This is a genomic window from Natronoarchaeum sp. GCM10025703 (genome assembly GCF_042661985.1).
Classification (GTDB): Archaea; Halobacteriota; Halobacteria; order Halobacteriales; family Natronoarchaeaceae; genus Natranaeroarchaeum.
The window spans coordinates 2,260,475-2,315,885 of sequence record NZ_JBHSZF010000001.1; the positions used below are offsets into that span (position 1 = coordinate 2,260,475).

At 63.2% G+C, this 55,411-nt stretch carries 53 protein-coding genes, 2 tRNA genes and 9 pseudogenes (2 of these 64 cut by a window edge); 42 read left to right on the plus strand and 22 right to left on the minus strand.

Features of this window, described 5'->3' with window-relative positions; genetic code table 11:
- From ACFQH2_RS12605 to ACFQH2_RS12695, 19 genes and pseudogenes are all read left to right on the plus strand, one after another.
- Positions 1–662: the 3' portion of a DUF7345 domain-containing protein gene (locus ACFQH2_RS12605; RefSeq protein WP_377076803.1), read on the plus strand. Its footprint begins 31 nt before the window's first position; 662 of the gene's 693 nt are visible here — the last part of the coding sequence; its start codon lies off the left edge, out of view; its stop codon occupies positions 660–662.
- The gene (locus tag ACFQH2_RS12610; protein WP_377076804.1) at positions 611–919 is read left to right on the plus strand and encodes a hypothetical protein; all 309 of its coding nucleotides are present in this window, start codon (positions 611–613) and stop codon (positions 917–919) included. Before ACFQH2_RS12605 ends, ACFQH2_RS12610 begins: the two co-directional genes overlap by 52 nt.
- A 1-nt stretch (position 920) precedes the next feature.
- Positions 921–1,163: a helix-turn-helix transcriptional regulator gene (locus tag ACFQH2_RS12615; RefSeq protein ID WP_377076805.1), complete on the plus strand. Its 243-nt coding sequence runs from the start codon at positions 921–923 to the stop codon at positions 1,161–1,163.
- A 67-nt stretch (positions 1,164–1,230) separates the two neighbouring features.
- Positions 1,231–2,721, plus strand: coding sequence for an Asp-tRNA(Asn)/Glu-tRNA(Gln) amidotransferase subunit GatB (gene gatB / locus ACFQH2_RS12620; protein ID WP_377054111.1), 1,491 nt, complete (start codon positions 1,231–1,233; stop codon positions 2,719–2,721).
- Between the two features lie 140 nt (positions 2,722–2,861).
- The gene (locus tag ACFQH2_RS12625) at positions 2,862–3,188 is read left to right on the plus strand and encodes a HalOD1 output domain-containing protein (protein ID WP_377054113.1); all 327 of its coding nucleotides are present in this window, start codon (positions 2,862–2,864) and stop codon (positions 3,186–3,188) included.
- 114 nt (positions 3,189–3,302) lie between these two features.
- Positions 3,303–5,824, plus strand: a pseudogene (locus ACFQH2_RS12630) (DNA topoisomerase I).
- Between the two features lie 51 nt (positions 5,825–5,875).
- Positions 5,876–6,404: pseudogene (locus ACFQH2_RS12635) on the plus strand (transcription factor).
- Positions 6,404–7,072 (plus strand): DUF2110 family protein, encoded by a 669-nt coding sequence (locus tag ACFQH2_RS12640; RefSeq protein ID WP_377054119.1) that lies wholly within the window; start codon positions 6,404–6,406, stop codon positions 7,070–7,072. Before ACFQH2_RS12635 ends, ACFQH2_RS12640 begins: the two are co-directional and overlap by 1 nt.
- A 7-nt stretch (positions 7,073–7,079) precedes the next feature.
- On the plus strand, positions 7,080–7,850 hold the full coding sequence (locus ACFQH2_RS12645; protein ID WP_377054121.1) for a DUF5803 family protein: 771 nt from the start codon (positions 7,080–7,082) through the stop codon (positions 7,848–7,850).
- A 5-nt stretch (positions 7,851–7,855) separates the two neighbouring features.
- Entirely contained in the window at positions 7,856–8,650 is a 795-nt protein-coding gene (locus ACFQH2_RS12650; protein ID WP_377057078.1) for a CBS domain-containing protein, read from the plus strand.
- Positions 8,651–8,703: 53 nt separating this feature from the next.
- A pseudogene (locus tag ACFQH2_RS12655) lies at positions 8,704–10,538 on the plus strand (acyl-CoA dehydrogenase family protein).
- Between the two features lie 81 nt (positions 10,539–10,619).
- Positions 10,620–11,318, plus strand: a complete 699-nt coding sequence (locus ACFQH2_RS12660) for a competence/damage-inducible protein A (protein WP_377054123.1) — start codon at positions 10,620–10,622, stop codon at positions 11,316–11,318.
- Between the two features lie 201 nt (positions 11,319–11,519).
- Positions 11,520–12,335 carry a YihY/virulence factor BrkB family protein gene (locus ACFQH2_RS12665; RefSeq protein WP_377054125.1) on the plus strand — a complete coding sequence of 272 codons (816 nt, stop codon included), beginning with the start codon at positions 11,520–11,522 and terminating at the stop codon, positions 12,333–12,335.
- A gap of 42 nt (positions 12,336–12,377) precedes the next feature.
- The gene (locus ACFQH2_RS12670) at positions 12,378–13,481 is read left to right on the plus strand and encodes an ATP-NAD kinase family protein (protein ID WP_377054127.1); all 1,104 of its coding nucleotides are present in this window, start codon (positions 12,378–12,380) and stop codon (positions 13,479–13,481) included.
- Between the two features lie 125 nt (positions 13,482–13,606).
- Positions 13,607–14,638, plus strand: coding sequence for a PhoU domain-containing protein (locus tag ACFQH2_RS12675; RefSeq protein ID WP_377054128.1), 1,032 nt, complete (start codon positions 13,607–13,609; stop codon positions 14,636–14,638).
- Positions 14,639–14,870: 232 nt separating this feature from the next.
- Positions 14,871–15,068: a DUF7525 family protein gene (locus ACFQH2_RS12680; RefSeq protein WP_377054130.1), complete on the plus strand. Its 198-nt coding sequence runs from the start codon at positions 14,871–14,873 to the stop codon at positions 15,066–15,068.
- 54 nt (positions 15,069–15,122) lie between these two features.
- A pseudogene (locus ACFQH2_RS12685) lies at positions 15,123–15,344 on the plus strand (hypothetical protein); the annotation flags it as partial.
- 51 nt (positions 15,345–15,395) lie between these two features.
- Positions 15,396–15,829, plus strand: a pseudogene (locus ACFQH2_RS12690) (SRPBCC family protein).
- Positions 15,826–16,629, plus strand: a complete 804-nt coding sequence (locus ACFQH2_RS12695; protein WP_377054136.1) for a carbon-nitrogen family hydrolase — start codon at positions 15,826–15,828, stop codon at positions 16,627–16,629. Before ACFQH2_RS12690 ends, ACFQH2_RS12695 begins: the two are co-directional and overlap by 4 nt.
- 255 nt (positions 16,630–16,884) lie before the next feature.
- Here ACFQH2_RS12695 and ACFQH2_RS12700 read toward each other — a convergent pair whose 3' ends face one another.
- Positions 16,885–18,396 carry an aldehyde dehydrogenase family protein gene (locus ACFQH2_RS12700; RefSeq protein WP_377054138.1) on the minus strand — a complete coding sequence of 504 codons (1,512 nt, stop codon included), beginning with the start codon at positions 18,394–18,396 and terminating at the stop codon, positions 16,885–16,887.
- 88 nt (positions 18,397–18,484) lie between these two features.
- Positions 18,485–19,308 (minus strand): annotated as a pseudogene (locus ACFQH2_RS12705) (RIO1 family regulatory kinase/ATPase).
- Between the two features lie 109 nt (positions 19,309–19,417).
- On the opposite strand from ACFQH2_RS12705, the gene ACFQH2_RS12710 reads away from it, so the two are divergent.
- Positions 19,418–20,560 carry an acyl-CoA dehydrogenase family protein gene (locus ACFQH2_RS12710; protein ID WP_377054142.1) on the plus strand — a complete coding sequence of 381 codons (1,143 nt, stop codon included), beginning with the start codon at positions 19,418–19,420 and terminating at the stop codon, positions 20,558–20,560.
- Between the two features lie 23 nt (positions 20,561–20,583).
- Here the strand turns inward: ACFQH2_RS12710 and ACFQH2_RS12715 are convergent, their stop codons facing one another.
- Both ACFQH2_RS12715 and ACFQH2_RS12720 read right to left on the minus strand, forming a co-directional pair.
- Positions 20,584–21,774 carry a M24 family metallopeptidase gene (locus tag ACFQH2_RS12715; RefSeq protein ID WP_377076806.1) on the minus strand — a complete coding sequence of 397 codons (1,191 nt, stop codon included), beginning with the start codon at positions 21,772–21,774 and terminating at the stop codon, positions 20,584–20,586.
- A gap of 351 nt (positions 21,775–22,125) precedes the next feature.
- The gene (locus ACFQH2_RS12720; protein WP_377054146.1) at positions 22,126–22,347 is read right to left on the minus strand and encodes a hypothetical protein; all 222 of its coding nucleotides are present in this window, start codon (positions 22,345–22,347) and stop codon (positions 22,126–22,128) included.
- Between the two features lie 85 nt (positions 22,348–22,432).
- Between ACFQH2_RS12720 and aroA the strand changes: the two genes are divergently transcribed.
- The 3 genes from aroA to ACFQH2_RS12735 all read left to right on the plus strand — a co-directional run bounded on the left by aroA (position 22,433) and on the right by ACFQH2_RS12735 (position 24,835).
- Complete coding sequence (aroA, locus tag ACFQH2_RS12725) at positions 22,433–23,722, plus strand: 3-phosphoshikimate 1-carboxyvinyltransferase (protein ID WP_377054148.1); 1,290 nt, start codon at positions 22,433–22,435, stop codon at positions 23,720–23,722.
- A gap of 58 nt (positions 23,723–23,780) precedes the next feature.
- Positions 23,781–24,230 (plus strand): hypothetical protein, encoded by a 450-nt coding sequence (locus ACFQH2_RS12730; protein WP_377054150.1) that lies wholly within the window; start codon positions 23,781–23,783, stop codon positions 24,228–24,230.
- A 185-nt stretch (positions 24,231–24,415) separates the two neighbouring features.
- Positions 24,416–24,835: a Rieske (2Fe-2S) protein gene (locus tag ACFQH2_RS12735; protein ID WP_377054152.1), complete on the plus strand. Its 420-nt coding sequence runs from the start codon at positions 24,416–24,418 to the stop codon at positions 24,833–24,835.
- On the opposite strand, the gene ACFQH2_RS12740 is transcribed toward ACFQH2_RS12735, so the two are convergent.
- Together ACFQH2_RS12740 and ACFQH2_RS12745 are read right to left on the minus strand one after the other, a co-directional pair.
- Positions 24,832–25,122 carry a transcriptional regulator gene (locus tag ACFQH2_RS12740; RefSeq protein WP_377054154.1) on the minus strand — a complete coding sequence of 97 codons (291 nt, stop codon included), beginning with the start codon at positions 25,120–25,122 and terminating at the stop codon, positions 24,832–24,834. The genes ACFQH2_RS12735 and ACFQH2_RS12740 overlap by 4 nt on opposite strands.
- A 47-nt stretch (positions 25,123–25,169) precedes the next feature.
- Positions 25,170–25,559 (minus strand): DUF5802 family protein, encoded by a 390-nt coding sequence (locus tag ACFQH2_RS12745; protein WP_377054156.1) that lies wholly within the window; start codon positions 25,557–25,559, stop codon positions 25,170–25,172.
- 233 nt (positions 25,560–25,792) lie between these two features.
- Here ACFQH2_RS12745 and ACFQH2_RS12750 point away from each other — a divergent pair, with 233 nt between their 5' ends.
- Together ACFQH2_RS12750 and ACFQH2_RS12755 are read left to right on the plus strand one after the other, a co-directional pair.
- The gene (locus ACFQH2_RS12750; RefSeq protein ID WP_377054158.1) at positions 25,793–26,497 is read left to right on the plus strand and encodes a hypothetical protein; all 705 of its coding nucleotides are present in this window, start codon (positions 25,793–25,795) and stop codon (positions 26,495–26,497) included.
- Positions 26,498–26,582: 85 nt separating this feature from the next.
- Positions 26,583–27,238 (plus strand): annotated as a pseudogene (locus ACFQH2_RS12755) (metalloregulator ArsR/SmtB family transcription factor).
- A gap of 140 nt (positions 27,239–27,378) precedes the next feature.
- On the opposite strand, the gene ACFQH2_RS12760 reads toward ACFQH2_RS12755, so the two are convergent.
- Complete coding sequence (locus tag ACFQH2_RS12760; protein WP_377076807.1) at positions 27,379–27,723, minus strand: hypothetical protein; 345 nt, start codon at positions 27,721–27,723, stop codon at positions 27,379–27,381.
- Positions 27,724–27,819: 96 nt separating this feature from the next.
- Between ACFQH2_RS12760 and gatD the strand changes: the two genes are divergently transcribed.
- The 3 genes and pseudogenes from gatD to ACFQH2_RS12775 form a co-directional block, all read left to right on the plus strand.
- Positions 27,820–29,061 (plus strand): Glu-tRNA(Gln) amidotransferase subunit GatD, encoded by a 1,242-nt coding sequence (gatD, locus tag ACFQH2_RS12765; protein ID WP_377054164.1) that lies wholly within the window; start codon positions 27,820–27,822, stop codon positions 29,059–29,061.
- Between the two features lie 4 nt (positions 29,062–29,065).
- A pseudogene (locus ACFQH2_RS12770) lies at positions 29,066–29,973 on the plus strand (GNAT family N-acetyltransferase).
- Between the two features lie 60 nt (positions 29,974–30,033).
- Positions 30,034–30,792, plus strand: a pseudogene (locus ACFQH2_RS12775) (enoyl-CoA hydratase/isomerase family protein); the annotation flags it as partial.
- A 2-nt stretch (positions 30,793–30,794) separates the two neighbouring features.
- On the opposite strand, the gene ACFQH2_RS12780 reads toward ACFQH2_RS12775, so the two are convergent.
- Positions 30,795–31,073, minus strand: a complete 279-nt coding sequence (locus ACFQH2_RS12780) for a ubiquitin-like small modifier protein 1 (RefSeq protein WP_377054170.1) — start codon at positions 31,071–31,073, stop codon at positions 30,795–30,797.
- Between the two features lie 102 nt (positions 31,074–31,175).
- Between ACFQH2_RS12780 and ACFQH2_RS12785 the strand changes: the two genes are divergently transcribed.
- The 9 genes from ACFQH2_RS12785 (at position 31,176) to ACFQH2_RS12825 (ending at position 41,672) form a co-directional block, all read left to right on the plus strand.
- Positions 31,176–32,351 carry an NAD-binding protein gene (locus ACFQH2_RS12785; RefSeq protein WP_377054172.1) on the plus strand — a complete coding sequence of 392 codons (1,176 nt, stop codon included), beginning with the start codon at positions 31,176–31,178 and terminating at the stop codon, positions 32,349–32,351.
- A 239-nt stretch (positions 32,352–32,590) separates the two neighbouring features.
- Positions 32,591–32,836, plus strand: coding sequence for a HalOD1 output domain-containing protein (locus tag ACFQH2_RS12790; RefSeq protein WP_377054174.1), 246 nt, complete (start codon positions 32,591–32,593; stop codon positions 32,834–32,836).
- Positions 32,837–32,939: 103 nt separating this feature from the next.
- Positions 32,940–33,863: a DUF7260 family protein gene (locus tag ACFQH2_RS12795; RefSeq protein WP_377054176.1), complete on the plus strand. Its 924-nt coding sequence runs from the start codon at positions 32,940–32,942 to the stop codon at positions 33,861–33,863.
- Between the two features lie 339 nt (positions 33,864–34,202).
- Positions 34,203–36,617 carry a rhodanese-like domain-containing protein gene (locus ACFQH2_RS12800; protein ID WP_377054178.1) on the plus strand — a complete coding sequence of 805 codons (2,415 nt, stop codon included), beginning with the start codon at positions 34,203–34,205 and terminating at the stop codon, positions 36,615–36,617.
- A 1-nt stretch (position 36,618) separates the two neighbouring features.
- On the plus strand, positions 36,619–37,866 hold the full coding sequence (locus ACFQH2_RS12805) for a Coenzyme F420 hydrogenase/dehydrogenase, beta subunit C-terminal domain (protein WP_377054180.1): 1,248 nt from the start codon (positions 36,619–36,621) through the stop codon (positions 37,864–37,866).
- A 110-nt stretch (positions 37,867–37,976) separates the two neighbouring features.
- Positions 37,977–39,155, plus strand: coding sequence for an MFS transporter (locus tag ACFQH2_RS12810; RefSeq protein ID WP_377054182.1), 1,179 nt, complete (start codon positions 37,977–37,979; stop codon positions 39,153–39,155).
- 45 nt (positions 39,156–39,200) lie between these two features.
- The gene (locus ACFQH2_RS12815) at positions 39,201–39,713 is read left to right on the plus strand and encodes a hypothetical protein (protein WP_377054184.1); all 513 of its coding nucleotides are present in this window, start codon (positions 39,201–39,203) and stop codon (positions 39,711–39,713) included.
- 51 nt (positions 39,714–39,764) lie between these two features.
- Entirely contained in the window at positions 39,765–40,010 is a 246-nt protein-coding gene (locus tag ACFQH2_RS12820) for a hypothetical protein (RefSeq protein WP_377054186.1), read from the plus strand.
- A 261-nt stretch (positions 40,011–40,271) separates the two neighbouring features.
- Positions 40,272–41,672, plus strand: a complete 1,401-nt coding sequence (locus ACFQH2_RS12825; protein ID WP_377054188.1) for a DUF4397 domain-containing protein — start codon at positions 40,272–40,274, stop codon at positions 41,670–41,672.
- Positions 41,673–42,033: 361 nt separating this feature from the next.
- Here the strand turns inward: ACFQH2_RS12825 and ACFQH2_RS12830 are convergent, their stop codons facing one another.
- The 4 genes from ACFQH2_RS12830 to ACFQH2_RS12845 form a co-directional block, all read right to left on the minus strand.
- Positions 42,034–42,573: a winged helix-turn-helix transcriptional regulator gene (locus ACFQH2_RS12830; protein ID WP_377054190.1), complete on the minus strand. Its 540-nt coding sequence runs from the start codon at positions 42,571–42,573 to the stop codon at positions 42,034–42,036.
- A gap of 52 nt (positions 42,574–42,625) precedes the next feature.
- A complete protein-coding gene (locus ACFQH2_RS12835) occupies positions 42,626–42,922 on the minus strand; it encodes a hypothetical protein (protein ID WP_377054192.1) in 297 nt (98 codons plus the stop codon).
- A gap of 96 nt (positions 42,923–43,018) precedes the next feature.
- The gene (locus ACFQH2_RS12840; RefSeq protein WP_377054194.1) at positions 43,019–43,609 is read right to left on the minus strand and encodes a PepSY domain-containing protein; all 591 of its coding nucleotides are present in this window, start codon (positions 43,607–43,609) and stop codon (positions 43,019–43,021) included.
- A 492-nt stretch (positions 43,610–44,101) separates the two neighbouring features.
- Positions 44,102–44,251 (minus strand) — tRNA-Met (locus ACFQH2_RS12845).
- 127 nt (positions 44,252–44,378) lie between these two features.
- On the opposite strand from ACFQH2_RS12845, the gene ACFQH2_RS19860 reads away from it, so the two are divergent.
- Entirely contained in the window at positions 44,379–44,888 is a 510-nt protein-coding gene (locus tag ACFQH2_RS19860; protein WP_417579645.1) for a hypothetical protein, read from the plus strand.
- 34 nt (positions 44,889–44,922) lie between these two features.
- Here ACFQH2_RS19860 and ACFQH2_RS19865 read toward each other — a convergent pair whose 3' ends face one another.
- The gene (locus ACFQH2_RS19865; RefSeq protein WP_417579648.1) at positions 44,923–45,147 is read right to left on the minus strand and encodes a hypothetical protein; all 225 of its coding nucleotides are present in this window, start codon (positions 45,145–45,147) and stop codon (positions 44,923–44,925) included.
- Here ACFQH2_RS19865 and ACFQH2_RS19870 point away from each other — a divergent pair.
- On the plus strand, positions 45,137–45,571 hold the full coding sequence (locus tag ACFQH2_RS19870; protein WP_417579651.1) for a hypothetical protein: 435 nt from the start codon (positions 45,137–45,139) through the stop codon (positions 45,569–45,571). The genes ACFQH2_RS19865 and ACFQH2_RS19870 overlap by 11 nt on opposite strands.
- Here ACFQH2_RS19870 and ACFQH2_RS12855 read toward each other — a convergent pair.
- From ACFQH2_RS12855 to ACFQH2_RS12880, 6 genes are read right to left on the minus strand one after another with little or no spacing between them, the layout of a single operon-like run.
- On the minus strand, positions 45,555–45,911 hold the full coding sequence (locus ACFQH2_RS12855; RefSeq protein ID WP_377054198.1) for a DUF5830 family protein: 357 nt from the start codon (positions 45,909–45,911) through the stop codon (positions 45,555–45,557). The two genes, ACFQH2_RS19870 and ACFQH2_RS12855, sit on opposite strands and share 17 nt — an antisense overlap.
- Before the next feature lie 50 nt (positions 45,912–45,961).
- Complete coding sequence (locus ACFQH2_RS12860) at positions 45,962–46,822, minus strand: aminotransferase class IV (RefSeq protein ID WP_377054200.1); 861 nt, start codon at positions 46,820–46,822, stop codon at positions 45,962–45,964.
- Positions 46,823–46,826: 4 nt separating this feature from the next.
- On the minus strand, positions 46,827–47,498 hold the full coding sequence (locus ACFQH2_RS12865; protein ID WP_377054202.1) for an anthranilate synthase component II: 672 nt from the start codon (positions 47,496–47,498) through the stop codon (positions 46,827–46,829).
- A complete protein-coding gene (pabB, locus tag ACFQH2_RS12870) occupies positions 47,498–49,060 on the minus strand; it encodes an aminodeoxychorismate synthase, component I (protein WP_377054204.1) in 1,563 nt (520 codons plus the stop codon). The genes ACFQH2_RS12865 and pabB overlap by 1 nt, the downstream gene beginning before the upstream one ends.
- 57 nt (positions 49,061–49,117) lie before the next feature.
- Positions 49,118–49,759, minus strand: coding sequence for a helix-hairpin-helix domain-containing protein (locus ACFQH2_RS12875; RefSeq protein WP_377054206.1), 642 nt, complete (start codon positions 49,757–49,759; stop codon positions 49,118–49,120).
- Positions 49,760–49,819: 60 nt separating this feature from the next.
- A complete protein-coding gene (locus ACFQH2_RS12880) occupies positions 49,820–50,620 on the minus strand; it encodes a shikimate dehydrogenase (protein ID WP_377054208.1) in 801 nt (266 codons plus the stop codon).
- A gap of 95 nt (positions 50,621–50,715) precedes the next feature.
- Between ACFQH2_RS12880 and ACFQH2_RS12885 the strand changes: the two genes are divergently transcribed.
- The 3 genes from ACFQH2_RS12885 (at position 50,716) to ACFQH2_RS12895 (ending at position 54,060) form a co-directional block, all read left to right on the plus strand.
- Positions 50,716–52,098 (plus strand): D-aminoacyl-tRNA deacylase, encoded by a 1,383-nt coding sequence (locus ACFQH2_RS12885; RefSeq protein WP_377054210.1) that lies wholly within the window; start codon positions 50,716–50,718, stop codon positions 52,096–52,098.
- A 202-nt stretch (positions 52,099–52,300) separates the two neighbouring features.
- Positions 52,301–52,732, plus strand: a complete 432-nt coding sequence (locus ACFQH2_RS12890) for an Hsp20/alpha crystallin family protein (RefSeq protein ID WP_377076808.1) — start codon at positions 52,301–52,303, stop codon at positions 52,730–52,732.
- A 56-nt stretch (positions 52,733–52,788) separates the two neighbouring features.
- Positions 52,789–54,060, plus strand: coding sequence for a CBS domain-containing protein (locus ACFQH2_RS12895; RefSeq protein ID WP_377076809.1), 1,272 nt, complete (start codon positions 52,789–52,791; stop codon positions 54,058–54,060).
- Here ACFQH2_RS12895 and ACFQH2_RS12900 read toward each other — a convergent pair.
- The 3 genes from ACFQH2_RS12900 to ACFQH2_RS12910 form a co-directional block, all read right to left on the minus strand.
- Positions 53,989–54,690 carry a PAS domain-containing protein gene (locus ACFQH2_RS12900; protein WP_377076810.1) on the minus strand — a complete coding sequence of 234 codons (702 nt, stop codon included), beginning with the start codon at positions 54,688–54,690 and terminating at the stop codon, positions 53,989–53,991. The two genes, ACFQH2_RS12895 and ACFQH2_RS12900, sit on opposite strands and share 72 nt — an antisense overlap.
- Entirely contained in the window at positions 54,636–55,403 is a 768-nt protein-coding gene (locus tag ACFQH2_RS12905; protein WP_377076997.1) for a response regulator, read from the minus strand. Before ACFQH2_RS12905 ends, ACFQH2_RS12900 begins: the two co-directional genes overlap by 55 nt.
- A tRNA-His gene (locus tag ACFQH2_RS12910) sits at positions 55,365–55,411 on the minus strand (it continues 26 nt past the right edge of the window). The genes ACFQH2_RS12905 and ACFQH2_RS12910 overlap by 39 nt, the downstream gene beginning before the upstream one ends.

The window sequence follows — 55,411 nt, forward strand, 5'->3', positions numbered from 1 at the left end:
CGATTATCGTGATCCTCCTCTCCATGTCGGGGATCATCGTCCCAGTTGGCGCGGCGCCCGCCATGAGCGCGTCCACAGCAGATATCGGGGCGGGCACGCTATCGGTCACACAGGAGGAGTCACCGACAGAGGTCGCCGCGGCGCAGCCAGCGGCTGATAGCACGGTGACCAGGATCGCCGTCCACGAGAACGGCTCGGCGACCTGGGAGCTCTCGGTACGGACGCGCCTCGACACCGAGCAGCGAGTACAGGAGTACAAGGAGTTCCAGACGCAGTTCCGTGACGACCGGGACGCACGGATCGAGGAGTTCGGCGACCGGATGAGCGGTGTGGTCGAGAACGCCGCGGCGACGACCGGCCGAGAGATGACGACGACCGAGTTCGACGCCAGGACGAGTATACAGGAGTTCCCACGTCGCTGGGGCGTCGTCACCTACTCGTTTCGCTGGGACGGCTTCGCACAGCGTGATGACGGTGACGTCCTCGTCGGCGACGTCTTCGCCGGTGGGTTCTACCTCGACACCGACGACGCACTGATCTTCGAACCTCCGGCCGGATACGAGCACACCGCTGTCGAGCCCTCCCCGAGGAGGTCGACGGGGATGAACTGGTGTGGCGCGGACGCGAGGACTTCGCCGACAGGACCCCATCGGTTCGACTGACGCCGACGGACGACGGAACCACCCCGCAGGGCACGAGTTCCGACGGTCTCGGCGACGCCGGGGTCATCGTGTTCGTCGGCGTCGTATTCGTCGCTGCTCTCGTCCTGCTGTATCGGCAACGAGGTAGCGTGAGGGCCGTCCTCGAGCGGTTCAGAAAGGGCTCAGGCCGAGGATTCGCCGTCATCGCCCGACGAGGGCCAGACAGCGGATTCGCCGCCGGACACCAGTCCCGGGTCCGAAGCGAGCGCGACTGGTGAGTTGTCCGCGAGCGTCGCCGCCACGACGATACCAGTAACCGACGAGGATCGCGTTCGGACGTTGCTCGCCGACAACGACAGGCGGCTGAAACAGTCGGCGATCGCCGCCCAACTGGAGTGGTCCGACTCGAAGACGTCCCGCGTCCTGTCGTCGATGGCCGACGAGGGCACCGTCGAGAAACTCCGCATCGGACGGGAGAACGTGATCGATCTGGCCGACCGCGATAGCGGCGACGCGGAGTGAGCAATCGGCGCGTCGAGCCGTTTCGGTGTCGTTAGCCTTTAGCAGTCGGGCCCCGAACCGACTCGCAATGACTGCGCAGGCGACCCAGCAGGACGCCGACCTCACCGTCGTAATCGGTCTCGAGGTCCACGTCCAGCTAGAAACCGAGACGAAGATCTTCTGTGGCTGTTCGACCGACGCCGACGACAGCGGGCCGAACACGAACACCTGTCCCGTCTGTCTGGGGCTGCCCGGCGCGTTGCCGGTGCTGAACGAGGGGGCCGTCGAGGCCGCCGTCAAGGTGGGTAAGGCGCTCGACTCCGAGATCCCCGAGGAGACGCGCTTTCACCGGAAAAACTACTTCTACCCCGACCTGCCCAAGAACTTCCAGATCACCCAGTACGACGAACCGATCTGTCAGGGCGGGGAGTTGGAGGTCACCGTCGAGGGCGACCGCCGCGCTATCGGCATCGAGCGCGCCCACCTCGAAGAGGACCCCGGCAGCCTCCAGCACGTCGGCGGCTCTATCGACACGGCCGACTACACACTGGTCAACTACAACCGCGCCGGCGTCCCGTTGCTCGAAATCGTCACGCGCCCGGACTTCCGCAGCCCTGACGAGGTTCGCGCGTTCCTCGCGAAGATGGAGGAAGTGCTGGAGTATCTCGCTGTCTTCGACAGTACGCGCGACGGCAGTCTCCGCGTGGACGCCAACATCTCGCTGATCGAAGCCGACGAACGGGACACCGACGGCGAGATCAGCGACGAGGCGCTCGCGGCGGCCAACCGCACGGAGGTCAAGAACATCTCCAGTCACAAGGGCGCGGAGAAAGCGCTGGCCTACGAGGTCACTCGCCAGCGCAACGCGATCCAGCGCGGGCGCGGCGTCGAGCAGGAGACCCGCCACTGGGACGAGTCCAAGGGGATCACCGTCTCGATGCGATCCAAAGAGGAGGAGAAAGACTACCGTTACTTCGAGGAGGCGGACCTCCCACCGCTGCGAGTGTCGGACTGGAAAGAGCAGATCGACATTCCCGAACTGCCCGCGGCCCGGCGGGAGCGCTTCCGCGAGGAGTACGGCCTCGGTGAAGAAGCCGCGAGCAAACTCACCTCGACGAAACAGGTCGCGGACTTCTACGAGCACGTCGCCAAGGAGTTCGACCCCGATCTGGCGGCGACCTGGGTCGCCGACAACCTGCTCGGCGAACTCCACTACCGGGACATGGCCGTCACGGATATCGAGGCTCGACTCGACGAGTTTACCCGACTGATCGAACTCGTCGACGAGGACGAGATCACGTCCAAGAACGCCGAAGAGATCGTGCTGCGGTCGATGCTCGACGACGGCGACGATCCGGATAGGATCGTCGAGCGGGAGGGCCTCGAAAAGACGGGGGACGACGCGGTCGCGAAAGCGGTCTCGGCCGCGATTGAGGAGAATCCCGACGCCGTCGCGGACTACTACGACGGTCAGGACGACGCGCTGAACTTCCTCGTCGGACAGGTGATGGGAGCGACTGGCGGAAGCGCCGATCCCGGGACGGTCAATCAGCTACTACGCGAAGAGTTGGACAGATAACCATTGGGGACAGATCGGGCGTTTGAGGCGCTCTATGGCCCGTTATAAGCGTCCGCAGCGGGAGAAGTTCACCGTCACCGACATGTCGAGCGCTGATAACTAGGGGGATGATTCAAGTTTGTGCGTCTTGCAGAGTACGTATGGACAAACAGAGTTTTCACGAGTTCTCTACAGACCGTTCCGAACCGGCACTCGACGGCACATCGCTCGCCGCTGATGGCCCGAAGGCGATTTTCGAACCCGATGCGACCGGTTCCACCGCTGAGGCGATCATTTCGATCGTCGCCGAAACCGACGGCCGTGATCCGCTCGAACTGCCGCCACTGTACGAGGCGGTCGATCCGGAGGCACTCAATCAGCTCTGTATGAGCAGTTCCGATTCCGACCTCCGCGTCTCGTTTAACTACGCCGGATTTACCGTTCTCGTCGAGGGGAGCGGAATCGTTCATCTGCTCGACGAAGAGTAGTCGCCGAGCCATCGACCCCGACGGAGTACTGCGATTCTTCACCCCGAAAGCTTTACCAGCAGCGTTGTCCTATTCCTGACAACGACCGGCACCCAGGTGTCGGAGGTGGTTTACTTGGAACTGATAATCACAGAGAAGAACAACGCAGCGCGTCGGATCGCTGATATTCTCAGCGGCGGCACTGCGTCGTCTTCGCGACAGAACGGCGTCAACGTCTACGAGTGGGGCGGGAAACGATGTGTCGGGCTCTCCGGCCACGTCGTCGGCGTCGACTTCCCCGAGGAGTATAGCGACTGGCGCGACGTCGAACCGGTCGAACTGATCGACGCCGACGTCGAGAAACGGCCGACACAGGAATCGATCGTCGCCTCGCTTCGCTCGCTCGCACGCCGGGCCGACCGCGTGACGATTGCGACTGACTACGACCGCGAGGGCGAACTGATCGGCAAGGAGGCCTACGAACTCGTCCGCGAGGTCAACGAGTCGGTGCCGATCGACCGCGTTCGGTTCTCGTCGATCACGGAAAACGAGGTGCAGAACGCCTTCGCAGAGCCGGAAGAACTCGACTTCGATCTGGCAGCCGCGGGCGAGGCCAGACAGGTCATCGACCTGATGTGGGGGCGGCGCTCACACGCTTTCTCTCGCTGTCGGCGCGCCAACTCGGCCAGGACTTCATCTCGGTCGGTCGGGTCCAGTCGCCGACGCTGAAACTGATCGTCGACCGCGAGCGCGAGATTCAGGCGTTCGATCCCGAATCGTACTGGGAGATCTTCGCCGATCTGGAAAAGGATGGCTCCACGTTCGAGGCCCAGTACTTCTACCGCGACGAGGACGGCAACGAGGCCGAACGCGTCTGGGACGGGCCGGTCGCCGAAGCGATCTACGATCGGATCGCCGTCGACGACGGGAGCGTCTCGGTCGACAGCGTCTCGCGGCGGACCCGCACTGACACGCCGCCCGCACCGTTCGACACGACCCAGTTCATCAGTGCGGCCGGGTCGCTGGGCTACTCCGCACAACGGGCCATGAGCATCGCCGAAGACCTCTACACGGCGGGCTATATGACCTACCCCCGGACGGACAACACGGTGTATCCGGACGACCTCGATCCCGAGGCGCTACTGGATTCGTTCGTCGGCCACCACACGTTCGGCGAGGGTGCCGAATCGCTGCTGGAGCTAGATGCCATCGAACCGACTGAGGGAGACGAGGAGACGACTGACCACCCACCGATCCATCCGACCGACGAACTCCCGAAAAAGAGCGACCTCTCCGACGACGAGTGGGAGATCTACGAACTCGTCGTTCGGCGTTTCTTCGCCACCCTCGCCGAGGCCGCAACGTGGGAACACCTCAAAGTCGTCTCCGAACTCGAGGGCCAGATCGATGTCTCCCTCCCCCACGACACCGAGGCGGTGACGTTCAAGGCCAACGGGAAACGCCTGCTCGAAGCGGGCTATCACGACGTCTACCCGTACCTCAGCACGAGCGAGAACTACGTTCCCGACCTCGACGAGGGCGAACAGCTAGAAATCGTCGATAGCCGTATCGAGGAAAAGGAGACCCAACCGCCACGACGCTACGGCCAGTCCCGGCTCATCGAGACCATGCAGCAACTCGGTATCGGGACCAAGTCGACCCGCCACCACACGATCGAGAAACTGTACGACCGTGGCTATATCGAGAACGACCCGCCGCGGCCGACACAGTTGGCGATGGCAGTCGTCGAAGCCGCCGAAGAGTACGCCGACCGCGTCGTCAGCGAGGAGATGACGAGCGAACTCGAAGCCGATATGACCGCCATCGCGGAGGGTGAGGCGACGATCGACGACGTGACTGCCGAATCGCGCGAGATGCTCGAACGCGTCTTCGAGGATCTCACCGACTCCCGGGAAGAGATCGGCGACCATCTCCAGGAGTCGCTCAAAGCCGACAAACGGCTGGGCCCCTGTCCCGAGTGTGGCGAAGACCTCCTGCTTCGCCGGAGTCGCGGCGGCTCCTCCTTTGTCGGCTGTGACAGCTATCCAGACTGTGAGTACACGCTCCCGCTGCCGAGTACGGGCAAGCCGCTCATCCTCGACGACGTCTGCGAGGAACACGGTCTGAACCACGTCAAGATGCTCGCCGGGCGGAGTACGTTCGTCCACGGTTGCCCGCAGTGCAAGGCCGACGAGGCGGGTGAAGGGCCGGTCATCGGTGACTGTCCCGAGTGTTCCGACGAACACGACGGCGAACTGGTCATCAAACAGCTCCGGAACGGTTCCAGACTCGTCGGCTGTAACCGCTATCCCGACTGCGACTACTCGCTTCCCCTGCCACGGCGTGGCGAGATCGAAGTCACCGACGAGTACTGTGACGAACACGACCTGCCAGAACTGCACGTCCACAACGACGACGACGAACCGTGGGAACTCGGCTGTCCGATCTGTAACTACCGCGAGTATCAGGCCCGTGAGAGCAAGTCCGGAAGCGATCTGGAGGCGCTCGATGGGCTCGGAACGAAGACCGCAGAGAAGCTTGCTTCAGCGGGCATCGAAAGCATCGACGACCTGACCGGTGCCGAGCCCGACGACGTGGCCAGCGAGATAGACGGCGTCAGCGCGGATCGGATCCGGAAGTGGCAGACAGACGCCTGACCGACGCCGACAACAGTACTTTTAAACTCACGGCCCGTTCCAACTATAACAATGGCTTTTGAGGAGCTCCTCGAGGATCCCGTCATCCAGAAGTACCTGCACGAGTTGGTCGGCCCGAAGGGGATGCCAGTCGCCGCGGCACCTCCGGACGGCGAAGTGACCGACGAAGAGCTAGCCGAGGAACTCGACATGGAACTCAACGATGTCCGCCGGGCCCTGTTTATTCTCTACGAGAACGACCTGGCGACCTATCGGCGACTCCGTGACGAGGACTCCGGCTGGCTAACCTATCTGTGGACCTTCGAGTACGACAAGATTCCGGAGAACCTAGGAGGAGATGCACCGACTGTTCGAGGCACTGGACGACCGTCGGGAGTACGAGCGTAACCACGAGTTCTATCTCTGTGAGGTCTGTTCGATCCGGTTCGAGTTCGGCGAAGCGATGGACTTCGGCTTCGAGTGTCCCGAGTGTGGCTCGCCGCTCGAAGCGATGGAGAACACCCACCTGGTCGACGCGATGGATCAGCGACTCGATTCCCTCCGCGACGAACTGAACCTCGAAAACGAGGTAGAGGCCTGATGGTCGTTCTCGCAACGAAGCTGTACATCAGCGGCGACGCGCGGGACAGAGCACTCGATTCACTGCGATCGCTCGTCAACAACGACATCGGTGACCTCGATGTCGAGTTCGAGATCGGCATTCGTCACGACGACTTCCCCTCGGTAACGATCGAGGGACCGGACGCCGTGGCGGCCCGGAACGTCCTCGCGGAGGAGTGGGGACAGATCACCGACTCGTTCGAGGAGGGCGAGATCTACGTCGGAACGCTCGAAGGCTGGAACGACGATGGCTTCGTGCTCGACGCCGGCCGCGAAATCCAGATCCCGGCGGAGCACATCGACCTCGGCCGCGGGAGCCCCCAGCAGGTTCGCGAACGGTTCGGCCTCGTCCAGCACATGCCGCTCCGGTTCGTCTACGACGAGTCGTCGCCACGACTCGCCGACGAGGAGATAGACCGCCTCTACGAGTGGACCCGCGGCGACGGTCGCGTCAACGTCAACAGCGCGACCCGTGCAGAGGTACGGGCGACCGTCAACCGTGCCGGTCACGCACAGGACATCATCACCGTTGAGCGTCTCGGCCTGCTCGAACAGAGTATCGTCTGCCCCGAATCGACTGACCCGCCGGGCCTGCTCTCTAGCATCGGCAGCTATCTCCCCTCCGAACTCCGCGCAGTCGTCCCATAACGTCATAATGAACCGACGTCTGGCCGTCGCTACCGTTGTCGTCGCATTGCTCGCGGTTACCGCCGGGTGTTTCGGAAGCGGCATTTCGGACGACGAACTGGACGAAGAAGCGGAGTACGACTGGGATACCGAGGAAGACGTCGTTATCGATATCTACGAGGCCGGTGGCTTCATCAGCGATAGCGAGTACAAGGCGGTCTACAACGTCACCGGTCAGGATCAGCTAACGCTCTACCAGCGTGGGATCACTTCGGATAGTCCCGTCCGAATCCGGGCCGTACAGTACCGATCCGGCGACGACGAGTTCGTCAACGGCTCCGATCTGGATATCGAGTACGGCGACGAAAGCACCGTCATCAATCTGCCCGACGACACTGAAGGCCAACTCGCCTTCACCGCGAACGCGGAATCGAAACAGCTCAGCCAGCCCGCCTACGTCTCCGGTTCCTACCGCGTGATTCTGCCCGAGGGCTACGAGGCCAGCGATTTCCTTATCGGCCACGTCAGCCCGCGTAGCGCCGAGAGCCAGGAGATTGACGGTCGCACCCAAATCGTCTGGGACGACGTCTCGACGGCGATCTCCGTGCAGTTCTACAACGCACGGAACCAGTATCTCTTCTGGGGAGCCGTTGCGGTGTTCTCCGTCATCGCTCTTGGCGGCTACTTCTACTACAACCGCCAGATCCAGCAGATCCAGAAGAAACGCGAGGAGTTGGGCCTGAACGTCGAGCAGCCTGACGAGTTCGACGACGACGAACCGCCGCCAGGGCTACAATGACGTTGATGGAGTTCGACGAGATTCGCGTCGACGAGTACATGACCACCGACCTGAACACCGTCGGTCCGGACGCGTGGGTCGCCGACGTCGTCGACCGACTGAAAGCAGGGACACAGTACGGTGGCCTGCCGGTCTGTGGCGAGGAGGGTCAGCTACTGGGCTTCGTCGGTGCGCCCGACCTCCTGGAAATCCCTGGCGACACCCATGTCAAAAAAGTTATGAGCCGCGAACTCGTGGTGGTCCGCCCCGAGATGACCATAGAGAACGCTGCGCGCGTCATCTTCCGAACTGGCCACCAGTTCCTCCCGGTCGTCGACGAGGATGGCGTACTGCTCGGCGTCTTCTCGAACGGTGATGCCGTCAGAAGTCAGATCGAGCGGACCACGCCCGCGAAGGTCGAGAGCACATGCGGGATACTCGAACAGACTCATGGCGTCGACGCCGACGTCACCGAGCGAGAGGTCGATGTGGCCTCACTGATCCCGACCCAGCAAGAGGTGTACGCGGACGAACTCGAGGGACGCAAGTACGAACTCAGAAACGGGCTTGCGGAACCGATCATCGTCGTCTCGTACGGAGAGAAGATGCTGATCATCGACGGCCACCACAGGGCATGCGCGGCGGACGGAGTCGACATCGACCGGATGCGGGCGCACGTCCTCTCCGTTTCGCCAGAGGAGGTCGACGAACTCGGCTTTCTCGAAACCGCGCGACTCGCCGGCCTCGACTCGCTCGACGATATCTCGGTCAACGATTACGTCCAGCACCCGCTCATCGAGAAGACCGATCCGAACATCTGAGCGGTACAGTCTGCCGAGATACTATTATGATCGTCCGTGAGGAACTGTCGCTCATGACCGACGGGTTCGACTACGGCGTCTACGACCGGGGACGGAATCTGAACTACTGGAAACTCGACGGGACGCTCCGGCGGGAACTGGAGCGGGTCTACGACGAGGGCGAGTTCGAGTGGGCCCAGCCACGGCTCTCGGCCTTCGGCGCGGCCTCGGGCCACGTGATAGCCGACAACGCCGATTACGTCGACGACCACGGTCCCGAACTGCAGTCACACGACAGATACGGAGATATCGTAAACCGGGTCGAGTACGTCGCCGAGCAGTTCGAGAACGAACGGTTAGCCTATGGCTCGGGAGTCGTCGCCGACGCGTTTCAGGCACCCCCGGACGGGACGAACCGATGCCGATGAGTCACAATCTCGGGATGCTCTACTTGCTTTCGTACAGCGATCCGGGACTCGCCTGTCCCGTCGCCATGACGGGCGGCGCGGCGCTCGTCCTCGAACGGTTCGACGACGGCGACCTTGCCGAGTACTTCTCCGCGCTTACCAGCCGCGAGTACGACGACCTGATCGAGGGCGCGATGTTCCTGACCGAGGAGCAGGGTGGGAGCGATGTGGGCGCGACCGAGACGACCGCAGAGTACGACGAATCCGCCGAATGCTGGCGGCTCACCGGCGAGAAGTGGTTCTGTTCGAACATCGACGCCGAAGGGACGCTCGCGCTCGCTCGCACCGAGGACGCGCCGGCGGGAACCGAGGGACTCTCGATGTTTCTGGTGCCCCACGGCGACGGCGAGGGTGTTCTGACAAAAGAGCGGCGGGCCGAGCGGTCCGACGCCACGGTCGAGGACGGTCTCAACGACCAGCGCTACCGGCGGCTAAAGGACAAACTCGGCACGATCAGCGTCCCGACCGGCGAGGTGGAACTCGATGAGACGAAGGCGTTCCTCGTCGGCAAGCAGGAGGCCGGGTTCAAGCAGATGGCCCAGATGCTGAACCTCGAACGGCTCTCGAACGCCGCCGCGGCCTGCGGGATCATGGGGCGGGTACTGCTGGAGAGCAAAGTAAAAGCGGCGAACAGGGAGGCGTTCGGCCAGACCATCGATCAGTACCCACTGATGCGCGAGGATCTCGTCGACATGGCGGTCGATCACGAGGCAGCGACGGCATTTACCTTCGAGACCGCACGGCTGTTCTCCGAGCACGTCACGGCTCGGCGGGCGGGCGAGTCCGACGACGAAGCCTACCGGCTGATGCGACTGCTGACACCCATCGCAAAGCTCCGGACGGGCCGGCTGGCGGTCGATACCGCCTCCTACGGCATGGAGATCCAGGGCGGCAACGGCTACGTGAACGATTTCGTGACGAACCGACTCCTGCGGGACGCACAGGTGTTGCCCATCTGGGAGGGGACCGAGAACATCCTCTCGCTCGACGTGTTGCGCGCGCTCGACCGTGAGGACGCGTTCAACCCCTTCGCCGCGGTCGTACAGGAGCGTCTCGACGCCGTCTCACATCCGGCGCTCGCCGATAGCGTTGCGACCGTCACCGACGAGTTCCACGATCTGACCGCGGCCGCGGCGACGCTTGCCGCGGAGGACGGCGAGTACGCTCAACTGTCCGCCAAGCGGCTTGCGCACTACATCTTCGACGTATTCACCGCCAGCCTGTTGCTCGCACAGGCACAGGAGCGGATCGAGGAGGGCGACGGTCGCCTGGCTCTGGTCGCCGAGCGGTTCGTCGACCGACGCCTCGCAGAGAGCGAGGCTCGCAACATCACCGACGGAAGCCGCTTCGCAGTCGAGCGGTTCGAACCGATCGTTCGATTCGCGTCAGTGGATCTTGCCGACCTCGCCGACTCGGAAGCGGCGGCGGCCGACGACGACTGAGCACGACGTTCGGGGGTCGGACCTCGCAGACGCTCCCGCACTCCCGGCGCGTTTTTATTCTCCACGCCGCAAGTAGCCGGTATGCACGTCGCACTAGTCAACGTCGGGGACGAGATACTGTCGGGTGACACGACGAACACGAACGCCACCTGGCTCTGCGAGCGTCTCGACGAGCGCGGTGTCGACGTCGAGCGGATCACGGTCATCCCCGACCGCGTCGGTGAAATCGCCCGCGTGGTCAACGAGTATCGCGTCGAGTACGACGCCCTGATCGTCACCGGTGGGCTGGGTCCGACCCACGACGACATGACGATGGAGGCCGTCGCCGCCGCGTACGGTAGAGCGGTCGAATCGAACGAGGAAGCCCTGGAGTGGATCGTCGAGGAGGGTGGCTACGCCCGCAAGGACCTGGCCGAGGGGACGAGTCACATCCCTGCCGGTGCGCGCCCGCTTCACAACGAGGTCGGCGTTGCACCTGGCTGTGTCGTCGACGAGGAGGTGTACGTCCTGCCGGGCGTCCCCGCCGAGATGCGCGGGATGTTCGAGTCCATCGCCGACGAGTTTGTCGGCGAGCAACGCTACGCCAGGACCGTCACTATCGATGAACCCGAAAGTGCCCTCCTCGACCGGATCGAGGAGCTACGCGGTCGCTTCGACGTCGGTGTCGGCGTCTATCCCGGCGAGTACGTCCGGGTGAAGCTTACCGGAACCGACCCCGGGGCCGTCGAATCGGCGGCCGGTTGGCTCCACGAGCGGGTCGACGTTCGGGACACGGAGTAGCCGGCTACCGGAACAGCGAAAACAGCCACGCGAGCGTTATCAGGATGCTCCCGCCGAGCACGATGAGACTGGTCTCCCACATCGGCAGTCCGGCTTCGAGAGGGATCGGCGTCATATCGGCTTCTTTCCGGCGTGTGCTCTTAAACTTTGAGAAGCCTCGGTTGCATCCGATTTACTATCCAGAAACCCTATACTGTGAATATGGACCCGCAGGCGACCGCTCGCTCCGTCATCGATCGGATGAGTGAGAACAACGTCACCTTCCTGGCCGCCAGTATCGCGTACTACGCGTTCTTCTCGGTCGTCCCGCTGTTGCTGTTGACGCTCTCTGTCGGATCACTCGTTGGCGGCGAGGCGTTCGCCGAACGTATCGTCTCCCTCGTCGGGGACCAACTCTCCTCGTCAGGCGAGTCGCTCGTCAGCGATGCACTGGAAAACCCCGACGGACGCACTGGTGCATCGATCGTCGGCTTAGTCGGGTTGACCTGGTCAGCGATCAAGGTGTTCCGGGCGGTCGACACGTCGTTCGACCGGATCTACGTATCGGATGTCACGACCTCTCTGCCCCGTCAGATCCGGAACGGGCTAACCGTCCTTCTGCTGGTCGGTCTCGGCATCGTCGTGATGCTCGGCGTTGGGACGTTCATTCGGCGAGCGACCATCGTCGGCCCACTCTTCGTCGACCTGTTCGGTCTGGTCGCCCTGTTGGTCGGATTGACGATCGTGTTCCTGCCACTGTACTACACCATGCCGCCGACAGCGATGACCGTTCGGGAGGCGCTACCCGGAACCGTTGTGGCCACGATCGGCTGGATCGGTCTGCAGATCGGCTTCCAGATCTACACCACCTATGCTGCGAGCTTCGAGGCCTACGGGATACTCGGCGGCGTCTTGCTCTTTCTGACGTGGCTCTACTTCGGCGCAATCTTGCTCTTGCTCGGGGCCGTGGTGAACGCCGTCGTCGCAGACGATGCGACGGAGACCGCCGAAGCGGAAACGGCGGCACCCGCCGAGTGACCGACAGCCGCGTTTTTAACCGTCGCCCCGCTACGTCGGAGCATGCGTCGTATCGGCGTCGTCGTGAATCCGGTTGCTGGCATGGGCGGGCGCGTCGGACTCAAGGGTACCGACGGAAAGGTCGACGAGGCGATCGACCGTGGTGCCGAACCGCGGTCGTTCGACCGGGCAGTCGCGGCCCTGGAGTCCCTCGCCCGCCACGACTCGGATATCGAGTTGCTCGTTGCCGGTGGCGTGATGGGTGCCGACGCCGCTCGCGAGGCTGGCTTCGATCCCGAGGTCGTCACTCGGCCCGACGGAGAGACACCGGGTGAGACGAGCGCCGCCGACACCTGCGAGGCAGTACGGGCTTTCGTCGAAGCCAACGTCGATCTCGTGCTATTCGTGGGCGGCGACGGCACGGCGGTCGACGTCGCCGAGGTGCTGGATCGCCAGGAGGTGACGACGCCGATGCTCGGCGTCCCTGCCGGTGTCAAAGTGTACTCGTCGGTGTTCGGCGTTACACCGAAAGAGGCCGGCCGCATCGCCGCGACCTACGACCGAGTCGAGCCACGCGAAATAAACGATATCGACGAGGACGCCTACCGCGGCGGCGACGTCGAGACCGAACTGCGCGCGGTTCGGCCCGTGCCAGTCGCCGACGAACTACAGGCCAGCAAACAGATCGGCGGCGGGAGCGTCGAGACCCTGGCGGCAGGCTTTGCGGACAGCGTCGACTCCGGCACCACCTACGTTCTCGGGCCCGGCAGCACGCTCGGCGCGATCAAACGCGAACTCGGTTTCGATGGCTCGCCGCTCGGCGTGGACGTCTGGCGTGCGGTCGGGCGTGACGGCGATACGCCCGAGGGTAAAGTACTCGTCGAGGACGCGAGCGAGGCGGAAATCCTGGCGGCGCTGGGTGAGTCGAACGTGGCTGTCGTCTCGCCGATCGGCGGACAGGGCTTCATTTTCGGCCGCGGGAACGACCAGATCTCGCCGGCGGTGCTGGAACGCTGTGAGGTCGAAGTCGTCGCCTCGAAGGCGAAACTCGACGACCTCGACGTGCTCCGCGTAGACACTGGCGACGAGGCCGTCGACGACTCGCTACGTGGCTGGATGAAAGTACGTGTCGGCCGGTTCGAGCGGCGGATGATGCAGGTCCGGTGAGGTCAGGTGCGGTCTACTATCTCTCTGCGAATATTGTATAAAGACGCTGTCGAATATATTATGACATCATCTAGAATGATGTGCGTATGGATAAGATTAAGGTGACCTCAATGTTATATGGGGGCATGGAAACGCGAAAGGTGCAGCGGCTCGGGCCGTCGACGCTCGCGATGACGTTGCCCGCGGAATGGGCGTCCGAACACGACGTCGAAAAGGGCGACGAAGTCTCCCTGCGAATGAGTGGTAAAGGGACGCTAACGGTGTTGTCGGAGTCGGCAAACACCGACGAATCGGAAGCGATCATCAGAGCCGACGACCTCGACGCCGACGCCGTCGAGCGAGCGATCGTCGCCCAGTACGTGCTCGGGCGGCGTGTCATCCGGATCGACCAGACCGAAGGCGCGCTGTCGAGCGACCACATCAACGCAGTCTACCGCGCCGAGACGCAGTTGATGGGACTGGGTGTGATCGAGGAGACCCCCGAGAGTATCGCCATCCGCTGTTCGGTCGATCCCGAGGACTTCACGCTCGACAACCTGCTCGAACGGCTGGAGTCGACCGGGTCGACGATGCGCGGCGAGGGGATCAAGGCGCTCGCCCACGGCAACGCCGACCTCGCACAGCGCGCCCTGAACCGCGAACGGCAGGCCAACAAGATCTTTGTCCTCCTGCTCCGTCTGATCTTCACTGCCTACCAGAACCCCAACCTCGCACGGGCGGTCGGACTCGAATCCGGCTTCCCACTGATCGGCTACCGGTCGATCGCGAAGAACCTCGAACTGACCGCGGACAACGCCGAGGATATCGCAGAGATCGTCATGGAGAGCGACGACCACTCCCTGCAGGTCGACAGCGACACCATGCGTCGGATCCGCGAGTTTACCGACGACGTCGACGAGCTAACCCAACTCGGCGTCGAAAGCGCCGTCGAGCGCGATTACGACAAGACGATCGAGGCCCGCAAACGGTTCCACGAGATCGGCGACCGCGAACAGGAGATCCTCGCCGACCTCCCCGAGATGGAAAACGAGGACCTGCTGGAGGTGCGGGAAGTGCTCGTCAGCCTCAAACAGACCGCCGAGTACGCGATGCGAAACGCCGAAATCGCCGCAAACCTCGCACTGAACGAGGAGTCCGAGCACACGACCATCAAGTAGTCCTCGTTCCTCAGTGATCACCGGCACGCCGCCGAGACCCACTCTCGTGGCGACGACGACCGTCCCGAGGAGTTCGACCAGTGTGACGGCGGCAATCCGTAGCTTGCTCCCGGACAGTGCGGTTCTGAGGATGACGAGTGACATCCACCTTCGACCGTCGACACCGATGTGGATACAACCGGCGTGGTGAGATCTAACAAGAGCTAAGTTTCCCCCGTTGAAACGAGGATACATGTCTACACAGTCGGCGGGACCGACGGACAAAGAGACCGGCTACGCGATACTGTTCGGTGTTCTCGCGACGATCAGTGCGGCGGTAATGTACGTCGGGGCGACCTCGCTTGCGCCCCAACTCGTCGGCGCGTTCGGGTTCGCCGCAGTGCTCGTCTTCGGCGCGCTCACAATCCTCTCGATCCAGATTTACGGCTGAGGGACACTCCTCCTCGAAAAGTGTTAAGCGCGTGGACCCCTAGCGCGCGATAGGATGACCGAGTACACGGAGGAAGAACGCCGTATCGTCTCGTACCTGCGCGAGAGCGCCTCCGGCGGCGAAGGCTACTTCAGAGCAAAAAACATCGCCGAGTCGCTGGGACTGACAGCAAAACAGGTCGGGTCGCGGCTTCCGATGCTGGCCGAAAAGGCCGAGGAAGTCGATATCGAGAAGTGGGGACGAGCACGGTCGACGACTTGGAGAGTAACGGTCAGCTGTTACGCCGCTTCCAGCGGACTTTTACCCCCGTGGTCGTCAGAGTATTATATGACCGTCCGGGTTGAGCGTACGTTCGAGTTGGCCGTGCCGCCGGAGCGCGTCTGGGAGTTCATCGCCAGCCCGGAGCAACGCGCTCGCGCGATCAGTGTCGTCTCCGAATTCACGTTGAACGACGAAGACGGCCGGAAGGCGACGTGGCAAGTCGATCTTCCGATCCCGATCGTGAACCGCACTGCCTCCGTCGAAACGGAGGACGTGACCCGCGAACCGCCGAACTACGTCAAGTTCGTCGGCCGCTCGAAACTGATGCGGGTCACTGGCGAGCACGAGATCGAAGCGATCGATGGGGAAGCCGCGTCGTAAACCGCTTCGTTGTCGATGGCCGACTGCCGGGCGTGGAGCGTTACTTCGAGAAGAACCTCGACGCCGAACTCGGTAATCTGGAGGCCGCACTCCGGAGCGATACCGGAACTGAAGAATGAAACTCGCGCTGGCACAACTCGGAATCGAAGCCGCCGCCGTCGAGGAGAACCGGCGACGCGCCGAGGACGCCATCGCTACTGCGGCGGCGAAAGGCGCGGACATCGTTGCGCTCCCCGAAATTTTCAACGTCGGCTACTTCGCGTTCGACGTCTACGAGCGACTCGCAGAGCCACTCGACGGCGAGACGCTGACGCGGATGGCCGATTCGGCCGCCGAACACGGCATCGGAGTCGTCGCCGGAAGCATCGTCGAGGATCTGGCCGCCACCGAAACCGCACAGACGCCCGCCGAGTCGGGACTCGCAAACACGACCGTCTTCTTCGATCGGGAGGGACGCCGGCAAGGCGTCTACCGCAAACGCCATCTCTTCGGCTACGACTCCGCCGAGGCCGAACTGCTCGTCCCCGGCGAGCGCGACACCGTCGTCGACTTCGAGGGGTTCTCGGTCGGGATGACGACCTGCTATGACCTCCGCTTTCCCGAGCAGTTCCGTCGCCTCGCGGAGCAGGGCGCGACCCTGATCGTCGTGCCGAGCGCGTGGCCGTACCCCCGGGTCGAGCACTGGGAGACGCTCTCACGGGCCCGGGCGATAGAGAACCAGCAGTACATCGCCACGGTCAACGGCTCTGGGGAGTTCGACGACGCGACGCTCCTGGGCCGTTCGACGGTGTACGATCCCTGGGGGACGACGCTCGCATCGTCGAGCGACCAGCCGAGGCTGGTGACCGCAGAGATCGATCCGGGCGTCGTCGAGCGCGTTCGAGAGGAGTTCCCCGCGTGGCGTGACCGTCGACACTGACCGCTGTCCGGGAGCGATCCAGGCGTCGATACCCTCCAGCGGGCGACGGGATCTCTGTGCCCAGAACAGTGCATTTATACGGAGACGGGCCGAAAGACTGTTGCCGGCACATCGACGCTTTTCACGTCGCGCCGGCAAACGCTCGTCGCGCTCGACCCGTCCACACCGGGGCCGTCCTGGTGGCCCCGGTTTCACGGCTCGATGCTCCTCGGCTCCACCCCTCTCACTTTCGAGATACCGACTCGCTAGCCGACGCTACTCCTCGTCGCTGGTGTGGATATCCGCCGAGAGACCCTGTGCCATCTCGATCTCTTTGCTGTTGTTCAGCGTCCACGCCGTCCGGTCGGTCACTGATTCGATCACTTCACGGGCGCTCGGCGACCCGGTGCCGGACTTCTTGACGCCGCCAAACGGTAGCTGTACCTCCGCGCCGATACAGGGCAGATTGGCGTAGGCGAGGCCGATTTCCGCCCGATCACGGTAGTGGTTTAGCTGCCGGTAGTTCTCGGAGATGACCGCGCCCGCAAGCCCGTACGGGACGTTGTTGTGGATCTCCGTTGCGCGCTCGATCCCGCCCTCGTACTCGATCAGGGCAACGTGCGGGCCGAACACCTCCTCGCGGAGACAGCGGTACTCGGGGCTGTACTCCATCTCGTAGACGAACGGGCCGACCCAGTGACCGTCGGCGTCCAGCATCGCGTCCTCGTCGAGGTCTGCCCGGTCGACGAGGACGTTTGCGCCCTCCTCGCGGGCGAGGTCGTTGTACCGGTGGAACTTCTCGACGGCGTCCTCGTCGACGAGCGGCCCCATGAACGTCGACTCCGAGAGCGGATCGCCGACCGAGACGTCCTCGGCGAGGCTGACGAACCGTTCTTTGAACTCGTCGTAGACGTCGGAGTGGACGATCAGGCGCTCGCTGGAGACACAGCGCTGGCCGGTCGTCTTGAAACTCGACATCACGGCGCTGTGGACCGCGATGTCAAGATCCGCCTCCTCGGTGATCACGATGGCGTTCTTGCCGCCCATCTCGCAGGCGGCGGTCTTGCCCGGTTCGCCGCCGACCTGATCCGATATCTCGTGGCCGACCTCGGCGGAGCCAGTGAACAGTACGGTGTCGACGCGGTCGTCGTCGACGATGGCGGCCCCGGTGTCGCCGAACCCCTGTACCAGATTGAACACGCCGTCCGGAATGCCGCTCTCCTCGAACATCTCGGCGATGATCTGGCCGCACCACGGCGTCTGTTCGGCGGGTTTCCAGACGACCGTGTTGCCCTCGACGAGCGTGACGGCCATATGCCAGAACGGGATCGCGACCGGGAAGTTCCACGGCGTGACACAGCCGACGACTCCCCGCGGTTTCCGGCGCATATACGCGTCTTTTGCACCGATTTCGCTCGGTACCACGTCACCATGCGGATGGCGGGCGTTGCCCGCCGCCCACTCGACCATGTGGGCGGCCTCGACGACGTCCGCACGACCCTCACTGATCTCTTTCCCGCACTCCCTGGTGACTATCTCGCCGAGTTCGTCCGTACGCTCACGGAGTTCGTGATAGATCTCCCAGAGATACTCCGCACGGTCGATGTACGAGAGGTCTCGCCACTCCTCGAAGGCCTCGTCTGCGGCTGCGACGGCAGTCTCGACGTCTGCCTCGGTCCCCTGGTGGAACTCGGCGAGCACGTCACCGGTCGCCGGATCGGTACTCTCGAAGGTTTCGTCGCCGTGTCCGTCGGTCCACTCGCCGTCGATGTAGTGGTTGTGTGTCATGGTCGAACCTGATGAAAGTAGGCCGCCTATCATGAAAAAAGCACCTCTGCCGTGAGGCATGTTGACGTGTGTCGGGAAAATTAACTGATTACTGGCCGGTCGTCGACCGTGCTGGCGCGTCGGCGGCCTTCACGATTTCGCCTTTGACTCGCAAGGCGTCGAAGTCGTGGTCCGGTCGCAGTTTGACGAAATCGAGGAACTCGCGTGCCGCGAGTACGTCCTCGATGGAGTTGTGTGCGAGTGCGTACTCCACGGCAGTCTCGGCGTCGATGGCAGGTGCGAGGACCGCCAGTGCACAGGATAGATCGTACGCCCGTGCCCCGTCCATCCCGTCCTCGCGAACGCTCGTCGCGTCGATGAAGTAAAGTTCCCCGTCGACTACGAGGACGTTCTCGGCCCGCAGATCACCGTGTGCTGCCCGTGTTCGTGCATCCTGGCGAGAGACTCGAACAGTTCGTCCGTGTAAGAAAGCTTCTCCATCGGCGAGAGGTCGCCCAGCGATCGGAAGTCGTCCAGATACTCCAGAACGACGACGCCGAACTGTTCGTACTCGAAGACGCCGACCGGGGCCGGCGTGTTGAGGCCGATTTCGCCCATGCGCTCGTTGGCTTCGAGTTCGTGTCGGCCCATCTCGACTGGCCCCTCGAACCGCTCGAAGAAGCCGGCCGTTCCGCTCGAAAACGCACCGATGTTGCGTGCCCCGGTGAGCACCGCGTGGACGAAGGCGTTCTGGGGCGAGATGATCTTCACGAACCACTGCTCGTCGACGATCAGTGGCGTCGATAGCCAGTTGTCCGCCTCAAGAAACTCGATCCGGACCGACTCTTCGTCTGACCGTTCGGCAAGCCTGCGGCCGACCCCTTCGAGGTCAGCCCAGTCGACGGTGCCCCGAACGAGACCACGCAAATCCATTGTTACGACGAACGTCAGCGACGCTTAAATTTCTCTCGGGCCGTCACGAGCAAGACATCCAACATGATCGTTCGTCGTATTTATCACCTACCTCGCTCTACGTCCCCGCATGGAGTTTCGGATTCCCGACGAACACCGGATGATGCGAGAGGCCGTCCGGGAGGTCTGTGAGGCGGAAATCGAGCCGATAGCAGGAGAGATCGAAGAAGAACACCGTTTCCCACAGGAGGTCTTCGACGAACTCGCCGCACTCGACGTCATGAGCGTGCCGGTCGACGAGGAGTACGGCGGACTCGGCGGCGATCAGTTGATGTACGCCCTGATCGTCGAGGAACTGGGCCGGGTCTCGGGTGCGATCGGACTCTCCTACGCCGCCCACGTCAGTCTGGCCTCGAAACCGATCGAAGCGTTCGGAACGGAAGCACAGAAAGAGCGCTGGCTTCGCCCGCTCGCCGAGGGCGAGCACATGGGTGGCTGGGCGCTCACGGAACCCTCCAGCGGGAGCGACGCCAGCGACATGGACACGATGGCCGAGAAGGAGGGCGACGAGTGGGTGCTCAATGGGACAAAGCAGTTCATCACGAACGCGAACGTCGCTGGCTCCATCCTCGTCAAGGCAGTGACCGATCCCGGCGCAGGCTACGATGGCATTTCGACGTTCATCGTCGACCCGACCGAGGACGACGGGTTCGAGGTCACCACTGTCTGGGACAAGATGGGCCTGAACGCCTCGCCGACCTGTGAGATCCAACTCGATGACGTCCGCCTCCCCGAGGACCGCCTGCTCGGCGACCCGGGCGAGGGCTGGGACCAGACCAAAGCAACCCTCGACGGCGGTCGTATCTCCATCGCAGCGCTCTCGGTCGGACTGGCGCAGGGTGCCTACGAGGCCGCAAAATCCTACGCCACGGAGCGCGAGCAGTTCGGCCAGCCGATCTCCGAGTTCGACGCTATCAGAAACAAGATCGTGGCGATGGACCGGAAGATCGAGCGCTCGCGGCTACTGACCCACAAAGCCGCGTGGATGTACGACCAGGGCGAGGACGTCACCAAGGCGAGTTCGCTGGCGAAACTCGACGCCAGCGAGACGGCCCGCGAGGTCGCCGAAGAGGCCGTCCAGACGCTCGGTGGCTACGGATACACGACGGATTTCGCGCCACAACGGTTCTACCGCGACGCCAAACTGATGGAGATCGGCGAGGGAACGAGCGAGATCCAGGAACTCGTGATCGGTCGGGAGTTAGGACTGTAAGCGTGGCTTCCCTCAGATCTCGGTTACCGGTTCGAGCGCTTCTCAGGCGAGTTCTGCCCTTTCGGGTAGTCGGTGAGGTTCTCGTAGCCGTCTTCGGTGACGACGACGAGATCTTCGATCCGAATACCGCCCACGTCGGGATCGTAGAGGCCGGGTTCGATAGTGATGATCTGGCCAGCCTTCAGTTCGCCGCCGGTCGGGTTCAGCCGCGGGAGTTCGTGGACGTCCAGCCCGATGCCGTGGCCGGTGCCGTGGATGAATCCCGTCTCCGTCGAGGGATCATCACGGAGCGTGGCGTAGCCCGCTTCCTCGTAGACGTCACAGACCGCGTCGTGGACGTCCGCGCCGGTGGCACCGGCTTCGACGGCGTCGAGCGCGGCCCCGTGTGCCTCGTGAGTGATCTCGTAGCGGTCACGAAGCTCTTCGCTTGCCGTGCCTTTGAGGAACGTCCGGGTCATGTCGGCGTGATAGCCCGTCTCCTTGTCACGGGGGAAGATGTCGACGACGATGGATTCCTCGGCGTCGAGCGGGCCACTTCCGCGGTCATGCGGGTCCGCACCGTCCGCGCCGCAGGCGACTATCGTCTCGTCGAGCGCACAGCCCTCCCGAAGTAGTTCGATCTCGATAGCCTGCTTAACGCGCTCGCTCGTCAGCACCTCGCCGTCGTGGACTAGCTGGCCATCTTCGACCGTCGTGCCACCGATCAGTTCCTCGGCGCGGGCCATCGCGGCCTCGTTGGCGCGCTGGGCCGTCCGGACGTGTTCGATCTCCTCGTCGGTCTTGACCGAGCGGATCTCCGTGATCACGTCCTCTGACTCGACCGAGACGTCGATGGCGTGTTCGCGCAGGCCGTCGGCGGTGCCCGTTGGGAACTGGCCGGGGATCAGCACGGACTCGACGTGATTGTCCGCGAGGAAGGCGGCAATCGTCGCCAGCCGCCCCTCTCGTGGACCGTCCTCGGCTGCACGCTCCTGATAGTCGTACTCCTCGTATCTGGAGACACTGTCTGCTCGACTCTCCGAGACGGCACGGCCGTACTCCAGTCCGGACACCAGCAGATGTGCGCCCTCGCCGTCGTACAGCGCGACGAAGGGATCCGGCGCGTCGAAGCCACAGACGTAGTACTGGTCGGAGTCGTCGTGGCCGTCGAAGAGGTAGCCGTCCGCACCCCGGTCGTCGATGACGTCGGCGAGTCGTGAGAGGTCGGGTTCCATACCCTCCTCTCGGGCGCGGTGGAGTATATAATTCGGGGACTCACCACAGCAAGCCCGGTTCCTCGTCGGTCCGTCTGAGCCAGCGGAGTTCGCCGGACTCGAACAGGAAGGCGACCGTCTTACCGTCGACCCAGCCGTCGACAATCGAGCAGCTCTCGAAGTCGAGTTCGCGTCGCCAGCGCTCGCCGTCGCCGTCGGCGGCGAGGACCGTACAGCCGCTACCGACGCTGTAGACCGTCTCGCCATCCCAGACCGTCGGTGGCGGAGGGCGGAATCCTCGGGCAGCGTGGGCGTAGTTCGTCGTTTCTCGTTCTCCAGTAAAAAGTTTACCAGTCGACAGATCCGTCCTGTTCAGCCGTCTGCTGGCTCCTCGGAATCCTCGGCCCGCCGGCCCGAAACCTCCCGGAGTTTGTCGGCGGCGTCGTCACTGGATCCCGTTCTGACCTCGGTGACGTTGTCGGGGTCGAGCCCCGACTCTGTAGCGTCGGTCTCGGTCGCATCGGCCTCGCCTTCTCGCTTCTCTGTATCGGAGCCACCGCCGAACCAGGAACGCAGTCGAGAGAGAAGTCCCATAGCCGCATCTCTGTGCGGCACCCTCCTTACTGTTCGGGTGGCACGTTCCGGTACTGTGATACCACTCCCGGCCATCAGGGCCGATATGAACGTCACGATCACGCCATCGACCGTCAGCGGATCCGCGAGCGCGCCGCCATCGAAGAGCTATACGCACCGTGCAGTGCTGGCCGCGGGCTACGCGGACGGCGCACTGGTCCACGGGCCGCTCGAAAGTGCCGATATCCGGGCCACGATGCGAGCAGTCGAAGCGTTCGGCGGGGACGTCTCGGAGACGAACGGAACACTCGACGTGGCGGGGTTCGATGGCCGCCCCGAGGTTCCCGACGACGTCATCGACTGTGGCAACAGCGGGACGACGACGCGACTCGTCACCGCGACGGCCGCGCTGGCCGACGGGATGACCGTTCTGACCGGCGACGCATCCCTTCGGTCACGCCCACATGGCCCCCTGCTCGACGCCATCGACCAGCTCGGCGGGAGTGCACGGAGCACCCGCGGAAACGGACAGGCACCGCTGGTCATCGAGGGGCCGATTTCGGGCGGCACCGTCTCGATTCCGGGCGATGTCTCCTCGCAGTTCATCTCCGCGCTGCTCTTTGCCGGTGCGGTGACCGAGGACGGCATCGACATTGACCTGGAGACGGAACTCAAGTCCTCACCCTACGTCGACATCACGACCGAACTGATGGCCGACTACGGTGTCGACGCTCGCCGGACCGAGCGGGGCTTCTCGGTCGAGGGCGGCCAGTCCTACGCCCCAGAGGGCGGCGAGTACTCGGTGCCCGGTGACTTCTCCTCGATGTCGTACCTGCTCGCGGTCGGTGCGGTGGCAGGCGACGACGCCGTCGAGATTCAGGGAGCCTATCCGAGTGCACAGGGCGACAGCGCCATCCTGGGGATCCTCGAAGACATGGGCGCGGCCATCGACTGGAACCGCGAGGACGGCGTGATTACCGTCGAGCGCAGCGAGCTATCGGGGACAACCGTCGACGTTGGCGACACGCCGGACCTGTTGCCGACCATCGCCACGCTCGGCGCGATAGCCGACGGCGACACCCGGATCGAGAACTGCGAACACGTCCGGTACAAGGAGACCGATCGCGTGAGCGCGATGGCCGAGGAACTCGGGAAGATGGGGGCCGAAGTAACGGAGGAACACGACGTGCTGACGATCCACGGCGACGAAACCGAGCTTTCGGGCGCGACGGTCGACGGCTGTGCGGACCACCGGATCATTATGTCGCTGGCAGTAGCCGGCCTCGTCGCCGACGGTCAGACCACGATCACCGGCGCGGAGCACGTCGACGTCTCTTTCCCCGACTTCTTCGAGGTGCTGGCGGGGCTGGGTGGGGCCGTCTCCCAGGCGGAGTGAGCTGACGATACGACGGATACCCAAGATACTTTTTATCTAATATCTACTGCTATTCTGTATGGAAGATAGTGCGGTCCAGTTCGAGGGAGATACCGAATCGGAGGTCGATGCCAACGAGCGCCTGTTCACCCTGTTCGGGGCTGTGGCGGCGGTGACGACCGTCGTCGCGTACGGTGTGGTCGGCTATATGCTCCTGGAGAGTGCCGTCTACGGTGCGATTGTCGGTGCGTTCGGCGGCGTGGGATCGTATCTGTTCCTGCCGTGGTTCATGGGTCTCTCGACGGTACAGGAGCAGTCCGACGAGGAACTCGGATTTGCGGATGCGAGTCAGCGTGTTTCGTCGAGCGCGCAGATGGGCGTGCTCGGCCTGGGACTCGAAGCCGGTTCCATCGTCGCGATTGCGGTCGGCCTCTCGGTCGCCGAACCGGATCCGGGCATCGGTGCGGGGGCCGCTATCGCGGTGACGCTCGTGATCTACCTCGTCGGGTCAACGCTACTGGACTTCTAGCACCACTCCGGCCCCCTATACGGTCTCTTGCCTACTGATTCGGCGTGTCGCATTGTATAAACGCACTGTATCGTGCGACAGCGAGACGATGTACGGCCTCGCCAGCGCGGTGCTCGAAGCTACCCCTTCTCCTGCCATCGGTCGAACCGGAACGTTATACATCAGCCAGTCACTTTCGGTACACGATGAGTTCGGGAACGAGTATTACGTCGGTCGAGGAGGTGCCACGGGAGACGACGCTAATCTTCACCGTTCGCGACGTCGAATCGGGGGAGAAACGAGAGGCCGTTTTGACTGAACTTGCGGACGGCGTTGCCGGGTGGATGAACTACTGCCAGCATCTGACCCACATCCCACTCGACAAGGGCTCGGGTGCACCGATGCGGGACGGCGAGATCATCTGTGCGAACCATGGGGCGTACTTCGAGTCCGACAGCGGACGATGTACCTATGGACCGTGTGAGGGAGCGTTTCTGGAGGGGATCGACGTCACCGCCGAAGACGGCAACGTCTACCTTACCGACGAGAAGTACGAGTTCGTCGCTACGGGTGGTATCGAGACGGACGACCTCGACCGGACGTCGACGTCGAACGTCGAGTTCTAGTCGATTCTGAACGCCGGTTCTTCGATCCCTTCGTGTTTGCACTCCGGACAGCGGGAGGGAACGTTCGCCGGATCGTCAAACTCGTCGAACCCACACTCCCGGCAGGTCGGCGGGGCGACGAGCAGTTCTTCGTCCGTTGGGTCCAGCGAGTGAGCGAGATGTGTGACGTGATCGAGTGCAGCGCCGACGGAGACGTCGAACTCCGCGGCGAGGCCACTGGGCGTCTCGGTCTCGTTCCGAAGGGTTCGGGCAATGCGCTGTCGGGTCGTTTCCTCTGCTTCGCGCATGGTCGTAGGATGTCCCTATGTTCGCAAAGTCCTACCGGTCGGAGGGATCACCGGCCGGTGGCTGAGCCGTTGTTTGACGCATCCGATGCGGGCTGAGAATGCTGACCGAACATGTCGAGCAGTTTGCGGGCGTGGTCGCGCTTGGCCAGGAACACTTCCCGCACTGTCGGTGGGTTGTCGATGTCTGTCTCGTCGATGATCGACTCCGGTACCGCAATCGTGTCCGGAGGGATTCCGGACTCGCCGTGTACCGAGAAGTGCTGGCGGTCGAGTTTCATCACCAGTGGCGAATCGAGTCGCTCGATCCCCTCTCCGGTCGCGTAGAGCTCCTCGTTGACGCGTTCGTGTTGCTCTCGCTGCATGACGGCTTTATCACCGTCGAACGGTTCGACGTAGAGACGACCGAAGTAGTAGCCGCTGGAGAATTCCTCGAACATGCTACACGTTAACAAGGGCCTCGTCATAGTATAAAAGTTCCGCCGGTCCGGACCGTCGTCACCGCCCGAAGTCCCGGCCCATCGTGGTCGACCGGTATGAGATCCAAAAACACTATTTACTGATTCTCTGCTGGCTTTAAACGCTCAAAGCAGTTTTAAACAGATATTTCTGCCGAATGAACGGAACGAACGAAACTGCGCTTTTTTAAGATCTGTAGTGGTAGTGAGTTTCAATGAGACCCCTTCGTGTTGTGGCGTTCGCTACGGTTGCCATCGTCGGGCTTGCCGTTCTCGCTTCGTTCGCCGGTGCGTCGGGAGCGATAGGGGTGCTCGACGAGGAGTCCGAAACGGAACCCACAGGGAACGCCAGCCTCGGCGTTCAGATGGGTTCGTTCATGCAGTCGAGTAGCACGAACACCGAGAGCGCGGTCAGCGAAGGAATGTTCGACGCCGAGTACCAGCAGGCAGACGACAGGGCCGCGGTGCTCGACAATCGGGCGGCTGACCTCGAAGCCAGGCTGACCGCGCTCAGACAGCAGAAAGCAGAGCTCGAAGACGCGGAAAACGATGTCAGCACACAAGTGCGGATGAGCCGGATCGCTAGCGAGATCCACTCGCTGGAACGCGAAGTGAACAACTCCGCCAGCCTTGCCAAAAAGGCCGGTCACTCCGGAGCACCGTTCGACGACCTCTCGAAGGGCGTCGCCGACTTGCGCGGTCCCGAAGTCGCAGAGGCGGCAGGTGCAATCCCTGGCGGTCCGGCACCAAGCGAGGTCGGTCCACCTGACAGTGTGCCCGGCGCGGGGGATGACACCGGCCCCTCAGACGAGAAAGGCTCGGAACGCAAACAGGGCCCTCAGGACAAGGACAGTCAGGGTAAGCAGCCTGATAGCGCACAGGACGACTCCAGTAGGGCTCTCTCCCTGGCATCGGCGTAGCCCCTCGTTTCTATCGGACGGCCCGCGAGTAGCCGAAATACCCGAGCAGACATGCTTTTCATCGCAGACGAATAACTACCTATAGATGGACTCTGCAGCCCTGCTCGATCTCCTTGGCAACGAAAACCGTCGGCGGATTCTCCGCCTTCTCGCCCACAAGCCCTGCTACGTCACCGAGATCAGCGAATATCTCGACGTCAGCCCCAAGGCAGTGATCGATCATCTGCGGAAACTCGAAGAGGCCGGAATCATCGAGAGTCGGACCGACAGCCAGCGACGAAAGTACTTCCACATCTCTCGGAACCTCCGGCTCGAAGTCAACGTCTCGCCCTACGAGTTCGGGACGAAAAGCGCGTATCCGCGGAGCCGAAAGCTCGATGTGACCACGTGGCGCTATCTCTCGCTCGACGTGCGGGCTGCGAGGAGGGCGACGACAGCCAGTCGATGGCGGCAGAGCTTCGTGAACTCGAACGACTCGAAAACGAGCTTTCGATGGCTCAGCGCTGGGTCCAGGGTCGGATCACGGACGTCCTCGACCGACTGACCGACGAACTCGATGCCACGGAGAACAGCCGGTTGTACGCCGACGTATTGCTCGAACTGGCCGACGGCCCGGCGGAGACCGAGTCGATCAGCAAGGCCGTCGACGCGCCGCCGGGCATGGTCCAGGAGGTGCTGGCGGAGATGGCGGAACACGACCTGGTCGAACGGGTCGGTGACGGCTGGGCGCTCGACGAGTAATCAGATGTCCTCTGTGAGACCGTTGCGGAGGTCGCGCCCGAAGTAGACGCCGAGAAGACCGAGGACGATGCCAGCCCCAGCCCCGACGCCGGTCAGCGTCAGCATCGAACTGGTGACGGCCGCGAGCGTGATGTTACCGATCAGGACGCCGAGCGCACCGACGAGGCCGCCGGCGACGAGCGACTCCCCGTAGCGACGACGACTGCTGGCTGCCCGACGGCGAACGCACCGACAAACACGCCGAGCGGCCCCCCGACGAGGGGGACGAAGGTACTGCCGAGTTGGCCCAGTACGGCCAACAGCGCGAAGACGACGAGAAATATTTTCGGGGCGAAGTACTCCGCGAGACGCGAGCCATCGCTCGATTCCGCCGGAGGATCGGGCTCTCGCCGCTCGGTCGAGTCGTCGAGGAGGCTCTCGTCGAAGCTTCCGGTATCGACCTCGGAATCACGGCTCTTGGAGAGCTGATCGGTGCGCTCGCTCATATATACCGAGTCGGCCGCGACAGGCATGGGTTTTTCGCCCGGTTCGCGAGCGGACGAAAGAGTGGGTTCAAGTCCCGCCGGTCTGAACGGATGAGTATGAACGCAGGCGATCACGTGCGGATCGAGCGCGACGGGCAGCGCTACGAGGGCGTGTTGCTCCCCTCGACAACGGACGAGCATCTGGTACTCAAACTCGAGGGAGGGTACAACGTCGGCATCGACCGCGAGGACGCCGCCGTCGAGGTCATCGAATCGGACGTCCACGACGTCGAAGAATCGGGAGACACGTCCGATTCCACGGTGGAGTTCGACGAGGACCTGCCGACGATATCGCTGATCTCCACCGGCGGAACCATCGCCTCGACGGTCGATTACCGGACCGGTGCGGTCACGGCCCAGTTCGACGCCGAGGACGTCCTCCGCGCAGTGCCGGATCTCGCAGGACTCGCGAACTACCGTGGACGGGTCGTCGCGAACATCCTCAGCGAGAACATGACGCCGGACGTCTGGCAGGAACTCGCCGAGGCCGTCCACGAGGAGATCGAAGCCGGGGCCGACGGCGTCGTCGTGATGCACGGCACCGACACGATGCAGTTCAGTGCGAGCGCACTCTCCTTTATGCTCGACACACCGGTTCCCATCGTGTTCACCGGAAGCCAGCGTTCGGCCGATCGCCCGTCCAGCGACAACGTGATGAACGCGGTCTGTGCGGTCGAAGCCGCGAAAAGCGACTGTGCGGAGGTGCTCGTCTGCATGCACGCCGACGAATCCGACGAGGCCTGCGCGCTCCACCGCGGGACCCGCGTCCGCAAGAACCACACCTCGCGACGCGACGCCTTCGAGACGGTCGGCGCGAAGCCGCTCGGTGAGATCGAGTACGAGAACCTGGCGATCGAGTGGCGGCGAGAACGCGCAGAGCGCGGGGATGTCGAACTCGACCTCTCGGCAGACCTGAACGCCGACGTCTCGCTGGTGAAGTTCACACCCGGCTTCGACGAGGGCATTCTCGACCTCGCGGCAGAGAATGACGGCATCATCCTCGAAGGGACGGGCCTCGGTCACGTCCACTCGGACCTCATCGACCGGATCGGTGACATCGTCGACGAGGGCACCCCGGTCGTCATGACGAGCCAGTGTCTCGATGGGCGTGTCTGTGACCGCGTGTACGACACCGGCCGGGACCTGCTCGACGCCGGCGTCGTCGAGGGCGAGGACATGCTACCCGGAACTGCGAAGGTAAAACTGATGTGGGCGCTCGCGAACAGCGACCACCCCGAAACAGTGATGGCCGAACCGACGGCCGGCGAGATAACCGCTCGGTCGGTCCCCTGGGAGTAGCCCGATGACGGACTTCAGCGTCCGCCAGGCCCGACTATCGGATCACGATGCCGTCACGTCCTTCACGACCGAGACGTGGCCCGATCAGGAGACCGGCGACTACATCCCCGACATCTTCGAGCAATGGGTCGAGAGCGACGGCCCCGAGCAACGAACCTTCGTGCTCGAAGCGGACGACGAGGTGGCTGGAATCCTCCAGGGCGTGATGCTTTCCGAGTACGAGGCGTGGGCACAGGGGATGCGCGTCGCACCCGCCGCACGCGGCCACGGCGCGAGCAAACCTATGAACGATCGGTTGTTCGACTGGGCGGCCGAACGCGGCGGGACACTTTGTCGAAATATGGTCTTTTCGTGGAACATGGCCGGTCTCGGCACTGCCGAGCGGTCGGCTTCGACGCCGGGACGGAGTTCCGCTGGGCGCTCCCGACGCCGGACGCCAACGCGGCGGCCGACACCGGTCATCGAATCACCGAGTCACCCGATGCGGCGTGGACCTACTGGACGCGCAGCGACGCACACGATGCGCTCTCGGGACTCGCACTGGACGTCGACGAGGCGTGGGCGCTCGCCGCGTTGACGCGTGAACGCCTCGCTGACGACGCCGAACGGGTACTGGCGGTGCAGGGCGACGGCACAGAAGCACTCACGCTCCGACTGCGCACCTACGACCGGGAAGAAGACAGCGAGACCGTTACGTGGGCGGAGTACGGCGTCGGCGCGTGGGCCGACGTGCCGGCCGCACGGGCGCTTTTCGCTGCGATCCGACGGGACGCCGCAAGCGTCGGTGCCGACCGAACGAGAGTGCTGCTTCCCGAGACACCTCGACACGTCACCGACGCCGTCCACATCGGCGTCGAGGTAAGTGAGCATCCGGACTTCGTCATGGAAGCCGACCTCTCTGCACGGAACTGAGGGCCGTCCGCACCTTCGCAGGCCGTACCTTCATTATCCTCTACGCTGTGCGTTCGACGCATGAAGATCAGCGATGTCGACGGCGTCCGGACCGTCACGTTCGACCGACCCGGAGTGATGAACGCCGTCACCGTCGAGACGGCGACCGAACTGGCGGAGACCATCGAGGATGTCGACGCCGAAACACACGACGCGGTGGTGTTGACCGGCGAGGGCGCGGCCTTCAGCGCGGGCGGCGATATCGAGACGATGGTCGATACCGAGGCGAACGCAGTCGAGACGTTCGACGGCATCGCGGAGACGTTCGGGCGCGTCGTCGAAGCCGCGATTACCTCGCGGGTACCCATCGTGGCCAAAGTCAACGGCGACGCGGTCGGTGCAGGGCTTGCACTCGCCGCCCTCAGTGATTTCGCCTACGCCGCCGATTCCGCCAGTTTCAGTTGTGCGTTCGTGCGCGTCGGCCTGATACCCGACACCGGTGGTACCTTCTTGCTTCCACAGTTGGTCGGTCTCCGAACCGCAAAGCGGCTAGCGATGACTGGCGAGTTCATCTCGGCTGACGAAGCCGCCGATATCGACCTGATCAACGATGCCGTACCGGACGGCGAACTGGACGAGCGCGTCGACGAACTGCTGTCGACGCTCCGCAAACGTCCGACCAAGACCGTTGGGCTGACCAAGCGCGCGCTCCACGAGAACGCGGGCAAACACTGGCGGGAGGCGCTCGACCACGAGAACACCACTCAGGCACTCGCCCGCGATACGCCCGAACACGAGGAGGGTGTCGCCGCGTTCCTCGAAGGACGGGACCCCGAGTTCAGCTACCCGCCGCTGACCGGCGGGAACAATGCGAGTTCGTCGCCCGATTCGAGCGTCGTCGAGAGGCCTTCGCCAGTGGCGTTCACGTCGTTTCCGTTCCGGAGGACGTTAATGTGCTCTCGCACACTCCCGTCGTCAGCCAGCACCCGCGACTCCAGTTCGGGGCGGTCCGCGAGCAAGGCGTCGAGCGCATCGCCGACGGTATCGCCGGGGTCGACATCGACGCCGACGTGCTTGCCGCCAGCGTGCTCCGCGAGGTCCGCGAACAGTTTCCACTCCATATCCGAGCGATCAATGCCCCGTCAGCAAGTAGCTTGCGCCTCGCCACGGACGAACAGCGACTCCGATGTGTGTTTATACGGCAGTCTCGTTACGAGTCGTATATGACCTGGAGTCGGAAACTGCTCGCCACGCGCGCGGCCGTCGGGCTAACGACGATCGTCGCAGTTCTGTCCGTCGTAACCGGTCTCCTCCACATCGGCAACATCCGGTTCGTAACGGTCCTTCCGCTGGAGGCGTACATTCCGACAGCGGTCCAGCGAACTGCCGGCTTTACCGGAACCCTGACCGGATTCCTCATGATCGCCGCGGTGTACGGACTCAAACGCGGACTCCGGGTCGCGTGGTACGCCGTCCTCGTGCTGTTGCCGGTGACAGCACTGCAAGGGCTCGTCCAGTCAAGTCCCGTCTCGCTTCCCCTGGTCGTTCTCTCCCTGCTTTCGATCCCGTTCGTCGCGGTTCACCGTGAGCAGTTCAGTCGGGAGCTCTCGCTATCGACGACACAGATGGCCGCAGCGCTCGCGCTGATCGGAACCCAGGCGTACGGCACCGTCGGGTCGTACATTTTGCGCGAGGACTTCGAGGGGGTGAACACGATCCTCGACGCGTTTTACTACACTATCGTTACGGCGACGACGGTGGGATACGGCGACGCCTATCCCGCCGGCCCGGAAGCGCGACTGTTCGGGATGTCCGTCGTCGTGTTCGGGACTGCGAGTTTCGCCGTCGCTCTCGGATCACTTTTGGGGCCAGCCATCGAAGCCAGACTCAGTCAGGCGCTTGGAAACATGACCGATTCACAACTCGAACTCCTCGAAGACCACGTGCTTATTCTCGGTGACGGCGAACTCACCGAACCGGTAGTGGTCGGACTGACCGACAGCGATACCGACTTCGTCGTAATCACTGCCAACAGGGAGCGCGTGTCGGACCTCTCGGAGCGTGGGCTGAAAGCTATCGCCGCGGATCCGAGCGACGAGGAACCGATGCAACGGGCAAAGATCGGATCCGCTCGTGCGCTGGTCGTCGCGACGGAAGACGACGCACAGGACGCACTGGCGATCCTGACTGCCCGACAACTCCGTCCCAACATCCGGATCGTCGCGGCAGCGACGGACCGCGAGAACGTCGCAAAGCTACGACACGCGGGAGCGGACAGCGTGATCAGTCCAGCGACTATCGGCGGCCAGATGCTCGTCGAATCCGCACTGGAAGGGGATGGTGACGAGACACCCGGCCTCTCAGAACTGCTCGGGTCGAGCAGGTCCGATTCTACATAATTATAAAAACATGAACGGTGGATCGACCACCTGAATCGCCAGACTGCACCGCCCCAAACTGGTGATAAAACGAAAGACAACACAGTTCAGGTTTGGACACGCTTTTATATCGGGATCTTGGAGCACTACATACGATCGGTACGCCACATGGGGATGTGGCAAATTGAGGGATTCCAAAGATGGTTGAGCAAAAGTGTAACAAGAAGGTACGTACAGGGCAGCAACAGAACACACTCACGATGGAACGGGACAGTTCAGAGCGGATGTCGACCGTTCTGATCGAGGCCGTCGCGTCGATTCGAGACGTGACAGCTACCGAACTCGATCCGTTGTACGAAACAATCGATCCGGACGCGATCGATGCACTCTGTGACAGGTCGAAGACCGAGAACCCGCTGGAGATTTCGTTCCAGTACGAAGGGTGTGGCGTAAGCGTCTCCGGCACCGGACGCATCGAACTGGTCGAGCTAGAACCCGATTTCTGAGCGGATTTCATTGCCGATAGGGTTTCCAAGGCAATTTTCGGCAGCATCGTCTCAACTCGCAGACACAACGATTATAGTTCCTGCCCGCATGGTAAAAACTGGCATGGCTTCTCTACTGGTAGCAAACGCGGGCCACTACCGAATCGGGGAGCCACAGTTACAGCAGGGTTGTTCAGGCATCGAATGTACCATCGGTGAGCTACTCTCATCGGAGTTACTTCTGGTTACGGTTGCCGTCTTCGCTGCAGTCGCTCTCATTGCGTTTACCTACCTTGCGAACGCTCGCAGGGAGTGTTCCGAAGAGCAACGGCGTGTCCGAGACGAGAAGAAGGCGTTCGAGCAGTTCGTGCAAGGGATCGGTCGGCTTCAAGCGACGACCGTTCAGCCACAGGTCGCCACCGAAGGCGGAGCGATGGTAAAGCGGACGAACTCTCCGGCCACCTCGCAGGTCGGCGACGTCTACAAACTCTACGAGAACACCGTGATGGAGGTGCCACACTACGAGGTTGACTACGGCGAACCCCTGCGGGAGAACATGGCGATCGAACTCGGTGAAGAAGTCACTACGGCTCTCGACACCACGTCCCGATTTACCCCTCAGATCAAACAGGCCCTCGTACAGAAAGGAACCGAGACGAAAAACAGCCGAGAGCGCTTTCTCCGGACGCTCGAAGCGGAATCCGATTCGCTTCAGGAAACCAACGACGCGCTAGCGAATATCGATCAGCGCATCGACGACCTGGAGGACTCTCGACGACTACGCCAGTCGTTCGACGAACTCGAACATCACTGGTGGGAACTAGATGCGCTCGAAGAGGAGTGCGAGTCCGTACTCGAACGCCGGCAACAGCAAGTCCGGTCCGGATCGCCTGCCTCTCACTGGCGTGGCGATGGCCACGGACTCTGTGCGTACCTCTACAGTTCACTCCCAGTCGAGTATCCAGCCCTGGCAGAAGGGGCCTTGCTCTACGACCGCATCAAGACGACGAAGCGCAAGTTCACCGAGTCGCTGACTCGGCGCGTCTGACCGCGCTGCCCCCATTTGTGGGCGTTGTCTGCCCACCGACGACGATCCAGAAATTCTTGCCGGATGCTGGGACGATCAACGAGGAGCCGTCAGGCTGGGCGACACCGATCACTTCTGGCGATTCTCTCCAGAAGCGAGCGTAAAGTGGGGTCGTACTGAGGGATGAACGACCGTCAGGGGTAGCTCGGAATCGTGCATCTTTTCCGGAGCAGGGGAAGGGATTCCCGTTACGAGAGCTACAAAGTAGGCCCGGAAACCAAACGTACGACAAGCCATGAAACGACAGCGAGGCAGTACGGAACGGCGCTCGGTTATCGAACGCCGTTGGGAGGGCCAGAGATGAGTTTCGACAGTCCGGCGTTCGTCGATCCGGCGTGGGTCGAGCGACACGACTACGTCACCCTCGTCGACGTACGAGACCAACGGGAGTACACCGATATGGGTCACGCGCCCGGCGCGGTAAACGTCCCGTTCGACAGTTTTCGCGATCCGTCGAGCGTCGCGACGGGGATGTTACCCGGTCGGGAGAGGTTTGGCGAACTCCTCGGTGAAGCGGGTATCACGAACGACGACACGCTCGTCGCCTACGACGGCGGGGATGGCGTCTACGCGGCCCGGTTTCTGCTCACCGCCGCAGTGTACGGCCACGGCGGGAACCTCTATCTGGCCGACGGCGGGTTTGATGCGCTGCGCGGGCAGCGTCCGGTCGAGACCGAACCGGTCGAGACCGACTTCGTCCAGTACGACCCCGATGCGCCTGACGAGACACTGCTCGCGGATCGTGACGACGTCGAACGTGCAGTCGAGGACGGGGAGACGGCTGTCGTCGATACCCGCACCCTCGCGGAGTACAAACAGTCCCACGTTCCCGGCGCGGTCCAACTTAGCTGGGAGGCGTTCGTCGACGATGACGGTCGCCTCCGGCCGGACGAGCAGATCGAATCGATGCTCGACGAGCAGGGAATCTCGCGCGGGACCCCGGTCGTCCTCTACTGTAACACGGCCCGCCGACTCAGTCACACCGCTGCCGTTCTGACGCACCTGGGCTACGAGAACGTCCGGTTCTACGAGGGAAGCCTGACTGACTGGGTTCGAGCGGAGTCCTCCGACTGGGACCCGGAACGGCTCTACGAGGGCGTCCGGAAGGTCGCGCCGGCGGGGTTCGAGGCACTCCCCCGCGAACTCGGCGAGGACGTCTTCGGCCGCCTGCACCTGATCGGACTGTACACGCAAAAGCAGGACGGCTACTTCATGCTGCGGACGAAGGTACCGAACGGCGTCCTGACCGCCGAGCAGGCCCGCACCTACGGCGAGATAGTCGACGAGTTCGCCAGGGCACCGGAAGAGTACGGCGGCACGGAACAGAACCCCCAGTTCGGCGACGGCTTTCTCGACGTCACGACGAGACAGGGGCTTCAGGCTCACTGGATCCGCGTCGAGGACATGCCCGAGATCTGGGACCGGTACGAGGAGGTCGGACTGACGACCATCCAGGCGAGCGGTAACACGCTCCGGAACGTCGTTGCCTGTCCGGCCTCCGGACTCGGCGACGAGATCACCGACGTCCGGGGGCTTGGAGAAGGGATCGCAGACGCCTTCGAGGGCAACAGGAGATACGCCAATCTACCCCGCAAACTCAAAGTGAGCCTCAGCGGCTGTCACGAGAACTGCGGGCGCAGCGAGATCCAGGACCTCGGCTTCACGCCCGCGGTCAAGGACGGTCGCGACGGCTTCCACGTGAAAGTCGGCGGCGGCCTCTCGGACGGCCCGCGTGCGGCGACTGACCTCGGCGTGTTTCTCGACCCCGAGCAGGTCGAGGAGTTCACCCTCGCCGTCGCCGACCTGTTCATCGACCACGGAAGCTACATCGACACGGCGGTCAACCGACTGAAGTTCATCGTCGAGGAGTACGGCACCGACGGCTTCCGCGACGAACTGGAGCGGTACGTCGACTTCGGGTTCGAGGGCCCGGGCGAGGAACTCACCACGAGCTATCGCGGCGACCACGTCGGCGTCCACGAGCAGGCGGATGGCCGGTACTACGTCGGTCTCACTCTCCCGACCGGCCGGATGCTCGGCGAGGACCTGACAGAACTGGCGGACCTCGCAGAGCAGTACGGTAGCGGCGAACTCAGGCTGACGGCGAACCAGAACGTGCTCGTCGCCGGCGTCCGCGAGGGCGCACTCGAGGACCTGCTGGCCGAACCCCTTCTGGAGCGATACAGCCCCGATCCGGGGCCGTTCACCCAGGGCGTCGTCACCTGTACCGGCGCGGAGTTCTGTAGTTACGGCGTCGTCGAGACGAAATCCCGCGCGATGGAGTGGGCACGAGCGCTCGACGAGTGGGTCGTGGAAACCGACCGGTTCGACGAGTCGGACCTCCCCGACGCCGTCCGGATCCACATGTCCGGCTGTTCGGCCTCGTGTGCACAGCCACAGATCGGCGATATCGGCATGCGCGGCGAGGCGAAACGAACATCTGATGGGACCAAAGACGCCGCCGACATCGGTCTGGGCGGCGACCTCGGGCGCGACAGGTTCGCTGACTGGATCGCCGGATCGGTGACGCTCGATGACGTTCCCGCAGGGATCAAACGTCTCGTAACGGCCTACGCGACCGATGCCGGCGAGGAGGCGTTTTCCGAGTGGGCCGAGCGCGTCCCCGATGCAGACCTGCGGACACTGATCGACGGCGACGCCTGCGCGGAGGCGATAGCACAGGACGGCGACCCCGCAGTACCGGAGGTAAACTGATATGTCACGACGAGAGCCCGGCGTTCCCGAAACCACCAACCGAACGGTTCCGACCAAGGGTCAGGACCCCCGCGAGACCGCCGCGGAATCGACGGCACCGCCGGGCAAGACCTGGTTCCGCGACCTCGACGAGGCGGTCATCGAGTCCGACCGCTGTACGCAGTGTGGGACCTGTGTTGCCGCCTGTCCCGCCGACTCCATCGGCATCGACAGCGAGATGGAGCGCCCGACGCTCGTGAAGATGTGTACCGGCTGTTCGCGGTGCTGGGACTACTGCCCGCGCAGCGGAATGCGCTACGAACGACTGGTCAAGGACGTCCAGTCGTCGATTCCCGACGACGTCGGCGGCACCTACAGCGCGCAGGCTGTCGATGCAGCCACGGCCGACGCCGGACAGGACGGTGGCGCGGTCACGACGCTGCTCGCCCAACTGCTCGACGCCGGGGAGATCGACGGCGCGATAGTCGCCACCGAGGGCGACGAACCGCTCCACGGCGAGGCGTTCCTGGCTACCAGCCGCGAGGAACTGGTCGACAACGCCGGAAGCTTCTACAACCAGACGATGCAGGTCGGTCGGATCGAGGAGCTACTCGATGCCGCCGACCTCGACGATCCGGATATCGCCGTCGTCGGGACGCCCTGTGTCATCGAGGGCGCGACGGCGCTCGGGGAGTACGGCTACGACGGCGAACTCGACGAGATAGCGCTGACCGTCTCGCTGATGTGTACCCGCGCCTTCGAGTCTCGACGGCTTCGGGACGCCATCGCCGAACTGGGCGTCGAACCTGCCGCAGTCGAGAAACTCGACGTCAACGGCGGGACCCTCATCGGTTACGACGCCGACGGCGAGACGCTGTTCGGCGAGGACGTCGACGAGTTCGGACAGGCCGGGCTGGACGGCTGTGACGAGTGTACGGACTTCGTCGGCGGCGCGGCCGACATCACCGCCGGAAGCGTCGGTAGCGGGGACGGAAAGACGACGCTGATCGCCCGGACCGAACGCGGCGAACGCGCCGTCGAACAGGCCAGTGATGCGCTCGAACTCGGCGACCTCGAACGTGAGCCAGTCCTGGACAAAGTGAGTTCGTGGAACGAGAAGCGCGCCCGGTCGATCATGCCCCGGGAGTACGACCCCGAAGGCGGCCTGGACATCTCCCATACGGATCACCACGACGCCTACGACGACACCGACCGGGAGCCCAGGCCGCTCAATCCCGCGCGGGTTCACCAGTACGAGGAGTGGTGCTGATCCGGGTGCGGGCGTAGCGTCGTCTCGACCGTCGCAACTCCCTCTTCGACGCCAGAAGTGGGTCGACCATTCCGAAACCTCCTTTTCCTGACGCCCGCGACGGCAGATAGATGAACTCCCGCCGCGTCTGGGTCGTCGCAATCTTCCTGTTCGTGATGGGCGATGCCGTCGCGACCCAGATACGCGGGGCGCTTCTGGAGAGTTTCCAGACCTCGTTTGGCGTCTCCGAGGGGCTCCTTGGACTGGTCGCGCCCGCCGGCACGGTGGGTTTCGTCGTCGCAATCGTCGCCATCGGCTTCGTCTCCGGTCGGATCGACCTCAAGCGAACCCTTCTGGTCGGCGTCGCGGCGACGACTGTCTCGCTCCTCGTGATGAGCGCCGCCCCGGTGTACTGGCTGTTTCTCACGGTGATGGTTGGGCAGGGCGCGGCAGTCGGTGCCTTCCGCGGCGTCGACCGACCGATCCTGTCCCATCTCTATCCGAGTCGTCGCGGGCGAATCTTTGCCCTCTACTCGCTGGCGTGGGCGCTGGGTGCCGTGACGGGGCCGGTCCTCGTCAACGCCGTGCTTTCCGTGACGGACTGGCGGGTCACCTACGCTATTCTCGGTCTCTTTTTCGTTCCGGTCGGCCTGCTTATCTGGCGCACGGAGCTCCCGGCCAGCACCGACAACGAACGGTCGCTCTCGCTCGACGCTCTCCGCATGCTGGTGCGCCGGCCCGCGGTTCTCGGTGCGGTGGGCTGTATGACCCTGCTCGGCGGTATCGAGGGCATCTTTTTTACGTGGCTTCCCTACTACGCGAGTACGCTCCTCTCCCGAAATCTCGCCAATCTGTTACTCTCGACGTATCTGCTGGCGTACATCCCCGGACGGCTGTTGAACACCTGGGTGATCGAGCGCGTCCGGTATCTATATCTCGCCTTCGGCTTCACGCTGGCGTCGATTCCGGTGCTGTTCGTCACGTTTAGCGGAATCAGTGGCCGGCCCCTGTTCGCCCTCGTTTTTCTCGCCGGCTTCCTGATCTCCGGGCTCTTTCCGACCCTGCTGTCGTACGGCGTCGACGCTAACCCCGAGTACAGCGGGCCGATCAGCGCAATGACCACCGGCGGAACCTACACAGGCCTCGCCATCGCACCGCTCGTGGTCGGGGTCGTCGCCGAACTCGCCGATATCAGGACGGCGATGTACCTCTCGCTCGTGCTTGCAGTCGCACTGCTCGTCCTGACTGTCGTGACCTGGGTGGCGACACGGAGCGGCTCGCAGGTCGACCGGGAGGCGCCCGCCGACTGAGCACCCGGGAGTACCCTCATTACCTGTCCGTGAAATGGTGTATGTATGTTCCGACGCCTTCGGGAGAACGGCCCCGCCCTGCTCGTTCCGCTTGCCTGGACGTTCGTGACCGCCGTCCATCTAGATCTGGCCAGCGAGCACGCACTGTTCGTCTCGAATCTGGTGATGGCAACCATCGTTGCCGTTTTCACGCTCCTCTCGTGGTCGGAGATGGCAGACGGCGTGTTGTTGATCTGGCGACGCGTCCTCGTCGTCGGTTTCGTCGTTACGACGGCCGGCGTCGCTGGCTTCTTCGTCGATTCCCTGTCAGGCACGTTGTTCGCCCTCAGCATCGTTGGCTGGATGGTCGTTCCGGGCGTCGGACTTGTAGAGACGGGCCGACAGGTAACGCGAGCACCCGCCATCTATCTCGGTGGCGGCGCTCTGAGCATCGTCGGCGCGCTGGTGTACGTCGCCGGCGGGACGGCGATTGCGGGTGAGTGGGCCGCCATCCTCGGGCTTATACTTGTCAACATTGGCCAGACGGCAGGCATCCTCAACGCCGTGTATCAGTACTGAGACGACTGTACGAACGGTTGGTTTTATATGACATCTCCCTGATTTACGGCTATGAAAGACAAACTCAACCTGATCTTCAATCGGGCGAAGTACGCGGCGATCGGTGCGGCAATCGGTGCCGCGGTCGGCGGCGTCGTTAGTCGGAACGCCGCGAGCACGGGCGGGGCAATCGGCGGACTCCTCGGTGCGACCCTCGGCGAGACGCGTGTCAGTGCCGAAAACGCGTTCACCGAGTTCAAAGAGAGCGTCAGCGAGTACGGAGTCACCGGCAAGAAGGATAACGACAGCAGCGAGTAAGTCAGCGCGATAGTTCGATCTGTTCTCGCAGTGCTGGCGAAGCGGGATATTGCCCCCGAGTCGTCGAATAGATGCTCGTGCCCAGCGCTGTGAGTGCGACGATGAGGCGGATAACCGTAGCCTGTTCGTGAGACTCTCAGCGTGCGGCCGTTCCTAACAATTCTGGAAAAATATTGGAAATATTTTGGACTAAACTGGGTCTCTTACTGGAAACATCTGGGGAATTGTTCATACACTCTCTACCCTTTCCGCTAAACGAACATGTCTGATCCCAGACGGCGGACGGTGCTGAAGACGGTTGGTGGAGTCACGGTGGTTGGTTCCCTTGCTGGATGTGTCAGCGATGATCCTGAGGAAGAGGTAGAACCATCTGCAAGTAATGACAACGATGACGACGATGACACCGACGAGACGGACGATACCGACGAACCGGAGGCGGACTCGTCACTCCGCGTTGCACACCTCTCGCCGGACGCTCCGAACGTCGATGTGTACGTCGACGGCGACGCAGTACTCGAGAACGTTCCGTTCCGCACGGTCAGCGATTACCTCGACCTGCCAACGGGCACCTACGACGTCAAAATCACGGCGGCCGGCGATCCGGACACGGTCGTCTTCGACGAGACGCTCGAACTCACTGCCGGTACGTTTACCGCAGCGGCACTCGGCGAACTGGCCGACGAAAACCAGCCGTTCGATGTCGGAGTGTTCGAGGACGACCGCTCAGATCCCGGTAGCGATGCTCGGGTCACACTCGTTCACGCCTCTCCGGACGCACCGAACGTCGACGTGACCGTCGGCGGCGACCCGCTGTTCGAGGACGTCCCGTTCGGTGCCGCCGGGACGGTCGAAGTCCCTGCTGGCGATTACAAACTCCAGGTCCGACCCGCAACCGAGGACAACGACGGCGATGTCGTCGATACGTTCAAGTTCCCGGCGGAGGCGGGGACCGTGTACACTGCGTTCGCCGTCGGCTACCTCGCTCCGGATGCTGCCCCTGCCGACGTCCCCTTCGATCTGGAAGTCTCCGTCGATGCCAGATACGAAGAGGAGGAGGACACGGCACTCCGCGTTGCGCATCTCTCACCGGACGCTCCGAACGTCGACGTCTACGTCGATGGCGACGCGGTGCTCGAGGATGTCCCGTTCCGCACGGTGAGTGACTATCTCGGTCTTCAATCGGGGACGTACGACATCAAGATCACGGCGGCTGGCGATCCGGACACGGTCGTCTTCGACGAGACACTCGAGCTTTCTGCCGGTGCATTTACCGCAGCGGCGCTCGGCGAACTGGCCGACGAAAACCAGCCGTTCAGCGTTGAACTGTACGAGGACGACCGCTCAGATCCCGGCAGCGATGCTCGGGTCACGCTCGTTCACGCCTCCCCGGACGCACCGAACGTCGACGTGACCGTCGGCGGCGACCCGCTGTTCGAGGACGTCCCGTTCGGTGCCGCCGGGACGGTCGAAGTCCCTGCTGGCGATTACAAACTCCAGGTCCGACCCGCAACCGAGGACAACGACGGCGATGTCGTCGATACGTTCAAGTTCCCGGCGGAGGCGGGGACCGTGTACACTGCGTTCGCCGTCGGCTACCTCGCTCCGGATGCTGCCCCTGCCGACGTCCCCTTCGATCTGGAAGTCGCTGTCGACGCCGACTGAGTCGGGTGTTCGCCAGCCTCGACCGGCCCCACCCCTCACAGTCGACCTCCTTCTTGACTGGATCCGTCTTCATTGCTCGGACTGCGTGAACGGTGAGGCTCCGAACCACCGAGAGAGCAACGCTCTCCCGAACTCTCGACCGTTCGCTGCGCTCACTTACGTGAACCCGCGGCTTCGACGCGAATCGCGCACGTCCTCACGGAGCGTTCGCTCACCGACGTTCCCGACATGTGGCCTTGTTGAAATCCTCAAGCGGTGACAGATTTCAGCGGCTGTGCTGAACACAGGGCCCGTATGTTGCGACGGAACCACCGAAACCGGTCGGTATTCCGCATGCATATTCACCGCTCGGCCTGATTGGTCAGCCCCAGAAATCGAGTACGTTATCGACAGCTCTGTCAACGAAACTTTCCTGATATCGCACCAGGAGTTGCATGGTTAGTTCGTCGTCAGTAACGGTATAGAACGTGGTCCGGCCATCCCGAACCTTGGACACAATCCCGTTCTCGATGAGGCGTGACACGTGCCAGGACACCGTCGCCGGTGCCACGCCGAGTTCCTCGGCAATCGCTCGGTTCCGGGCCGTGTCCTCCTCCAGCAAGAACAGCAGAATATGACGTGTCGTCTCGTACCGAAGCGACGAAAGGATCGCACGCTCCTCCTCATCGAGTTCCTCGGCGACGAACAGTCGGCGTTTGCCCTGGTGATCCTGACTCGTGAGCACGTCATAGTTCTCGAGAGTGCGCAGGTGATGCTGGACGAGTCCCGTCTCCATATCGAGGTCGCGCTTGAGCTGACTGAAGTGGACCCCTGGATTTGCCTGAACGTACTCGAAGATTTCCTTGCGCGTCTCCAACTCAAGGATATCGTCTTCGTCGTCGTGGGGGCGGCGTCTAGCCATCGTGCATGTCCTCAGTTCCGTTTGTGTGAGCCGACTCGGGGGATTTGGAGAGTCATGGTGGTCGCCACTCGAAGCGCCGTACCACAGTCGCCAACAGGAGGAGTGCGATTCCGAGTGCGAACAGGCTCGTGAGCAACTCGAAGTGAGGGATGCCCTCCTCGAGGAGGTCGTCACCGACTTCCAGCAGGAGATCGGTCGCGAGTAATGCAGCGAGCAGCGCGAGGATCAGGACGCGACGCATCCGGGTGCGGTAGTAGGCAAGCGCGGTGACGATGAACACCGCCGTCGTAACCAGGAGTGTGAGAGCCCGGATGAACGTCTCAGGCTCGAACAGTTCGATCTCCGTCATAGGATGTAGGGGTATGTGGAAGCCACCTAAATGGTTGGCGTGTCGATCGGTATGTCACCCAAGCGGCGGTGCGACCCGGTCACCTATGTCGCCAGACTACTCGTCTTCAGTCTCGGTCTCCAGCACCGTGCCGTCGTCCGCGTGGACAGCGACTTCGGTTTCCGCGCCGTTCGATGCCACGAGTTCGACCTCGTAGGCGGGTGTGGCATCCTCGCTTTCGAGTTCGACTTCCTCGATGTCTCCGTCAGCCTCGGCGGTTGCGATATCGGTCGCTTCCTCCTCGGAGAGGCTGACATCGCCGGGCGCAACAGACTCCTCGTCCTCGTCTTCCATCTCATCGTCCTCGTCTTCCGACTCTGTTTCGAGGACCGTGCCGTCGTTCGCGTGGACAGCGACTTCGGTTTCCGCGCCGTTTGATGCCACGAGTTCGACCTCGTAGGCGGGTGTGCCATCCTCGCTTTCGAGTTCGACTTCCTCGACGTCTCCGTCAGCCTCGGCGGTTGCGATATCGATCGCTTCCTCCTCGGAGAGTGAGACGTCGCTTTCCGCAATCGAGTCGTCATCATCGCCGTAATCTAGTGGGGACGACCCGGAATCCTGTGCAAGTGCCAAGCCGCCGGCGGCGGTGACCAGTAGTGTGAGTGCGACGATACCTACTCCAAACAGCGTTCGACGATTGCGTTTCATTGGTGGTTGACTGCATATACGGGTTAGTGGCTCTCGGTAAAGTGTCGTTTGGTATATGAGTCTAGCAGTGGTACGCGCCTCTAACGACTGCATATAGCAGATTTCGCATTCCGATGAATTCACGCTCTGTATTCAGCACGCTGTTCCCATCAACTTCAGAGGGTTTCCACAAGGCCCGACGTATGAGAATCGGGGGTGGCTCTGAACCACGGAACGACTCGCCAACGAGTCGTTCCTGGCTTACGCTCGTGCATCTCGCATGAGACCGACGGAATCTTTGCTTGTCCCGGCCGCTTCTTCCGGACTCGTCACTCACACGGCTCGTAACTCGTCGTCGAAGAAGTGCTCGGGGAGGGCTCGAACGACGAGAAGAGCAAGCTCTTCTCTCCTCTGCGCTCGCATACGCTCGCGCAGATCCTGCGGGTTCGGAGCGTATCGTACACTTTCTCACGGTGCTGTCGCTCACCCATGTTCGCGACGTCTGTGAGAAAGTGCCCGGGGAGGGCTCCGAACCCTCGATCTCCGCATGTCCCAGGTTCGAGGCTCGGCAGTCCTCGTACGGACATGAGAGGTTTCCAAGGAACCGCACCGAATCTCTGAACCCTATGAGTGCGGCGCTATGTCCAGCTAAGCCACCCGGGCTCGTCTCCGAGTTGTCCGCTGATTATCTTTAACCTTCTCATCTGACTCGGCTACGTGTGTCATTGGTTCACAGCCGCTGTTCGGCCGGAGCCCGCGGTTTTAAGCCATGCCGGAAGAACAACCGTGCATGAGCGAACCCGGTGTCGTGGAATCCACCCTCAATGGGGAAACGGTCGCCGCAACAGTCCCGTTGGGTGGGGAGGACCAGCTGTACATCACGCCGACCCGAACGCTGATCTACCGGGCCGAGGGCCTGTTGAGCGACGAGTCGGTGGAGGCGTACCCGCACGATGCTGAACGACTGACGGTCTCCGAAGGCCGTCGGAAGACGCGGTTCAGCCTCGAATATCCCGTCGACGGAACGCGGGAGTTCACACTCCCATCGAACCGGGGCGACGACGCACTGCATCCCGTTCTCGCGGGGATCATGAACGCGGGCGGGATCACCGATCCAGGCGAGACGGTGCTGTCGACCTATCGGTTCAGCGAGCTAACGCTGGTCGTCACGAGCGAGCGACTCGTCAAGCACATCGGCGCAGCAGTCTGGGACGAGGACTACGAGGAGTTTCACTACGATGACGTCACCGACCTCACGTTCGAGGAGGAAGCGTCGCGACGCAGATCGTCCTCGCAATAGAGGGCCGCCAGCAGCGGATCAAAGCCCCGAACGATCAGGCCAGCGAGGTCGAGAGCAAGCTTTCGGAGGCGCTAACCGCGTACCACGGCGTCGACTCTATCGAGGAGCTCCGGGCCGCGAACGCGTCCGACGAGGAGGAGCCAGCGGAGACGCAGGGGACCGCCGGCGTTGCCTTCGGCGAGGGCGTCGACCCGCTCGAAGCGAACCCGCCGTCTGCGGAGGAAGAGGAGGGGCTATCCGCAGAGCAGGTGATCGACAACGAAGCGACAGAAGTAGCGGCCGAGTCGAGTGGAGCGCAGGCACAGACCGCGGATGCGGCTACGGGCCAGGCCGCTACAGCCGATATCGACGACGGGCAGACGACGACTGCCGACCCGAGCGACGACCCGCTCGAACGGGGGTCGACGGCTTCGAGCGACGCGGAGGCCGGGACCGCGTCGACTGCCGAATCGAGCGAGGCCCAGCCATCGGCCGAGACCGAAGAATCGGATGCAGAGTCGGATGACGACGGCTTCGACTTCGAGAACGTCGGCTTCGAGCCAGCGGATGACGACCCGAATTCGGATGATGTCGCCGACGAACTCGCGGAACTTCGGACCGTCGTCGAGCATCAGAACGAGCGCCTGGACAAACAGCGAGAGGCCATCGAGCGATTGATCGAAGAACTCAGTCGCGGCCGGTGACCTTCCGGATACACGAAGAGCCGAAGGGGCCGAGTTCGCCCGAGTCGTACTCGATGAAGTGGCCGGTCGATAGCCCGGCACCACAGCGCTGGCACTCGAACTCCCCGTCTTTCTGGATGACCTGGCTCTCGTAGCTGACGAACTCGCTACTTTTCGGGCGGATGATCCCGTCCTCGCGCTCGATGATGCCGCGCTTCTCGGCGGTATCGAGGATCTCTCTGGTCACTTTCGGATGCGTCGAGATGGTTTCGAGGCGGTCGACGGCGTCGGCGACGCTCAACTCGGCGTGCTCCAGCGAGCGCAAGAGATCGAGGCCGAGCGCGATTCGGTCGTCCTGCATCTACCTCCGACTCCTCGGCCGAGTGGATTAAACGTTGCGTGGACAGCCTATCAGTCGTAGTGACGCTGCTCAACGCGCCTGTCGAATCGCCGCGAGAGCAGCGTCGTCACGGGTCCGCTGCCGATTTCGATCCCATCGAGGCTCTCGATGGGTCGGAGCTCCCACGTCGAGTTCGTCAGAAACGCCTCCTTTGCCGACCGGACGTCGTCAGTGGTGTACTGTCCGGTGTACACCGGAATATCGGCGTCGTCGGCGAGTTCGACCACGACCGAGCGGGTGATCCCCGGCAGGATCGGGCCGTCTAAACTCGGGGTGTAGAGGCCACTCTCGCCGACGAAAAACAGGTTGCTCGTCGCCCCTTCGGCGACGTAGCCCTCGGCGTCGCGCAGGAGTGCCTCGTCCGCGGACTCCATCAGTTCGTTCCGGGCGAGGATCCCGTTCAGGTAGTTGTGCGTCTTGGCGTCCGCCGGAATCGCCGCGTCCGGCACACGTCGCGTCTTCGTCGTCTGGACGGTCGCCGGGCCGTCCCAGACGTCGCTCCCTTCGAGACCGCCGCGCGGGAGTTCGGAGACGATCACGACGACAGTCGGGTTCGTGGTGGGACCCGGCGTCAACTTGCCGGGCTGAACGCCCCGCGAGATAGAGAGTTTGACGTAGGCGTCCTCCAGTTCGTTGGCCTGGAGGGTGTCGAGTACCCGTTCGTGGAGTTCGTCCTCACCGAGTCCGTGATCGATCCCGAGCGTCTCGCAGGTGTTCGCCAGTCGGTCGGCGTGGGCCGCCCACTCGAAGATCGAACCGCCGTACGCGCGCATCGTCTCGAACGCCGCGTCTCCGTACATGAACCCTCGGTCGCGGACGTTCACGGTGGCCTCCGAGGCGGAGACGAGGTTCCCGTTTACGTGGTACTGCATCTATCTATCGACCCCCGATTCCGCCTTCGGTTCTGTCGGCACGCTTCGCGAACGAGCAGAAGTTCTCGATCAGGCGTTTGCCGACCGACAGCGAGAGCGCGGTGCCCTCCCCGTCGCGCTCGACCGGTCCCGTCAGGATGCTTTCGGGGTGGAACTGGACGCCGACATGTGGGCGTTCCAGATGCCGAACGGCCATCAGGATCGAGCGCTCGTCGTCGGTCCATGCCGTCTCCGACAGCGGATTTGGGAGGTCTTCGCGCTCGACTGCCAGCGAGTGATATCGACCGACGCGGAACCGTTTGGGGAGGCCCTCGAAGATTCCCTCGCCGTCGTGACCGATCGTCGAGGGCTTCCCGTGGACGACCTCCGGGGCCTGGATTACCGGTGCGCCGTGGGCCGCACACAACGCCTGGTGGCCGAGACAGACGCCGAGTGTCGGAATCTCGGTTTCCTCGAAGATCGGAGTCGAGACGCCCGCGTCCCTGGGCGTTCCGGGGCCGGGTGAGACGACGATTCCCTCGGGATCGAGTTCGCGGATCCCCGGGATATCTATTTCGTCGTTCCGTCGGACAACGACGCTGTCTGTGTCGATATCGCCGGCACTACCTGCGGTTGCCTCCGCGACGAACTGGACGAGGTTGTAAGCAAACGAGTCGTAGTTGTCGATCACGAGCATCACGACCGATCACCGTCCCGCGAGGACTGTACTGTCTCCGCCTTGGTGTCGAGGCCAATGGCCGCCTGCTCGCCGAGTGCCTCGTCCAGGGCTCTGACCAGCGCTCGTGCCTTGTCCAGTGTCTCGGCGTACTCCCGTTCTGGCTCCGAGTCGTGGACGATTCCGGCACCGACGCGGAGGTGATACTCCTCGGCGTGCCGGACGAGCGTCCGGATGACGATGTTGAGCGTCGCCTGCCCGTCGAAACCGAGCACGCCGATCGAGCCCGTATAGGGGCCCCGTCTCGTCTCCTCGACTTCGTCGATCAGTTCCATCGTCCGCGGCTTGGGTGCGCCGGTGATCGTCCCGCCGGGGAAGACGGCCGCGATGGCGTCGGCGAGCGTGGCCTCCTCGCGGATCTCACCGGCGACGTGCGAGACCAGATGCATGACCTCGGAGTAGCGGTCGACGCGCCGGTACTCCGGCACCTCGACACTGCCGTAGCGTGATACTTTGCCGAGGTCGTTGCGCTCCAGATCGACGAGCATCGCGTGTTCGGCCCGCTCCTTCTCGTCGCCAGAGAGTTCGGCTTCGAGGCGTTCGTCCTCTTCCTCGGTCGCACCGCGCGGTCGCGTTCCGGCGATCGGTTCCGTCTCGATGCGGTCGCCGTCGCGCTCTAACAGGAGTTCCGGACTGGCGCTGACAAGGTCGGCGGCCGGAAACTCAAGTAGTGCTGAATAGGGTGCCGGATTGACCGTACGAACGGCGGCGTAGGTGTCGACCGGATGCACCGCCGCCGGAGCACTCAAGCGCTGTGAGACGTTCGTCTGGAAGGTGTCGCCGGCCCGGATGTACTCCTTGATCGTCCGGACTTGATCGGCGAACGCCGTTTCTCCGCAGTCGCTCGTGAACTCCGCCGTATCGCTCGCTACGGGCGGCGCACTCACTGAAGGATCGCCGTCGAGGGCGGCGCTCGCCAGTGCTATTGCCTTCGCTTCACCGCTCGCGTAGGCCTCTCCGATGGCGTCCGGATCGACCTGCGGACAGGCCGTCACCCTGAGAGTCGTCTCTCCCTCCCGGGGCTCTTCCCACGCCGCAACACAGTCGTAGACGCCGATCTGTAGCTGTGGGAGCGACCGGTCGTCGACCGCGTGCTCTGGCAGGTCCTCGATTTCCCGCACGAGGTCGTAGGAGAACCAGCCGAACGCGCCGCACGGATACGGCACCTCGCACTCGCCTCTGACGAGAGACTTGCCGTCGAGGAGCCCCTGCAACGCGGCGAGCGATGGAGAATCGCGACCGAAGACGCCGACGCCGTGGTCGTCATCGGACCCGTCCCAGACCGTACTGTCGGGGCGCGCAGTTACCGTCTCGACCGGTTCGACGCCGAAGTAGCCCCAGCCGGGCTGGCCGCCCGTCGTTTCGAGAAAGACGCCGTCCGGTCCATCTCGCGCTCGTCGATAGGCCTCGAACGGGTCGTCGACGGTCACCCGGACTTCGACCGGGACTCGCGTTCCGGCGTCGACGCCCATCGCCGTCGCTCGGAACTCCTCTCTGGTAGTTACGACCGACGGTGTGCACATGTCTGCAGGAAGGAACGCACCGAATAATGATCTTCCGGTTCAATCAGTGTCTGCGGGTTATCGCAGTTTTGCCTGTTCGATCCAGTTCTCGATTCGCGTCTCCGATAGATCCGTCTCCGCCGCGATGTCGCCGGCGTCGGCGGCCGCAAGATCGCCGATCGTCTCGATTCCGGCATCAGCGAGTCGCTCTGCGTAGGCCGGGCCGACCCCTTTGATGTCTTCGAGGTCGCCATCAGGCTCGGTCCCTGTCTCCTCAGTTTCAGGTTCCGGTTCGACGTCTTCCCCAGTTTCAGGTTCCGGTTCGACGTCTTCCCCAGTTTCAGGTTCCGGTTCGACGTCTTCCCCAGTTTCAGGTTCCGGTTCGACGTCTTCCCCAGTTTCAGGTTCCGGTTCGACGCCCTCGTCGGGTTCCGCCTCGTCGATTAGCTCGTCCTCATCGATCGGTTCCTCGTCTGTTGGCTCCTCGGCGACGCCCGATTCAGGTTCCTCGGTAGCGTCAGCCTCGATGTCTTCCGCAGTAGACTCTTCGACAGACTCGTCGGTGGGCTCGATATCGGTCCCTTTGACCGCGCGTTCGGTGTCGGTTGCGGGTGCGCTCTCGTCGACGTCCCGCTCGACTGTCACGCCGACATCCTGGCGCGGCTCCTCGTTAGTTTCGTCGAGTCCGAGAAGCGACTTTAGCTTATCCAGTAGTGACATTGCCTGATAATTGACAGTCGGCACACTTAAAGCCGTCCGACGATGTCGGAGTTGGTTATGTTACAGTTCCGAGCGGAGCGCCTTGTTCATCGCACCGACCGGGGCGTCCCGACCGGTCCACCGCTCGAACGCCTCGACGCCCTGATAGAGGAGCATCCACGCGCCGTCTATCGTCGTCGCCCCGCGGTCCGCGGCATCGCGCAGTAGCCGGGTTTCGAGGGGCCGATACACCGCATCAAGCACCGCCAGATCGCCGTGGAGGGCATCCGCCGGCACCGGCGTTGCGTCCTCCTCCATACCGACGCTCGTCGCGTTGACGAGAACCGTGGCGTCGTCCAGCAACGCCGCCAGGGAGTCGAGACCGTGTCCGGTGGCTTCCGGAACCGCTGACGCCAGTTCGTGCGCGCTCGATTCGGTCCGGTTCGCGATGTGGACCGTTGCTCCGGCGTCCGCGAGCATAAACGAAATCGCCCGCCCGGCACCGCCCGCTCCAACGACTACGGCCGTCTCGCCGTCGAGGGGCACATCGTAGCGCTCGAACGCTCGACGCGCTCCGGCCGCGTCGGTGTTGTGGCCGGTCGGCCTCTCGCCGGTGAAGTCGATGGTGTTGACCGCCCCGATGCGCCGCGCCAACTCGTCGGCGTCGACGTGCTCCAGTACGTCCTGTTTGAACGGGATCGTAACGTTCAGTCCGGCGACGCCGAGCGCCTGTGCGCCGCCGATTGCGGCCTCCAGATCAGACGGTTCGGGCTCGAACGTAACGTACCGGGCGTCGATGCCGAGCGCTTCGTAGCCTGCCTCGTGCATGGGCGGGGAGAGCGAATGGCCGACCGGGTTGCCGAGGAGTCCGTAGACGTCCATGGGCGGGAGAACCCGTCCGTGGCGTATAAGCGGTTCGGAGGCGGGTCGTGGGCCCGTGTCGACGCGTTTTAATCGCCCGAGCCTCTCGAACGCATGTGATCGCGATCGTCGTCAGCAGGGCGGATTCCGCATCCGAGCACGTTTTTGAGCAGCTACTATCCGAGGAGGACTGGGACCCAACGGTCGACGCCAGCCGTGCAGACGGACAGGGTGGTGGCGAGGTGTTCCGGACCGACGGCTTCGAGCTTCGAACCTTCGACGACTGGCATCTCGAACTCGACGACGCCGCCGAACCGTTCGACGACCCCGAACTGCTCGTCTTCGCCTCCCGACACTCCGGCGAGACGGGACCGCTCCTGACCGCCCACTTCACCGGCAACTTCGGCCCCGCCGAGTTCGGCGGCGAGGACCGCTCGCTCGCGGCGACGTGTCCGAACGCGCTCTCGTCGATCCTCGGCGCGTTCGACGAGTACGCGCCCGCCGAGTACGAGACCGGAATCGAGTGCACCCACCACGGACCAACCGAGGTCGGCGTCCCGTCGATGTTCGTCGAACTGGGCAGCGGCGAGGAGGAGTGGGCCGATCCGGCGGGCGCACGGGCGGTCGCCCGATCCATTCTCGCTCTCCGCGGCGTCGATCCCCACGCGGCGCGCCATCCGGGAGACGCCATCGCTTCGGCGTCGGAGGACGGCCGGCAACCCCGCAGACACCTCGTCGGGATCGGCGGCGGCCACTACGCGCCGCGGTTCGAGCGAGTGATCCGTGAGACCGACTGGCGCGTCGGCCACGTCGCCGCCGACTGGACGCTCGAAGATATGGGATCGCCCGCCCGACACCGGAACGTGCTGGTCGAGGCCTTCGAGCAGAGCGAGGCAGCGTTCGCACTCGTCGCGGACACCGACCGCGACCTGGACGATGTCGAGCAGATCGTCGAGGAGTCGGGCCATCGCGTCGTCAGCGAGACGTGGCTCCGCGAGGTGGACGACGTTCCGCTCTCGCTCGCCGCGGATCTCGAATCGACGCTCTCGTCCGTGGAAGAGGGCCTGCGGTTCGGAACCGTCTCGGACGAGGACGGCTACACCGTCGTCGACCTCCCGACAGCGCTCCTCGACGAGGTGCGTGGAATCGCCTCGGAAAGGGTGCGGGACGCCGTCGAGCGGACGACGCTCGCGTTCGAGACCGTCGAAAACGGCAACAGAGTACGCGGCCAGGCCGCCGTTGCCGATTCGGACCGGTACGATGCCCTGATCGACGCGCTCGCCGAGATGCTCGCCGAGAAGTACGATGCCGTCAACCGCCGGGACGGACGGATCGTCGCGGAGGTTACCGCCTTCGATCCCGGACGTGCTCACGACGCTGGGGTCCCGGAAGGCCCAGCGTTCGGTCGGCTTTCGAACGGCGAGTCAGTCTCCGTCGACGGGCGGACGATTAGCCCGGAAGCGGTCGAGTCGACACGGACCGAGGAGTTCCCGATCTGAAGCGCCGACGCCGAAAACGGTTTTCTCTGTCGCCCCAACAGAGTAGTATGCCGGCAACTCTGGAAGTAGAATGTACTAGCGATGATTGTGAGATGGATATGTTCGAGCTACATTATACCTACGACATGCCTGATGGCGTTGGCGTCGAGGACTTCGTCTGTCCGTACTGTCAGGGAACTAGCTGCCTCGAGGCGATCGAATTATGACCCTGCGCGAGATCGGTCGGTCCGTCAGCAACACCGTACTTCGGAGCGTCGGACGGGTCTCTAGCAACGTCCAGGAGAACCGGCCGATCCCCGTCGACCTGCTCGAAAGCGACGACGCCCTCCTCGCGGTGTTCGACGCCGCAGGTGCGACCCAGAGCGACGTTCAGGTCCGGTTCAGCGACGGTACCCTTCACGTCCGGATCGAGCGGTTCCGCGAACCGCACAGCGGGTTCGAGACGGTGTTCCCCGGCCGGGGACTCTCGCTGGACGGTAAGGTGGACCTTCCGGCAGACGCAGCGGTCGATCCGGAGGCCGCGACGGCGACCATTACCGAGAACGGGACGCTCGAAGTCCACGTTCCGAAAGTCGAGGAGCGGACAGTGAAACTGACGAATCGGTCGACGTCGAGACCTGAGACGGTCGATTAGTGGGTTGGAGCCGCTTTCGTCCGGAGATTCAAGGCCCTTCCACTCCAAATACTGGTATGAGAAGTTTCCGGATCGGTTCCGCGTTCGGTATCCCGATCAAGCTAGATCTTACGTTCCTGTTAGTACTGCCGCTGTTCGCGTATCTCATCGGCTCCCAGATCTCGCTGACCGCGGAGCTACTGAACGACCTGATGGCTGCTGGCATCGAGGCCGGCGCGATCACCGGCGGCCTGACGCCGTGGATCCTCGGCTTTACCGCTGCTGTCGGGCTATTCGTTGGGATCGTACTCCACGAACTCGGCCACTCCTTCGTCGCGATGCGGTATGGCTACCCCATCGACTCTATCACGCTCTGGATCTTCGGCGGCATCGCCGCGCTCTCGGAGATGCCCGAAGACTGGAAACAGGAGTTCACTATCGCCATCGCGGGCCCCATCGTCAGCGTCATTGTCGGGCTTGGATGTTACGGACTGTTCACCGGCGTCCTGTTCCTCGATCCGGTCGAGACGTATCCCGTGGTGACGTTCGGATCGCTGTTCGTCCTCGGCTATCTCTCTATCCTGAACGTCGTCCTCGCGATCTTCAATCTGCTTCCGGCCTTCCCGATGGATGGGGGACGGATCCTGCGCGCGTTTCTCGCGCGGAATCGGCCCTACGCGCGGGCCACCGAGATTGCGGCCGAAGTCGGGAAGTTCTTCGCGGTCCTGCTCGGCCTCTTCGGACTGTTCCCGCCAACCAACGTCATTATGATCGGTGTCGCCTTTTTCATCTACATCGCCGCTTCCTCGGAGGCCAAGCGGGTCACTATGAAGGCGGCTCTCGAAGGCGTCGCCGTCAGCGACGTGATGACGCCTGCCGAACGACTACACACCGTCTCACCCGATACGACCGTCGACGAACTCATCAGGATGATGTTCTCGCAGCGCCACACCGGCTATCCCGTGATGTCGAACGGGCGACCGATCGGTATCGTGACGCTCGACGATGCCAGAGACGTCCAACCGGTCGAGCGGGACGCGTTCACCGTCGAGGACGTCATGACGAGCGAACTCCGGACGATATCGCCCGACGCGGATGCGATGGAAGCGATCTCGACGATACAGGAGGAGGGTATCGGCAGATTGCTCGTCGTCGACGACTACGGCGACGTCGTCGGACTCGTCTCACGAACCGACCTGATGACTGCGCTCGACGTCATTCGGTCCTCCGGCACCGAAGCGCCGACTGCCCAGCGAGAGCTCTCGGCCAGCACCTGCTCAGGATCGCTTGACGACGTCACGGATGACGCTCTGGATCAGTCGCTCGTCTTCGAGTTCGATCACCTGTGAGGTGATTTCGACCGGAATCCGATCGCCTGCTGCTGTCTCGACGTAGATCTGTGAGCCGTCGGCGTGGCGGTTTACCAGCCCGGAACCGCTGTCGACTCGCTCACGAAACAGCGAGTCGTATAGCTTCTTGTCCTCAGCCGGGTGGATCGCACTGTGGTTTTCTCCTGTGAGGTCGTCTGCCGAGCGACCGAGCAACTCCTCGGCGGCCCGGTTCGCCTCGACGATATCGCCGCTCTCTGCATCGGTGACGAGGATTGCCGCCGGCGCGGCATCGACGAGCGCGCGATAGCGTTTTCTGGACCGCTCCAGCGACCGCTCGCGCTCCTTCCGGCCGGTGATCTCGCGAAAGTAGATCGAGAGGCCGTCGACATCCGGGAAGATGCGCGCCTCGATCCAGGCATCGATGAGATCCACCTGCTCTTCGACGGCTATCACCTCCTGCTCGGCGACGACGTCGGTTGCAGCGTCGTAAAACTCGGTCTCTCGAACTCCCGGAAACACCTCGGATAACTCCTTACCGAGCAGTTGTTCGCGCTCTCGGCCGAGCAGTTCCGTTGCGTGGCTGTTCATATACGTCAGCCGCCACTCCGTGTCCAGAGCGACGAATCCGTCGTTGATCCGCTCATACACCCGCCGAATACGACGATTTCGGGCCTTCTTCGCCGCTTCGGCTTGCTGTCGCTCGACGACGTTCCGGATCCTGTGGGCAGCAGGTCGTAGTGCTCGCTCCCGGCCTCTTTCGGGATGTAATCAGTGACTCCGGCCGTGATCGCACGGCTTGCCACCGTCTCGTCGCCGTTTCCGGTCATCAGAATGAACGGAAGGTCCGGAGACTCCTCCCTGACCGCCTGCAGAAACTCGATCCCGTCGCGCTCTGGCATCTGATAGTCGCTGACCACGCAGTCGATGTCGTGCTCGTTCAGCAGTCGCTCTCCCTCGCCCGCACTCGTCGCAGTCTCGACAGCAATATCCTCGAACTCGTCTTCGAGGAACATCTCAGCCAGTTCACCGAACCGTGGATTGTCGTCGACGACGAGAACTTCGAGAGGGGGCCGGATCCTGAAGCCATTACCCGGTTTCCTCGGGCCGGTATCATAATCGTTGCGGCGCTGTCGTCGAAATCGATGGCTGCATCGACGGTGAGGGACGTTGAGGAGGCGGTACAACTGTGAATGGTGTGAGAATCGAACGAGATTGCGAGGATTAACCCGGAGACAGACGTGCTCGCTTCGCTGCGCACGACTAGCAAGCTTCAATTCTCTTGGATGGACGTTACGCTGGTCACGTCCGTTCCCAGCGAAAAGGTCCAGGTGCGAGAATTGAACCCGCGTCTCAGCCTCCACAAGGCTGA

Bases quoted from the DNA above. Each gene is read 5' to 3' on its own strand.
- ACFQH2_RS12830 (WP_377054190.1), bottom strand. From the start codon at position 42,573: ATGGCTAGACGCCGCCCCCACGACGACGAAGACGATATCCTTGAGTTG.
- ACFQH2_RS12805 (WP_377054180.1), top strand. From the start codon at position 36,619: ATGTCACGACGAGAGCCCGGCGTTCCCGAAACCACCAACCGAACGGTT.
- ACFQH2_RS12625 (WP_377054113.1), top strand. From the start codon at position 2,862: ATGGACAAACAGAGTTTTCACGAGTTCTCTACAGACCGTTCCGAACCG.
- ACFQH2_RS12835 (WP_377054192.1), bottom strand. From the start codon at position 42,922: ATGACGGAGATCGAACTGTTCGAGCCTGAGACGTTCATCCGGGCTCTC.
- aroA (WP_377054148.1), top strand. From the start codon at position 22,433: ATGAACGTCACGATCACGCCATCGACCGTCAGCGGATCCGCGAGCGCG.
- ACFQH2_RS12840 (WP_377054194.1), bottom strand. From the start codon at position 43,609: ATGAAACGCAATCGTCGAACGCTGTTTGGAGTAGGTATCGTCGCACTC.
- ACFQH2_RS12730 (WP_377054150.1), top strand. From the start codon at position 23,781: ATGGAAGATAGTGCGGTCCAGTTCGAGGGAGATACCGAATCGGAGGTC.
- ACFQH2_RS12700 (WP_377054138.1), bottom strand. From the start codon at position 18,396: ATGACACACAACCACTACATCGACGGCGAGTGGACCGACGGACACGGC.
- ACFQH2_RS12740 (WP_377054154.1), bottom strand. From the start codon at position 25,122: ATGCGCGAAGCAGAGGAAACGACCCGACAGCGCATTGCCCGAACCCTT.
- ACFQH2_RS12650 (WP_377057078.1), top strand. From the start codon at position 7,856: ATGGAGTTCGACGAGATTCGCGTCGACGAGTACATGACCACCGACCTG.
- ACFQH2_RS12780 (WP_377054170.1), bottom strand. From the start codon at position 31,073: ATGGAGTGGAAACTGTTCGCGGACCTCGCGGAGCACGCTGGCGGCAAG.
- ACFQH2_RS12815 (WP_377054184.1), top strand. From the start codon at position 39,201: ATGTTCCGACGCCTTCGGGAGAACGGCCCCGCCCTGCTCGTTCCGCTT.
- ACFQH2_RS12800 (WP_377054178.1), top strand. From the start codon at position 34,203: ATGAGTTTCGACAGTCCGGCGTTCGTCGATCCGGCGTGGGTCGAGCGA.
- ACFQH2_RS12790 (WP_377054174.1), top strand. From the start codon at position 32,591: ATGGAACGGGACAGTTCAGAGCGGATGTCGACCGTTCTGATCGAGGCC.
- ACFQH2_RS12865 (WP_377054202.1), bottom strand. From the start codon at position 47,498: ATGCTCGTGATCGACAACTACGACTCGTTTGCTTACAACCTCGTCCAG.
- ACFQH2_RS12715 (WP_377076806.1), bottom strand. From the start codon at position 21,774: ATGGAACCCGACCTCTCACGACTCGCCGACGTCATCGACGACCGGGGT.
- ACFQH2_RS12825 (WP_377054188.1), top strand. From the start codon at position 40,272: ATGTCTGATCCCAGACGGCGGACGGTGCTGAAGACGGTTGGTGGAGTC.
- ACFQH2_RS12890 (WP_377076808.1), top strand. From the start codon at position 52,301: ATGACCCTGCGCGAGATCGGTCGGTCCGTCAGCAACACCGTACTTCGG.
- ACFQH2_RS12750 (WP_377054158.1), top strand. From the start codon at position 25,793: ATGAGACCCCTTCGTGTTGTGGCGTTCGCTACGGTTGCCATCGTCGGG.
- ACFQH2_RS12855 (WP_377054198.1), bottom strand. From the start codon at position 45,911: ATGCAGGACGACCGAATCGCGCTCGGCCTCGATCTCTTGCGCTCGCTG.
- ACFQH2_RS12710 (WP_377054142.1), top strand. From the start codon at position 19,418: ATGGAGTTTCGGATTCCCGACGAACACCGGATGATGCGAGAGGCCGTC.
- ACFQH2_RS12665 (WP_377054125.1), top strand. From the start codon at position 11,520: ATGGACCCGCAGGCGACCGCTCGCTCCGTCATCGATCGGATGAGTGAG.
- ACFQH2_RS12745 (WP_377054156.1), bottom strand. From the start codon at position 25,559: ATGTTCGAGGAATTCTCCAGCGGCTACTACTTCGGTCGTCTCTACGTC.
- gatB (WP_377054111.1), top strand. From the start codon at position 1,231: ATGACTGCGCAGGCGACCCAGCAGGACGCCGACCTCACCGTCGTAATC.
- ACFQH2_RS12860 (WP_377054200.1), bottom strand. From the start codon at position 46,822: ATGCAGTACCACGTAAACGGGAACCTCGTCTCCGCCTCGGAGGCCACC.
- ACFQH2_RS12820 (WP_377054186.1), top strand. From the start codon at position 39,765: ATGAAAGACAAACTCAACCTGATCTTCAATCGGGCGAAGTACGCGGCG.
- ACFQH2_RS12640 (WP_377054119.1), top strand. From the start codon at position 6,404: ATGGTCGTTCTCGCAACGAAGCTGTACATCAGCGGCGACGCGCGGGAC.
- ACFQH2_RS12720 (WP_377054146.1), bottom strand. From the start codon at position 22,347: ATGGGACTTCTCTCTCGACTGCGTTCCTGGTTCGGCGGTGGCTCCGAT.
- ACFQH2_RS12735 (WP_377054152.1), top strand. From the start codon at position 24,416: ATGAGTTCGGGAACGAGTATTACGTCGGTCGAGGAGGTGCCACGGGAG.
- ACFQH2_RS12675 (WP_377054128.1), top strand. From the start codon at position 13,607: ATGGAAACGCGAAAGGTGCAGCGGCTCGGGCCGTCGACGCTCGCGATG.
- pabB (WP_377054204.1), bottom strand. From the start codon at position 49,060: ATGTGCACACCGTCGGTCGTAACTACCAGAGAGGAGTTCCGAGCGACG.
- ACFQH2_RS12785 (WP_377054172.1), top strand. From the start codon at position 31,176: ATGACCTGGAGTCGGAAACTGCTCGCCACGCGCGCGGCCGTCGGGCTA.
- ACFQH2_RS12795 (WP_377054176.1), top strand. From the start codon at position 32,940: ATGGCTTCTCTACTGGTAGCAAACGCGGGCCACTACCGAATCGGGGAG.
- ACFQH2_RS12645 (WP_377054121.1), top strand. From the start codon at position 7,080: ATGAACCGACGTCTGGCCGTCGCTACCGTTGTCGTCGCATTGCTCGCG.
- ACFQH2_RS12670 (WP_377054127.1), top strand. From the start codon at position 12,378: ATGCGTCGTATCGGCGTCGTCGTGAATCCGGTTGCTGGCATGGGCGGG.
- ACFQH2_RS12810 (WP_377054182.1), top strand. From the start codon at position 37,977: ATGAACTCCCGCCGCGTCTGGGTCGTCGCAATCTTCCTGTTCGTGATG.
- ACFQH2_RS12680 (WP_377054130.1), top strand. From the start codon at position 14,871: ATGTCTACACAGTCGGCGGGACCGACGGACAAAGAGACCGGCTACGCG.
- gatD (WP_377054164.1), top strand. From the start codon at position 27,820: ATGAACGCAGGCGATCACGTGCGGATCGAGCGCGACGGGCAGCGCTAC.
- ACFQH2_RS19860 (WP_417579645.1), top strand. From the start codon at position 44,379: ATGAGCGAACCCGGTGTCGTGGAATCCACCCTCAATGGGGAAACGGTC.
- ACFQH2_RS12895 (WP_377076809.1), top strand. From the start codon at position 52,789: ATGAGAAGTTTCCGGATCGGTTCCGCGTTCGGTATCCCGATCAAGCTA.
- ACFQH2_RS12695 (WP_377054136.1), top strand. From the start codon at position 15,826: ATGAAACTCGCGCTGGCACAACTCGGAATCGAAGCCGCCGCCGTCGAG.
- ACFQH2_RS12660 (WP_377054123.1), top strand. From the start codon at position 10,620: ATGCACGTCGCACTAGTCAACGTCGGGGACGAGATACTGTCGGGTGAC.
- ACFQH2_RS12760 (WP_377076807.1), bottom strand. From the start codon at position 27,723: ATGAGCGAGCGCACCGATCAGCTCTCCAAGAGCCGTGATTCCGAGGTC.
- ACFQH2_RS12880 (WP_377054208.1), bottom strand. From the start codon at position 50,620: ATGGACGTCTACGGACTCCTCGGCAACCCGGTCGGCCATTCGCTCTCC.
- ACFQH2_RS12875 (WP_377054206.1), bottom strand. From the start codon at position 49,759: ATGTCACTACTGGATAAGCTAAAGTCGCTTCTCGGACTCGACGAAACT.